Genomic DNA, 57,671 nt, shown 5'->3' with positions numbered 1-57,671 from the left:
AGCTGCGCGGCGGAAAGTTGGCGGCGGAATGGCGTGCAGTTCTCGCTTATTACCGGGAAGATCCGTTGTGGTCTTCGGTTGTCTCAAGGATTTTGGAGCCGATTAAACCCAACACAGCTGACACGCTGCGCGAGGAAATCGCAGAGCCATTGTACGGCACCACGCTTGCATCAAGCGTCTCAAGGGTGGAAACGTATTTCAGCTGTCCGTTTGCGCAATACGTCTCCTACGGCCTGAGGCTTGAGGAGCGGAGCCAATACAAACTGGCTGCCCCGGCAATGGGAGATCTGTTCCATGCCGCCATCAAATGGATTTCCGATGAAGTTGCAAGGCTGGGCGTTTCTTGGTCTTCGCTGAGCCAGAAGCAATGCAATGAGCTGGCAAAGGCTGCCATCGATCAATTATCACCTTATTTTGTCAATCACATCTTGATGAGTTCCCATCGCTACCGCTATATCCAGCATAAACTTGAAGCCATTATCCGGCAGACCGCATTCATGCTTGGCAAGCATGCGAAAGTGACGGGCTTCAAGCCAGTAGCGATGGATGTCAGTTTTGGCCTGAAAGAATCGATTCCGCCGCTGGAAGTGCCTTTGCACAAGGGGCGGCTCATGAATATCCGAGGACGCATCGATCGCATCGATTCAACGGAAATCCATGACAAGCCGTATATCCGCATCGTCGATTATAAATCATCGAAACAAGGCCTTGAACTGGGCGATGTCTACCACGGGCTGTCGTTGCAGACATTCACTTATCTGGACGTAGCCCTCGACAATTCGGAACGCATTCTTGGCACGCCGGCAGAACCGGCCGGCGTGTTATATTTCCACATGCACAACCCGATGCTGAAACTTTCGAAGCTGATGACAGCCGATGAAATAGAAGAAGAAGTGGCCAAATCATTCAAGATGAATGGGCTGCTTGTTGAAGATCCCGAAGTCATCGAGGCGATGGACAGCGGCATCGACGGCTATTCCAACGTCATTCCGGTGCGCCTGAATAAAAGCGGGGAAATTTCCACATCCCAGTCGAAAACCGTAGTGAAAGAAGATATGCAGGCGATCCGCAGATTTGTCCGCGGCAAACATCAGGCTGCCGGCAACGGCATCCTGGAAGGCGATACTCAAATCACACCCTATAAAGTAAAGGAACAGACACCATGCCAGTTTTGTTCTTATCGGTCTGTCTGCCAGTTCGATCCGGCAGATCCTGACCAGCATTACCGCAAACTGCCTGTTTTGAACACGGACAAGGCAATTGAACTTATTCGAAAGGAGGCTGCAGGCGATGATACCGAACAAACCAACTGATGCCACCTGGACAGACGAACAGTGGCAGGCCATTTGGGCAAAAGGGCAGGACATGCTCGTGTCCGCGGCGGCTGGCTCCGGAAAGACTGCAGTCCTCATCAACCGGATGATTGAAAAAGTGCTGGCGGAAGACGATCCGATTTCCGTCGATGAATTGCTCGTCGTGACATTCACCAACGCATCAGCCGCTGAAATGCGGCACCGCATGCTGCGGGCACTGGAAAAAGCAGTGGCTGAAAATCCGGAATCGAAGCATTTGCGGAAGCAATTGCGCCTTATCAATAAAGCGCAAATTTCGACCTTGCATTCATTCTGCCTGCAAGTGGTGAAGCAATATGCGTACCTGCTTGAAATCGATCCGGGGTTCCGCATCGCCAATGAAACCGAAGCGGCACTCTTGCGCGACGATGTGCTCGAAGCAGTGCTTGAAGAAGCTTATGAAGGTGACGGGGCTGAAGCTGTCTACCGCTTAGCGGATAGTTTTACATCAGACCGCAACGACCAGGCGATGGAAGTTCTGTTGAATAAACTGTATGATTATTCGCGCGTCCATCCTGAACCTGAGCAATGGCTGGACCAAGTGCCGGCACTTTATGCAGTGCCGGAAACTGCGTCGATTGATGATTTGCCATTTATCGGTGATTTGAAAATGGCGATCCGCCATGCTTTTGATGAAGCGCTGCAATTGGCATTTGAAGGCAAAGCGTTGGCACTCGAACCGGAAGGGCCAGAAGTCCTTGCGGGCACATTCGATTTGGATATTGCGGTCATCAAGGCAGCAATTGAAGCACTGGATGAATCGTGGAAAAGCCTGCATGAACTGAGTAAATCCATGGCATGGCCAAAAGCGGCATCCATTAAAAAAGATTCATGCGACCCGAAACTGGCGGAAGAAGCCAAGGCGCGCCGCAACGAAGTGAAAAAACTGGTCAACGGCATATTTGAGTCTTATTTTACCAGGGGACCCAAACGGCTGCTGGAGGAAATGCGTGAAATGGCGCCTTTAATGGAAACATTGACGGCTTTAACGAAGACTTTTGGTTCACGTTATAAAGCGTTGAAGATTGACCGGGCGCTTGTCGATTTTTCGGATTTGGAGCATTACGCGCTGCAGATTTTGAGTGACGGAGGAAATCCTTCGGATATTGCGAAAGATTACCAGCGGCAATTCAAGGAAGTGCTCGTGGATGAATACCAGGATACGAATATGCTGCAGGAAAAAATCCTGTCGCTGGTGAAATCCGGCACAGAAGCAGCCGGCAATTTGTTCATGGTGGGGGACGTCAAGCAGTCGATCTACCGCTTCCGTTTGGCGGAACCGATGCTGTTTCTCGGCAAATATTCACGCTTCACAGCTGAAGCGGAAGGCACCGGCCTGAAAATCGATTTGAACGCCAATTTCAGAAGCCGCAAAGAAATCCTCGATGGCACAAATTATATATTTTCACAGATCATGGGGGAGCGTGTCGGGGAAATCACATACGATGCGTCTGCTGAATTGAAGCATCAAGCCCCGTTCCCGGAAATGGAAGTGCCGCTCGAATTGGCGTTGATCCATGAGCCGGAAACCGAAGAAGAACCGGAAGATGATATGGCGAAGTCGCAATGGGAGGCCCGCTTCATTGCAGGTGAGATCCACAAGCTTATGGAACAAGGGACGCTCGTCTATGATCCATGGAAACAGGATAATCGTCCGCTGGAATACAGCGATATCGTCGTATTGATGAGATCCATGACGTGGTCGGGCGATTTTTCGGATGAGTTCAAGGCGGCAGGCATTCCGCTATATGCAGAACTCACCGGCGGCTATTTTGATGCACTGGAAGTCATGATCATGCTAAATACATTACGTGTCATCGATAACCCATACCAGGATATCCCGCTGGCCTCGGTGCTGCGTGCGCCATTCATCGGCATGAAAGAAAACGAGTTGGCGGAAATTCGCCTGGCTGCACCAAACGCCTCGTTCTATGAAGCGATGAAGACCTTTATCCGGAGCGGCAGCGGCATCGATCCGGCTGCAGCGGAAAAACTTCAGCGCTTTACTTACCAGCTGGAGGATTGGCGCAATCTGGCGCGCAGAGGCTCTCTTGCTGAATTGATTTGGCAGGTATACTTGGACACGAATTATTACGAAATGGCCGGGGCCATGTCGAATGGCAAGCAGCGCCAAGCGAATTTGCGTGCGCTGCATGACCGGGCATTGGAATACGAAAAAACCTCATTCCGAGGGTTGTTCCGCTTTTTGCGCTTTATTGACCGGATGCGTGAACGCGGAGATGATTTGGGAACTGCCAAATCATTGAGTGAAAAAGAGAATGTCGTGCGGTTGATGACCGTCCATAAATCGAAAGGCCTGGAATTTCCAGTGGTCTTTTTTGCCGGTACGGGACGTGCGTTCAATGAAATGGATTTTCGGAAGTCTTATTTATTTGACCAGGATTATGGGTTAGCGGTAAAAGCCATCAACCCCGATACCCGGTTGGAATATACGTCTTTGCCATTTTTAGCGGTCAAAGAAATGAAGCAGCTGCAGATGAAAGCGGAAGAAATGCGGGTTTTGTACGTCGCGATGACACGAGCCAAAGAACGGCTGTATATGACGGCTTCAGTTAAAGACATTGACCGGCTGCTTGGAAAATGGAAGGTCAACTCACCGCAGATTTTGATGCCTGATTTCCTGCGTTCACGCGCAAAAACGTATCTCGATTGGATCGGGCCGGCATTGTCGCGCCATCCGGATGCGGCCGAAATCTTCGGCACTGGCGGCCAGCAATTGCCGCACCATTCCCGTTTCCATGTCAGCATCATCGAATCCACTTCGTTGCTGCCAGCAGTACTGGATGTCGAAGAATTGCTGCATGCCGAAACAGGGGATGCCGATTACACGGATGAAGTTTTGCATCGTTTCGATTTCCGCTATCCGCATCAGCAAGCGGTCGAGAAAAGGTCGAAGCAGTCTGTCTCAGAGATGAAGCGCCTGCAAATGCTGCAGCGGCTGGATGAACCAGAATCATTTATCAGTGCAGCTGGTGGCACGCCTAAGCGCGCATTGGCCCACCGTCCGGACTTCATGCAGGAAAAACGCATGTCGGCTGCAGATGTCGGCACTGCCGTCCATGCTGTTATGCAGCATATTCCACTCCACAAAAAAATGTCTGTGCCTGAAATCCAGGAATTCATAAAAGAGCTGGTAGGCAAGGAGATATTGTCTGAGGACGAAGGAAAAGCTGTCCGCGCCAGCAGCATCAGCAAATTTTACAGCAGTGAGTTATACGGCCGCTTGTCAAGGGCCAAAAATATCAAACGCGAAGTTCCCTTTACCTATGCGAAAAAAGACCAGGATGGCGACCACCAAATCATCCAAGGGATTATAGACTGCCTTTTTGAAGAAGAGGAAGGCTGGGTTCTGCTGGATTATAAAACGGATAGTGTCATGGGCATCGCGGAAATCGGAAAGGAAATGGCATCGCGCTACGGTGTGCAATTAGCCGTTTACCAGGAAGCGGCAGAGGCTATCTTGCAAATCCGCATCCAAGAGCGCCTTTTGTATTTGTTCGCGGCTGACCGTATAGAGAAGATTTAGGGGGATTGAAGTGAAAATACAACCTGTGGCTACAAACGAACGCATCGAGGCATTGGACTTGATGAGAGGCTTTGCGCTTCTTGGAATCCTGTTGATCAATATGCCTGCGTTCCACTCACCATTTTCATATATTGATCCTTATAGCTGGTTTGACGGCGAATGGGATACAGAAGTATTCACTTTTCTGGATATATTTGTGCAAGCAAGTTTTTATCCGTTATTTTCTATGTTATTCGGGTATGGTTTAGCAATGCAGTTCGTTAAAGCACAGAAGAGCGGGCGGAGATTCGCGCCGCTGGCGGTGAAACGGCTGGCTTTCCTGCTGCTGATCGGCATTGTGCATGCGTTTTTAATTTGGTACGGGGATATACTGATCACTTATGCTGTGTCAGGAATCTTGCTGATAGGCATGCTTCGGCTGCCTCCGGCATGGCTATTGGGATTTGCAGCGTTGCTGTATGCCATCCCGCAGTTTTTCATGACTGTGTTGATGTTCATCGCGGTGTCGGTGGATCCGAATTTCTACACGGGCATGCAAGAAGTCCAAAATTCGCTGTCGGCTTATCCGAAGGGCTCATTCGCGGAGATTTTCCGCCAGCGGTTGGATGATTGGCTGAACGGAAATAACCCATCGACTTATCTGTTGCTGCTGGTGATGATTCTTCCTCATATGATGCTCGGAGCGGCTGCTGCTAAATGGCGGCTTGTCGAACGGGCATCAAAGCTGAAGGGCATATGGACAGCGCTGGCTGTTGCAGGATTGGGGTTAGGTCTTCTGTTAAAATCCACGCCGTTTATTTTTGAAAAAAACTATGCGTTCATGTATATCCAGGATTCCCTGGGGGGACCGTTAGTTTCAATCGGCTATGCTGCGGCAATCGTTCTGCTGTCGCGCTTCGAAGGCTTCCGCAAACTATTCCACCCGCTTGCCAATGCGGGGCGCATGTCGATGACCATTTACATCATGCAATCATTGATTGCGACATTCATCTTCTATTCTTATGGATTCGGGCTTTACGGCCAGGTGGACATAGCGGTCGGCACATTGATTGCATTAGGGATTTTTACGGTCCAGCTTATTTTTGCAGAAATATGGTTTTCTAAATTTTCACAAGGACCACTTGAGTTTGTATGGAAAAAAGCGACTTACGGACGAAATTTCGAAAAAAGCAACAATTCAAAACAATGAATGTGTATAATGAATGGAATCATAGAAAAGGAGTGTTTGAAGTATGAAGCTGTTATCTTTTCGATTTGAAGGGGAAGAACGTTTTGGACCGAAAGTTAAGAAAGAAGAAGCTGTATGGGATGTATTAGCAATTCAGCAAGAGCTGGAAGTGTTGCCTTCTTTTCCACAAAAGCTTGTTGAAGGGGTTTCCGAGGGAATGGAATTTGTTGAACAAATGCGGAAACTGATTGAAGCAGCTGGAAAATCTGAACATCCTGAGCAATTCAAACTCTCTTTTTCAGATATCGAATGGCTAGCGCCAATTACACGAACACCTAAAAATATTATCTGCGTCGGCAAGAATTACGCGGACCACGCGAAGGAAATGGGTGCAGAAGCACCTGTGGAAATGGTGGTCTTCACTAAAACACCAAGCACCATTGTTGGAGACGAAGCCACGGTTTCAGTTCACAGCGACCTAACAGAAGCTTATGATTATGAAGGCGAATTGGCTATTGTTGTCGGTAAGGCAGGCAAAAAAATTCCAAAGCAAATGGCTTACGATTATGTCTTCGGATATACGATCGCCAATGATTTGACGGCACGCGATCTGCAAACGAAACACCAACAGTATTTCTTAGGAAAAAGCCTTGAAGGTTCTTGTCCGATGGGACCATATCTCGTCACCAAAGATGAGATTCCGCAATCACAGAACCTTTCCGTCGTCACTAAAGTAAATGATGAAGTACGCCAGAATGGCAATACGGAAAATATGATCCGCCGTGTTGATGACATCATTTCGGAAGTGTCGAAATACATCGCGTTGGAACCAGGGGATGTGATTTTGACAGGAACACCTGCAGGAGTGGGCAAAGGGTTTAACCCGCCAAAATACCTGAAGGCTGGGGACACCGTGAAAGTATCAATCGAATCGATCGGCACACTCGTCACACATTTGTCATAACGGCAAACATGTCTTTTAGGTGCAGAGTTATGCTAAACTGAAAAAGACTATTTTAGAAGAGGTGACGATTTGGCTTTTTTAACTGATACTACACATTTGCACATTACGACTTGGGTCATCGGGATTGTCCTGTTTTTAGTGGCTGCATTCATGGCCAAAGAAAGCAAAGGACGCAAAATTACACACATGGTCCTTCGCTTGTTCTACATTCTGATTGTGATTTCTGGATTGACTTTGTTCGTCGAGCATTCTTCTTATGATGCAATGTTATACGGCATGAAGTTCCTGTTCGGAATTTTGACAATCGGCATGATGGAAATGGTGCTGGTCCGCTCGAAAAAACAAAAACCGGTCACTTTATTCTGGGCATTGTTCGCAGTATTCTTATTTGTAACAATGTTCCTAGGCTTCAAATTGCCAGTGGGCATTAATTTTCTGGCATGACCTTTAAAGAAACAGGCGCATTTCGCGCCTGTTTTTTTATGTTGAAATTCACAGTTTAGACGAAACTGCCGGACAACTGTCGGTTATTTGCATTTTCTTCAACAGGGAACTGTGAATTTTTGATAAAATAGACCGAGTGAAACGGATTAAATGAGCCTCATTGAGGGAGGATATTGGATTGAAAGCAAAATGGCTAGTAAGCGTGCTGATCGGAGCACTGGTGTTAAGTCCGATCGAACCCGCTGCAGCGGCAGAAGAACGGTCGATTGAAGACGAAATCATCTACGATGTATTGGTTGACCGATATTTCAATAAAAAAATCGACAATGATTTTGAAGTGAGCGCACAAGATCCAGCGGCATTCAGCGGCGGGGATTTTGCCGGGCTGTCAGATCAAATGATGCACATTAAAGACATGGGCTTCACGATGATGTCGATTGGCTCCGTTTTTGCCACTTCTACATATGACGGCAAAACTGTGTTGGATTATAGCCAGTTGGAGCGCCATTTCGGAACTGAAGAAGAACTTCAGGCCCTTATTGAGCAAAGCCATAAGGAAGACATGAAAGTCATGGTGGACATTCCGACGCAAAGCTTGAGCGCAGATCACGCTTGGGCGGCTGAAAACCCGGAATGGTTTACTAAGAACGAAGATGGTACATTAGCGCTTGATACATCGAATGCGGAAGTCCAAAAGCAATTGGTGGTCGCTATCGGTGATTTCATCAAGAAATATGAAGTTGACGGGTTGCGTTTGGTGGAAACGGATAAGGTCGATGCTGAGTTTATCGAAATCTTTTCCAGCGAAATGAAAAATATTCGGGACATCTACCTCATCAATGACCAGGAAAGTGAAGGGATAGATGGCATGGACGCAGTTGTCTTGCCTGATGCGGAAGAAGTGCTCAGAAACAGCTATAAGAACTTCGACCAAGATTCTTCCGGCCTTCCGGAACTTATCGAGGAAAGCTCAGGAGACCTGGTCCGCGTCGATTCGCTGCTCGGTTCCCGGTTTACTGCCGACGCCGTTGCAGAAAGAGGATTTCCGCCGACGCGCTGGCGCCTGATTATGACCCAGCTTCTGACGATGCCAGGGATACCCGTCGTTCAATACGGTTCGGAAACAGCGATGAACGGCAGTGAGCTGCCTGAGTCGCATCAGATTATGGATTTGGCAGTGGAAGAAGAGTTGATTGACCACATCACGAATTTGAATTCGCTGCGAAACTCGTCTGAGGCAATGCGCACAGGCGAAACCGAAGTGCTTCATGAAGAAGACGGCTGGATAGTCTATAAGCGCTTCAATGAAGAGGAAATGTGGATCGTTGCAATCAACAACTCATCGTCGACGAAAAGCATCAGCATCCCTGCATCAGAAATCGGCAGCGATAAAGAAATGCGCGGATTGTTTGAAAGCGATGTGGTGCGCCAGGAAAGCAATGGCGATTACCGCATCACACTTGACCGTGAAATTGCCGATACGTTCCACGTGACAGAAGAAAGAGGACTGAATACCGCTTATCTGGCTGCCCTTGCTGTCCTTTATGTATTGTTCATGTTTTTCATCTGGCTCGTCTGGAGAAAAGGAAAACAACGCAAAGCTGACGGAGCAGTGAAAAATAAATAAGAAAAACCGGTCCTTTTTTCCAGGACCGGTTTTTCTTATTTAACCGCTTTATAGCCGACCATATTGATCGGGTCTTTAGGTGAAGAATACGGCGGGGCGTAGCAAAGCTCCAGCGCCTGCAAATCTTCTACAGTCAGGCCAGCGAACATGGCGGTGACGATGACATCGATCCGTTTGTCGACGCCTTTTCCGCCGAAACATTGAGCACCCAAAATTTTGCGGGTCTCGGGATGGTAATGCACTTTCAACGTTAATCTCGAGTGGTCGGGATAATAGCCGGCGTTTGAATTGCCTTTATGGACGACGGTTTCGTAGGAAAGTCCGCTTTCCTGGATCATCGTTTCGCTTAATCCGGTCATGGCGATAGTCTTCGAGAAGACTTTGGCAATGGAAGTGCCGAGCAAGCCGTTTTTAGGTATGGCGCTGCCGATCAAATGGCGAGCGATCAGGTAGGCTTGGCGATGGGCCGGCCACGCAAGCGGGATCCGCTTAGGAGCCCCTGTTACAAGATCGGCATTTTCTGACGAATCGCCTAAAGCGTAAATACTCGGATCGGCTGTTTGCATGAAATCGTTTGTTACGATGCCGCCTGTTTCGCCGATGGGCAGCCCAGCTTTTTCAGCCAGTTCCGTATTGGGCTTGATGCCTACACTCATGATTTGGAAATCAGCTTCAATTGTATCGCCATTCGATAATGTGAGCGCGCTCCCATCAACTTTCTCTACGAATACGCCTGTTCTGACATTTACGCCATTCGCTTGCAGCTCTGTTTTGACCAAAGCGGACATGTCTTCGTCAAGGATCGACATGACGTGCGGCGATTTATGGACCAGGTTCACATCAATGCCAAGCTCTTTCAAGTTCTCAGCCATTTCGATGCCAATAAACCCGGCACCTGAAATGCAGCAGCTTTGAGGCTTGCGTTCATTGATGAATTGTTTGATTTTCTCCATATCACCATAACTCCGGAGTACAAATACTTCGGCGGATGACAGTCCCTTGATGTCAGGTACAATTGCGGACCCGCCGGTTGCCAAGATCAGCACATCATAAGTTTCATCAAATGTTTCACCAGAGGCCATGTTTTTTATCGTTACAGCCTTTTCACTGCGTTTGATTTCCAAGGCTTCGTGCTTTAGGAGGACTTGAATATCACGCTTTTCTTTAAAAGATGAAGGGTCTGCCATCAGCAAAGACTCAGGATTCTCAATTGCTTCGCCAATTGCGTAAGGCGTGCCGCAAGCAGCATAGCTCATTGTCGAATCCCGGTCGAACACCGTAATAGCGGATTCTTTATCATAAAACCGGATTTGCGCCGCAACTGTTGCGCCGCCGCCGACCGCCCCAATGATTACAATCTTCCTCATTTGTGTGTTCACCTCAGGCTTTCACTTGGCTTAAGAAAAATACAGCGAGCGTTCCCGGGCCTGTATGTGCTGCGATGACAGAACCGATCAAATAAATTTCCACATTTTTTGGCTGCAGCTGTTCTTCAATTTCATGCTTCAGCATAAGTGCATACTCGATATCGTCGCCGTGGCTGATTGCAATCGTCTGTTCCTTCCAATCAGAGCCGCGTTCCTTCATCAATTCTACAATGCGTTTCAGGACTTTTTTTCGGCCGCGCAATTTTTCGATCGGCACCAATTTACCGTCTTCGACATGAAGCAGAGGTTTGATGTTCAATAGCCCGCCGACAAAAGCGCTGCCTTTTGAAATACGTCCGCCTTTCGCCATATAATCCAGGTCTTCAACCGTGAACAGGCTTTCGAGATGGGCAACCATAAAATTCACGGTTTCGATGATAGCGGTGCGCGTCTGGCCTTCAGAGCGGAGGCGTGCCGCTTCTTTGACGATCATTCCGTAGCCCAGTGAGGCAGCTTTCGAATCGATGATTATCAAGTCCAGATCGGGATGCTCTTCGCGGACCTGGTCAGCGACCATGACGGCTGTATTGTATGTACCCGACAGTTCAGAAGAGAAGGCGATATAAAGCCCTTCTTCGCCATCTTTCGCCAACTTTTCAAACGTGTTCATCATTTCTTCAGGAGAAGCTTGCGACGTTTTCGGGTGGATGTCTGAACGGATTGCATCGTAAACGGTTTTGGAATGGATGGTGCGGATGTCTTCATATTCCGCAGTGCCTATATGGACGCGCAATGGAAAGTATTCCACGTTTTCATCTACAAAAAACTGTTTCGGCAAATCAGAAGCGCTGTCAGCAAATAATTTCATGATAATCCTCCTTTTTAATTTGGACCTCTAACCAATTATTTATTTAGTTTCAAACGGTCAATCAGCAGTTCAGCGATGCCGTCATCGTTATTCGTCAATGTGATTTCATTGGCAATATTTTTTAATGGGCCGATGGCGTTGCCCATTGCAACTCCAACTCCAGCATAATCGATCATTTCAAGATCATTGTCTTCATCTCCGAACGCAATGATGTTTTCTTTTGCGATGCCGAGTGATTTGGAGACGCGGTCAATTCCGACCGCTTTGTTCAAGCCGCTTTTGACGATTTCGATAACGTGCCACGGAGCACCCCAACGGCGATGGTCGATGACTTCCGCGTGGACTGAGTTCAGATGTTCATGGATCAATTCCACTTTTTCATAAGGTGCGTGAATCAGCAGCGAAGTCGGGTCTACCCGCAGGTAATTCCGCAAATCGCCCGTCGTGATGCTAGGGTCTCCCATACTGAAGATGTCCATCAATTTTTCGTCGTGGTGATGGACATAGACGTCGTCCAATACTTCCGCAATGATGTTATGGAAGTTGAAGTCATGCATTGACTCGACGACTTCATGGACGACATCCAGTGAAATCGGCGTATGGTGCGTTCCCCAGTTATTATTCATAGGATGATGCACAAAAGCGCCATTGAAATTGACAATCGGCGTCTGCAGGCTTAGCTCTTTATAATAAGGTTCACTCGAACGGTAAGGGCGGCCAGTGGCAATCATAACTTGATGCCCCGCCTCAATTGCTTGGAATAAGGTTTGCTTGGTCTTAGGTGAAATGACTTTTTGGTCGGTCAATAGCGTTCCGTCCAAGTCCAATACAATCAGGTGCTGTTTCATGGTATCCGTCTCCTTTCTCTCTATTATATAGTGTAGCGATAAGGGAACTGTTTCGTCAAAGAAACTTGACGGCTGACCAAGCGTTTCTGGAAAATTTTTAGGCGGCTGCGGAATGCTTGCCGGTGTTTCGGAACATTGATAGGATTAAATAGAAGGAAGTGAGATCGATGCTAGTAGAGAGAGAAAATTGGAAAGGCATACCACTGCTGCATGTGGTGCCGGATGACAAAATCGACGAACGGCTGCCAACCGTGGTATTTTTTCACGGGCATATGAGCGCTAAAGAGCACAATCTGCATTATGCCTATCAATTGGCTGAAAAAGGTTTCCGTGTGCTTTTGCCGGATGCACATCTCCACGGTGAACGGGAAGAAGGGCTCGATAGGATTCAGATGAGCCTGCGGTTTTGGGAAGTGGTGCTGACGTCGATCGAAGAACTGGAGATTTTGAACAATGAATTACATAGAAAGCAATTGGCCGCGGGCGAGATTGGCGTCGGCGGAACTTCCATGGGAGGCATCACGACACTTGGTGCACTTACCGTTTATCCTTGGATTAAAACTTCTGCTGTCATGATGGGAGCCGCTAACTATGTCCAATTGGCGAAAGCGCAGATGCAGCAATTTGAATCAAAAGGATTCAAGCTGCCCATTACACAAGAAGAGCGGCACAAAATGCTGCAAACGCTCGAGCATTTCGATGCGACAAAGAACAAATCGATTTTCAATAGCCGTCCGGTGTTTTTCTGGCATGGCGAACAAGACACTACCGTGCCATTTTCACCGATATTCAGCTTTTACAAAGCATTAACGGAAGATTATGCGGAAGTTCCTGAACGCCTCTATTTTATGCGAGACAAAGAAGCAGGGCATGCTGTCAGTCGAAGTGGGATGCTGGCGGCGACTGACTGGCTGGCGAGGCATACGGCAACGCAATAAGCAGGGGAATTTGAATTGCACGGAAACTTTGATAAGATAGAAAGAGCAGAAGAAGGAGGGGCTTTAAATGGATCAAGATATGAGAGACAGTATGATGGGCGCTTTGGAACAAGTTATCGACCCGGAATTGGGTGTCGATATTGTCAACCTTGGCTTAGTCTATGACGTGGATATGTCAGAAGACGGTTTTGCTGTTGTAACAATGACATTGACTTCAATGGGTTGCCCGATGGGTCCCCAGATAGTCGATATGGTGAAAAGAGCATTATACGAACTGCCTGAAATTGAAGAAGTCGATGTGAAAATCGTCTGGCAGCCGGTATGGGGCAAAGAGAATATGTCGCGCTACGCTAAAATGGCGCTAGGCATCCGCTAAAGCGGATGGGCTTTCCGGAAATCTATTTTCCGGAAGGCTTTTTTTATGGCTTAATCGTTTGCTTTTAAAGGGCAGATTTCATATAATTGAATTAGTCAAGAAAGGTCAAACTTTTAAAGGAGTGAGCAGCATGACCCAATTCCAAAACCAGAACCAAGAACAGCAGTCGCCGCTAGAACAATATGGACGCAATATGGTGGAGCAGGCGAAATCCGGTAAAATGGATCCGGTTATCGGCCGGGACCAGGAAATCCGCAATGTCATCCGTATTTTATCGCGGAAAACGAAAAATAACCCTGTGTTGATCGGCGAGCCGGGCGTCGGTAAAACCGCAATTGTCGAAGGCTTGGCACAGCGCATCGTCCGCAATGATGTACCGGAAGGGCTGAAGGACCGCGTCATCTATGAGTTGGATATGAGCGCATTGATTGCCGGCGCAAAGTACCGCGGGGAATTCGAAGAACGCTTGAAAAGCGTTTTGAAACAAGTGAAGGACAGTGCGGGCCAAATCATTTTGTTCATTGATGAAATCCACACGATTGTCGGCGCCGGCAAAACGGAAGGTGCAATGGACGCCGGCAATATGCTTAAGCCGATGCTTGCACGCGGTGAGTTGTATTGCATCGGGGCGACAACGCTGGATGAATACCGCATGCACATCGAAAAAGATCCGGCACTCGAACGGCGCTTCCAGCAAGTGATGGTGCGCGAACCGTCTGTTGAAGATACCGTATCCATTTTGCGCGGCTTGAAAGAACGATTTGAATTGCACCACGCCGTGCGCATCCATGACCGGGCGATTGTAGCGGCCGCAGCCATGTCGGACCGTTACATCACGGAACGTTTTTTGCCGGATAAAGCGATCGACTTGATCGATGAAGCTTGCGCGATGATCCGTACAGAAATCGATTCAATGCCGCAGGAGCTCGACGAAGTGACGCGCAAGCTCATGCAGCTTGAAATTGAAGAGCAGGCGTTGATGAAAGAAAAAGACACGGCCAGCAAAACGCGTCTGGAGACGCTCCGCAAACAGATTGCCGAGCTGAAAGAATCTTCCGCTGGCATGAAGCAGCAATGGACTTCTGAAAAAGAAGCGCTGAAGAAAATCCAGGAAAAACGCGAGAAGCTGGACCAATATAGAAGACAGCTTGAAGAAGCTGAAAACCGCTACGATTTGAATGCGGCCGCAGTGCTTCGCCACGGCAAGATTCCAGAACTTGAGAAAGAACTGTCTGCTTTGGAAGCGGGCCTTGAGGCAGAAGGATCGGAACGGCTGTTGCGGGAAGAAGTGACGGAAGAAGAAATTGCCGGAATCGTAGCCCGCTGGACGGGAATTCCGGTGACGAAATTGGTCGAAGGGGAACGGGACAAACTGCTGCGCCTCGGAGATACATTGAAAGAACGTGTCATCGGCCAAGACCGCGCAGTGGAATTGGTGACCGAAGCTGTATGGCGTGCGCGCGCCGGCATCAAAGACGTGCAAAAACCGATCGGTTCGTTCATCTTCCTAGGGCCGACAGGGGTCGGGAAGACGGAACTTGCTAAAGCATTAGCTGCCAACCTATTCGATTCGGAAGACCATTTCATCCGCATTGATATGTCGGAGTATATGGAAAAACACAGTGTGTCCCGCTTGGTTGGAGCACCTCCTGGATATATCGGCTATGAAGAAGGCGGCCAATTGACAGAAGCGGTGCGGCGCAATCCGTATTCGGTCGTGCTGCTGGATGAAATTGAAAAAGCGCATCCGGATGTCGCCAATATCCTGCTTCAGATTCTGGATGACGGCCGGATCACGGACAGCCAAGGGCGGCTCGTGAACTTCTCCAATACCGTAGTTATCATGACTTCAAATATCGGATCGGCGTTTATCGGCCAGGAAACGAAAGAGCATTCGCTGGATGACATCATCATGGCGGAGCTCCGCAAGCACTTCAAGCCGGAACTTTTAAACCGCATTGATGACATCGTCATTTTCCATGCCTTGGATAATAGCCATTTCTATGGCATTGCCAAGAAAATGCTGGCTGAACTCGGAGCACGCTTGGCTCAGCAGCAATTGACATTGGATGTCGATGAATCAGTCATTCACTATGTAGTTGAAGCGGGAACTGATCCGGTTTTCGGAGCACGTCCGCTGAAACGCTTTATTCAGCGTGAAATTGAAACCAATATCGCACGTGAGCTGATCAAAGGAGATATCCAACCGAACTCTACTTTGCAGCTGACGATGCAAGACAATCGTTTGGCCATCATTAAAAAAGAAGCGTAAACCGGAATTCCGGTTTACGCTTCTTTTTTTGTATTATTATTAATGTTTTTCAGGTGCAGGACCGTCCGGGATCAATGAAGACAGGACGAATATCAGTACTGATACAGCTACAGAAATATAGACACCCACCATAAAGTCGAATGGAACGTTCTGCACTGCGCTTACTACGTAATTCAATAACGAAATCAACAAGAAAGACCAAAAGAATGTACCTAGAAATTGCATCAATTTTCACCTCAACATAGAAATATCTGTGTTAATCATATCATACCGGTTCGCAGACAGAAAGAAAGTTTCTGATTTTCAAAGATTATTTGTCCGAAATTTGTCAGTGAGTTGAAATAAAAGGGGAAATGACGTATTATTATTACCAGGTACTAATAATTGATGTTAATTGAAATGAGGGACCAATCATGAATGCAGGGATAATCGGCATAGGCAGATGTTTGCCAGAAGATATACTGACGAATACGGATTTGGAAAAACGCATGGATACATCAGATGAATGGATTCGCACAATGACTGGCATCGAAGAGCGCAGAATTGCAAAAGATGACCAGGATACATCTCATATGGCAATAGAAGCTGCAAATCAGGCAATTAAGAACGCGGGTATTGATCCAGCTGAAATCGGAATGATTCTGGTTGCTACTGTAACCCCTGACCAGCCGTTCCCATCGGTAGCTTGCATGATCCAACAGGAAATCGGCGCGAAACACGCAGCGGCAATGGACGTTTCTGCAGCCTGCGCGGGATTCATGTATGGCGCAATCACAGCAAAGCAGTTTATCGAGTCTGACACTTATAAATATGTTCTAGTTGTCGGCGTCGAAAAACTATCGAAGATCACCGATTGGGACAACCGCAATACCGCTGTGCTGTTCGGCGACGGAGCCGGAGCGGTCGTCATGGGCAAAGTTTCAGAAGGGCGGGGCATCCTGTCATTTGAACTTGGAGCTGACGGCACCGGCGGCAAGCATCTTTTCCAAGATGAGAACGACCATCTGGTGATGAACGGCCGTGAAGTATTCAAATTCGCAGTACGCCAAATGGGCGAATCTGCAGTCAATGTCATTGAAAAAGCAGGGCTGACAAAGGAAGATGTGAATTTCCTTGTTCCGCATCAGGCGAATATCCGGATCATGGAAGCTTCACGTACCCGCCTGGATCTGCCGATTGAGAAAATGTCGAAGACCATCCACAAATATGGCAATACGTCAGCAGCGTCCATTCCAATTTCTTTGGTTGAAGATGTGGAAGAAGGCCGGATCAAAGATGGCGATGTTGTCGTTATGGTCGGTTTCGGCGGCGGTTTGACATGGGGCGCGATAGCAATGCGATGGGGCAAATAAAAGGTTAAGCGAAGGGAAGATAAAATAGAATGGAAAATCGTCGAGTAGTTATTACAGGCATCGGAGCAGTGACTCCTTTAGGAAACGATATAGAGACGACTTGGGAAGCGGTAAAAGCCGGTAAATCGGGCGTAGGGCCGTTGACTAGGCTGGACCCGGATAAATATCCGGCAAAAATTGCAGCAGAAGTAAAAGACTTTTCGATAGAAGAATATGTTGAAAAGAAAGAAGCCCGCAAAATGGACCGCTTTACGCATTATGCGTTAGCTGCTTCGATCATGGCGATGAAAGATTCTGGCCTTGAATTGAATGAGGAAAATGCGTTGCGTACGGGTGTGTGGATCGGTTCAGGAATCGGCGGCATGGAAACAATTGAAAACCAGATGGACGTATTGAACACTAGAGGCGTTCGCCGCATCAGCCCGTTCCTAATCCCGATGATCATTCCGGACATGGCGTCAGGGCAAGTTTCCATTTATTTTGGCGCGAAAGGGATCAACTCTTGTTCCGTAACCGCTTGTGCATCAGGAACGAATTCCATCGGAGACGCGTTCAAAGTCATCCAGCGCGGTGATGCAGACGCAATGATCACGGGTGGAGCGGAAGCACCGATCACTCAATTGGCAGTAGCGGGCTTTACAGCGAACACCGCTTTGACAACTAACCCGGACGCAGCCACAGCTTCACGGCCATTTGACAAAAACCGTGACGGATTCGTCATTGGTGAAGGAGCCGGCATCATCATTCTGGAAGAGTATGAGCAGGCAAAAGCGCGCGGCGCAAAAATCTATGCAGAACTAGTGGGCTATGGCTCAACCGGCGATGCACATCATATCACAGCTCCGGCACCTGGCGGAGAAGGGGCAGCGCGTGCAATGGCGCAAGCACTTGCAGATGGCGGCGTTGATACAACTGAAGTTGGATATATCAATGCCCATGGTACAAGCACACCTTATAATGATCTTTTCGAAACAATGGCTGTGAAAACGGTTTTTGGCGAGCACGCTTATAAACTGGGTATGAGTTCGACGAAATCGATGACGGGCCATTTGCTTGGAGCAGCTGGCGGCATTGAAGCGATTTTCACTGCACTTGCTTTGCAAGAAGGCATTATGCCTCCGACGACGAACTACGGTACGCCGGATGAGGAATGTGATTTGGATTACGTGCCAAATGAAGCGCGCAAAGCGGATTTGAAATACGCAATGAGCAATTCACTTGGATTTGGCGGACACAATGCATCAATCGTTTTGAAAAAATACGATGGCCAATAAAAAAAGACTGCCCTAGCGGCAGTCTTTTTTATGTTTTTTTTGCTTCGATTAATGATTTTATGCTATTTCCTAAAGGAATTACCTATTTGCACGGCCTAAGCCCATAGCGTCTTCCATTTTTTTCAGTGTACGGTTTGCAAGCATCGCCGCTTTTTCGGCGCCGCGGTCAAGGATTGCATCCAATTCTTCCGAATCGAGAAGCTCTTTGTAGCGTTCCTGGATCGGCGCGATATGTTCTATTACGGCTTTTGCTACAGAAGCTTTAAAGTCGCCGTAACCTGCGCCTTCGTATTTGGCGACGAGGGATTCAATGGATACTCCTGTTAAAGCGGCTTCGATGGTCAGCAAATTGGAAATGCCCGCTTTGTTAATTGGATCGAAGCGGACAATGCCTTCCGAATCGGTCACAGCGCTTTTAATTTTCTTCTCGATTGTTTTCAGGTCATCCAGCAAAGTGACAACAGCTTTTTTATTCAGATCCGATTTGCTCATTTTCTTGGCGGGATCCTGCAGCGACATAATGCGGGCGCCATTTTTCGGAATGCGGATATCTGGAATCGTCAAAACTTTCTTGAAGCGTTTATTGAACCGTTCAGCCAAGTCGCGAGTCAGTTCGATGTGCTGCTTCTGGTCGTCGCCAACAGGCACGATATCCGTTTGGTAAAGCAGAATGTCCGCAGCCATTAATGGGGGATAGGTCAGCAAACCAGAAGAAACAGATTCGTTTTTCGCTGATTTATCTTTGTATTGTGTCATGCGTTCAAGCTCTCCGATAGTAGAGATGCATTGCATCATCCAACCCGCCTGGGCGTGCGCCGGAACTTCCGACTGGATGAACAGCGTGACTTTTTCGGGATCGATGCCGGCTGCAAGATACAATGCGGCCAACGATTTGATGTTCTTGCGCAGTTCTTTGCTGTCCTGCGGCATCGTAATCGCATGTTGGTCGACGATGCAAAAAATGCAATCGTATTCGTCCTGAAGTTCTGTAAATTGTTTAAATGCGCCGATATAGTTTCCTAAAGTCACTGTACCGGTAGGCTGTACGCCTGAAAAAATCTTTTTCATCGACAATTCCTCCTCAAAATAAAAAAACACAGCACACATCCCTGCATAAAGGGACGAATGATGTGTTTTTCCGCGGTACCACCCTAGTTGCCGTTTCCGGCCACTCTTCTTCATAACGTGAAGAACACGGAAACGGCTACGTTGCTTCACCGTTTCAGCTCAAAAGTCCATTCAATGGTTTCCGACATCTGTTTCCACCAGCCACAGACTCTCTATTATAGAAGGAAGGCCATCTACTACTCTTTATCACAGCTTCATATATTCATCCATTATAAACCAAAGAAGAAATTCAGCGCAATATCTACATCATATAAATCAGCAAACAGATTCCCATAATAAGCAGCGTGGTTCCGCCGATGATCAGCAAAGGGGAGCTGGAGAAAGCCATCGTTTCCGATGGGAGCCTCATCTCATCGTCTTCAAGCGTCGATTTCCCCTTAAACACTTTTCGCATGCTCATCGTGAAGATATCGAATACGCCGGTTCTAATCACAAAAACCCAGAGGCCGATGAAAACCAATACCCCTCCATAGATGAAGGAGGTATTAATGTAGGACAAAAGAGAGAACGGATCACTTCTAAAAGTCATGGTCAATACGATCAGAACTTGTATTATTAATATACCGATAAAGGATTTTTTCATTTTTTTGCACCTCAGTTCTAATATATTGTAGAAGATTTAGAAAAAAAAATCAAAAAAAACTGAAAAATTTTTCCTTAGTAAACGCTTACAAACCCAATATTCACGCTACTTCACGACATTTCTTTGACATCTTGCTGTCATCTAATTGTAATTAGCTTAAAAAAAACGCTGTACAAGGAAAAAAGAATATGTATAATTAACAGTGTACCAATTTTTCAGAAAATTTAAGGGGGTCACGTAAGTGAAGAACAGCAAGTTATTTTGGCTAATGAGCCTAGTTTTAGTTCTGAGCGCATTTTTAGCTGCATGTGGCGGCGGAAGCGAAGAAGGATCTGAAACTCCAGAGAAAGAAAAAGAAGATGGAACATCTACTGAAGCACCTGCAGGCGAGCCAGATGCAGTGCAAGAACTTAACTTGATGGAAGGCGCAGAAATTCCTTCAATGGACTCAGCTATCGCTGAAGATTCTGTAGCATTCAACATCTTGAACAACGTTAACGAAGGTTTGTTCCGCTTGAACCAAGAAAACGTTGCTGAACCAGCTCTAGCTGAAGGCGAACCAACTGTCAGCGAAGACGGTTTGACTTACACGTTCAAATTGCGTGACGCTAATTGGTCTAATGGTACGCCAGTTACAGCGCAAGATTTCGTTTTCTCATGGCAGCGCGCGATCGACCCGGCTACTGGATCACCTTATGGTCCATACATGATGGCTGGAACGATCAAAAACGCTACAGCAATCTCTGAAGGCAAAATGGACAAAGCTGAACTAGGAATCGAAGCTACTGACGAGAAAACTCTTGTCGTTACTCTTGAGCGCCCAGTTCCTTACTTCATGTCTCTAATGGCTTTCGGAACTTTCTACCCGCAAAACGAAGCTTTCGTTACTGAAAAAGGCGATGCTTATGCGTCTAACTCAGACAACTTGCTTTCAAACGGTCCTTTCGTCTTGACTAACTGGGATGGCACTGGACTTAAATGGTCAATGGAAAAAAATGCTGAGTACTGGGATGCTGAAACAGTTCAACTTGAAAAAATCAATGTTGACGTAGTTAAAGAGCCAGGTACTGCAGTTAACCTTTACACTTCAGGCGAAAAAGATCGCGCTGGCCTTTCAGGCGAGTACGCATTGCAATACGCTGATAACGAAGAAGTTATTAAAGAACTTGAACCAACTCTTTTCTACTTGAAATTCAACCAAGAACGCAATGGTGAGAAAACTCCACTTGCGAACGAAAACATCCGCCGTGCAATCTCTTTGGCGTTCAACAAACAAGATCTAACTGACGTAGTATTGGCTAACGGATCACTTCCAGCTAACTACCTAGTACCAACTGAATTCACTTTCGACGAGAGCGGCGCGGATTTCCGTGAAGTAAACGGCGACATGAACGAATTCAATGCTGAAGAAGCTAAAAAATTCTGGGCTACTGGCTTAGAAGAACTTGGTGAAACTGAAGTAACTCTTGAATTGCTTGGCGGAGACTCTGAGCTTGCTAAGAAAATGGATGAGTACTTGAAATCACAACTTGAAGAAAATCTTGAAGGTTTGACTGTAAACCTTAAAGCAGTACCATTCAACGTTCGTCTAGAACTTGATGAGGCGCAAGATTACGATATCCAAAACTCTGGATGGGGCCCTGATTACCAGGATCCAATGACATTCATCGATTTGTTCGTAACTGGTTCTTCACACAACTTGATGTCTTACTCTAACCCTGAGTTTGACAAATTGATCGAACAAGCTAAAGGCGAATTGGCTCAAGACCTTGCTGGTCGTTGGGATGCAATGGCTAAAGCTGAAAAAATCTTGATCGAAGATGACGCTGCTATCGCGCCGATTTACCAACGTGGTGTTATGTCACTTCAAAAACCGTATGTTCAAGGTATCGTTTCTCACCCGTTCGGTGGAGATTATAGCTACAAATGGGCATTCGTATCAGGCAAAGAATAATTCTGTAAACTGGCCACTGTGAAAAACAAATAGTAAGAGAGTATATCGGATAAATGTGTTCGATATACTCTCTTTTCTAATGTATGAAAATTCACCGAAAATTGACCATTTTCAGCTAACTATCGAAAAGAATATGGCACCCATGCAGAGATGTTCATGGCCCATGTAAAATAGATCTAATCTTCTTGGAGGTGCAACATGGCAAGATATATCGGAAAACGATTGATTTATATGGTAATCACTTTAGCACTGATTGCTACATTCACATTTTTCTTAATGAAAATTTTACCAGGATCCCCTATTGCTTCCGCAAGTAAACTATCTCCTGAACAAAGAGCGGTTGTCGAAGCGCGTTATGGTTTGAACGAACCTCTTCCAGTTCAGTATTTCGACTATATGTTCGGCTTATTAAAAGGTGACCTTGGAATCTCGATCAACCAATTCAAAGGCGCTAATGTTACAGACTTGATTTTGAGCCGCATGGGCCCATCTGCACAAATTGGTTTCCAGGGCATGATTCTAGGCACAATTATCGGGGTGCTCCTCGGCATGGTTGCCGCATTGAGGCAAAATACATGGATTGATTATTCCAGTACACTGATAGCTATCATCGGAATATCGATACCATCATTTGTTTTTGCAACGCTGCTCCAATATTGGTTAGGCGTTAAGCTTGAATGGTTCCCTGTAGCACTCTGGAAAGATGGTTTTATGTCCAGCGTCCTGCCATCGATTGCGTTGGCGATGTTCCCATTAGCGACTGCAGCGCGTTTCATCCGTACAGAAATGATTGAAGTTTTAAGTTCCGACTATATTACTCTTGCAAAAGCAAAAGGTTCAAGCGGTTTTGAAGTCGCTTTCAAACACGCTTTCCGTAACGCATTGATTCCGTTGGTAACTGTTCTTGGACCAATGGCAGTTGGCATTTTAACTGGTTCCCTAGTTGTGGAACAGGTTTTCGCAATACCAGGAATTGGCGAGCAATTCGTAAAATCCATCATGGTCAATGACTTCTCTATTATTATGGGCACAACGATTTTCTTCTCAGTGTTCTTGATAGTCGTCATCTTAATAGTAGATATTCTATATGGCATCATCGATCCTCGGATCCGTCTTTCAGGAGGTAAAAACTAATGACACAAAATCTAGAAAAATTGCCGAAAGGCTCTTTTGAGCGTATAACAGTTGATGCAAATCAAGCTGAACGCATATCAAAACCGAGCATGAGCTTTTGGCAGGATGCATGGCTGCGCCTGCGAAAAAACAAGGGTGCAATATTCAGCATCATCCTTTTCACATTAATCGTCATCATGTCTTTCGTGGGACCGATGATCAGCCCTTACGAACCAAACGCGCAAACCATAACACATGCTAACTTGCCGCCTAAAATTCCGGTTATTGAGAATTTGGGCATCCTGGATGGCCACGGCAATTTGGGTGGCAAAGATGTTGATATCTACGACATGAAAAATGTCGAAGTCAATTATTGGTTCGGCACTGACGGCCTTGGCCGAGATATGTTCTCACGCCTTTGGAAAGGGACGCAAGTTTCCTTGTTCATCGCCTTTGTCGCAGCTGCGATTGATATGTTGATCGGTGTTATCTACGGAGGAGTATCCGGCTATTTCGGCGGCCGCATCGATGATTTCATGCAGCGTATTGTTGAAATTTTGACTGGTATTCCAAACTTGGTTGTTGTAATCCTTTTCATTCTGATTATGGATCCCGGGATTGTGGCAATTATTATCGCTCTGACAATAACCGGTTGGACCGGGATGTCACGAGTCGTCCGTGGGCAGGTCTTGAAGTATAAGAGCCAGGAATTCGTTCTAGCTTCACGTACTTTAGGGGCAAGTGATTCCCGTATCATCTGGAAACATTTGATGCCTAACGTTCTGGGTATTGTCATCATCAACACAATGTTTACGATTCCAAGTGCAATCTTCTTCGAAGCTTTCTTAAGCTTTATCGGTCTGGGCCTTCAAGCACCGGATGCGTCTCTTGGTACATTAATCAACGACGGCTATAAGCTGCTCCAATTCCAGCCGCATATCTTAGCATTCCCAGCAATTTTGTTGAGCTTGATCATGATCAGCTTTAACTTGATCGGTGACGGCTTGCGTGATGCGCTGGATCCTAAGATGAAAGATTAAGGAGGAAAGTTTAAAATGAAGAAAATTTTACAAGTAAAAGACCTTGAGCTTTCCTTCAACACTTTTAATGGGGAAGTAAAAGCGATTCGGGGAGTAAACTTCGATCTATATAAAGGGGAAACTTTGGCGATTGTAGGGGAGTCGGGTTCCGGTAAATCGGTAACGACAAAATCTATCATGCGCTTGTTGCCTGAACAATCAGCTGTTTTCAAAAACGGCGAAATCTTGTTTGACGGACGTGACTTGACGAAACTTAGCGATAAAGAAATGCAGAAAATCCGTGGAAAAGACATTTCGATGATTTTCCAGGATCCGATGACTTCTTTGAATCCGACGATGCCAATCGGCCGCCAAATCACGGAGCCGATTTTAAAGCACCAAAAAATCAGCAAATCAGAAGCGAAAAAAGTGGCAATCGATCTTTTACGCCTCGTGGGCATGCCGAAACCTGAGCTGCGGATGAAACAATATCCTCATCAATTCTCAGGCGGACAGCGCCAGCGGATTGTTATTGCGATTTCCTTGGCCTGCAACCCGCAGATTCTGATTGCGGATGAGCCGACAACAGCATTGGATGTAACCATCCAAGCACAAATTTTGGAGTTAATGAAAGATCTGCAGAAAAAAATCGATACTTCGATTATCTTCATCACGCACGATCTTGGTGTAGTCGCAAACGTAGCTGATCGAGTTGCGGTAATGTATGGCGGCAAGATTGTTGAAATCGGCACTGTCGATGAAATATTCTACAATCCACAGCATCCATATACATGGGGACTTCTAAGCTCTATGCCGTCATTGGACACTGCAGAATCGAAACTCTATGCAATTCCAGGAACGCCGCCAGACTTATTGGCGCCTCCAAAAGGCGACGCGTTTGCGCTTCGCAGTGAATACGCATTGCAAATCGACATGGAACAAAATCCTCCATTCTTCAAGGTGAGCGACACACACCAAGCGGCAACATGGCTCTTGCATCCGGACGCTCCAAGAGTAGAGCCGCCGTTATCTGTTATCGAACGGATGAAGAAATTCCCGGGAAGCAGATATTATGAAGGGGGAGCTGTATAATGGCTGAAAAGTTATTGGAAATCAAAAACCTGAAACAGCATTTCAACGTAGGCAAATCCAACGAAGTGAAAGCGGTAGACGATATCAGCTTTGACATCTATAAAGGCGAAACACTAGGTTTGGTTGGCGAATCGGGCTGTGGGAAATCCACAACCGGCCGTTCGATCATTCGTTTATACGATGCAACTTCCGGCGACGTATTTTATGAAGGTGAAAACGTCCACGGCAAAAAGTCGAAAAAAGATCTAAAGAAATTCAACCGCAAAATGCAGATGATTTTCCAAGATCCTTATGCTTCGTTGAACCCGCGCATGAAAGTTATGGACATCATTGCTGAAGGCATCGATATCCATGGCTTGGCAAAAAATGGTGCGGAACGCAAGCAGATGGTTTTTGAATTACTGGAAACAGTCGGTTTGAACAAAGAGCATGCTAACCGCTATCCGCATGAATTCTCAGGTGGACAGCGCCAGCGTCTTGGAATCGCGCGTGCTCTAGCAGTAGATCCGGATTTCATCATTGCTGATGAGCCGATTTCTGCATTGGATGTTTCGATTCAAGCACAGGTCGTAAACTTGCTGAAAGAATTGCAGGAGAAAAAGGGTTTGACTTATCTTTTCATCGCGCATGACCTTTCAATGGTTAAATACATTTCAGACCGCATCGGTGTTATGTACTTCGGAAAGCTGGTCGAATTGGCGCCAGCAGAAGATCTGTACAAAAACCCGATGCATCCATACACGCAATCGCTATTATCTGCGATTCCGCTGCCGGATCCAAACTATGAGCGCAACCGGGTCCGTAAATCATATGATCCGGCGTCGCATAATTACACAGAAAAAGACGATGTGCAAATGAGAGAAATTACGCCTGGCCATTTTGTTCAATGTTCGACTTCAGAGTTTGAAGCATTGAAAGCGTCAGTAGCCGTCAGATAATAAATTTTTGAACAGCAATGCCTTTTACAGGTATTGCTGTTTTTTTCTTTCTATTTACCTAAATAATGATAAAATTGTTAGAGAAGAACAGAAAGAAAGCAGGTGCAGCATGATTAAAAAGAAATGGGCAATTGTTAGCATGTTGGTGATGAGTTCTGCACTTGGGACCCCTGTGGCGGCTGCTGAGGACGATGCATCACCAGAGTTCACAGAACGCAGCTATCAAGGCACTAAGTTAAATATGGAACTTTTGGCAACGTCCGCATTGTATCAATTTGATTCAGGATTGAATTTTGAATACCCAGATGCTGTTCGCGGCATATTTGTCACAGGAAATTCTGCAGGCGGTGAACGTTTTGAAAGATTGGTCGATTTTGTTGATAAGACAGAATTGAATGCAATGGTCATTGATATTAAAGAAGATCTGGGCCATTTAACTTATCTGCCTGAAAAAGGGTCAGACTTGGCTGCGATGGATATCGGCAAACCGTTTATTAAAGATCCGCGAGCTGTGCTTGAGAGGCTTGAAGAAAAACAAATTTATCCGATTGCGCGTGTCGTGGTCTTTAAAGATTCCATTCTTGCCGAAAAGCGCCCGGATTTGTCATTTGTGGACAATGGAGCAGTGTGGAAGAATGGGCGCGAGGAATCTTTTGTCAATCCTTTTCTAAAGGAAGTCTGGGATTACAATGTGCAAATTGCAATTGAAGCAGCAAAACTCGGATTTAAAGAAATTCAGTTTGACTATGTACGGTTCCCAGAAGGCTTCGAAAACCGGGCGGATACATTGGACTATTCAATGGGTGAGTACGTCGATGCTTCCCAAGACCCTGTACAAAGCCGTGTAAGCGCCGTAACGGATTTTGTGGCTTATGCACGCGAGCAATTGAAACCGTATGATGTAGAGGTTTCTGTCGATATTTTTGGCTATGCGGCAACACTGGCTGAAGCGCCGGGCATTGGCCAGAACTTCGGAAAAATATCCGAAAATGTCGATGTCATTTCTTCAATGATCTACCCTAGCCACTGGACAGCATATTTTGGCATTCCGAAACCGGATCTTGAACCATATAAACTGGTATCGGAATACGCAAAAATGGAAAACAAGAAATTGGCCGGCTTAAAGACAGCCCCGGTTTCGCGTCCATGGCTGCAGGATTTCACAGCATCTTATCTAGGTGCAGGAAACTACAAGAAGTATGGCAAAGCAGAAGTACAAGCGCAGATAAAAGCGCTTAACGATAATGGCATTAATGAGTTTTTGCTATGGAATGCGGGGAATACTTATTCCCAAGGAGTCGACTACACGCCTTAAATTCTGAAACCTCCCGCGATTTATCACGGGAGGTTTTGTTTTTGAAACTTTTTGTTAGCTGAAACGTTATTAATAAGAGTAAGAAAAGTGAAATCTTGTTTTCAAAGGGACAATTGTAATTGAGAATACTTTTTTTAATAACCGGGTTTAAAGTAGACGAGGGCGGGTAAATTATTGTTATATATAAGTTAATGAAAGTAAGATATTATATAGCGATTATGTGACAAAAGATGAGCTTTCAGCATATTTTTTTAACAACAGTATATCCATTTAAAGCTAAATGTTGTATAATGAATGTAAAGCTTCTACATTATAGTGATTCTAATTTAATAATCATTAATCGAATTAACTTGAATCCGAAAGGAAGTGCTTCACCATGATGGTTACATTATTTACTTCTCCAAGCTGTACGTCTTGCCGAAAAGCAAAAGCATGGCTGGAAGAACACGATATTCCATATACAGAACGCAATATCTTCTCTGAGCCGCTGACAATCAGCGAAATCAAAGAGATTCTTAGAATGACAGAAGATGGTACAGATGAAATTATCTCAACCCGTTCTAAAATATTCCAAAAACTGAATGTGGATGTCGAAAGCCTTCCTCTTCAGCGCTTGTATGAATTGATCCAAGAATATCCTGGTTTGCTTCGCCGTCCGATTATCATGGATGAAAAACGCTTACAGGTCGGATACAATGAAGATGAAATTCGTCGATTCCTTCCTCGTAAAGTCAGAGCGTACCAATTGCTCGAAGCTCAGCGTATGGTGAACTGAACATGATTTAACTTGCTGCCCGGTCTTTATGACAATTCATAATGGATCCCGGGCAGTTTTCTTTATATTTCAACCCTTCTCAACTAGTTGCATTTGGAGATTGAATCGACTAAACTCTTATGTACCTGAAGAACCTATTTACAGGCATAAGTTTTCTCATTCGCCAGGAAAAAGGCTATAATGGGGCTAGCACAACTGCACGGCCTATAAGGACGATCCTCTTAGTCCATTTCGAAAGGAGAGGTGTAAAATGGAGATCGAAAGAATTAATGACAACACAGTAAAATTTTACATTTCCTATCTAGATGTTGAAGAACGAGGTTTTAGCCGTGATGAAATTTGGTTTAACCGAGATAAAAGCGAAGAGCTTTTTTGGGAAATGATGGACGAAGTTAATGAAGAAGCAGATTTTGTTATGGAAGGCCCATTATGGATCCAAGTGCAAGCGATGGATAAAGGGTTGGAAGTGACAGTCACGCGAGCTCAGCTTACAAAAGATGGCCAGAAGCTCGATCTGCCTGATGATATAGAAGAAAGACGTAAACTATTCGGCAGTGAAGATGCTGCTGCACCGGAATTCGATGAGTTTGAACCTGTATTCGAAGAGCCGGATGTCAAGAAAATGGATTACACATTCAATGTAGTGCAAGTAGAGGATTTAGTGCCCTTAGCACGCCGACTTGAATACGTACCGATTGAATCTGCTATTTACCATTTCGAGAACAAGTATTATCTTTATATAAGTTTTGATGATTTGCTTCATAGCGAAGAAGATGTCAAAAATTATATCAGCATTATTAGTGAATATTTGACGGCATCTCCGTTAACTATCCATCGTTTGGAAGAATACGGAAAACCGATTTTTAAAGAAGATGCATTGCCAAACGTTCTGCATTATTTCGGCTAAAGATCTCCTCTTGAGGAGATCTTTTTTTTTTTTTTTGCTTCAAGCGAAGTGATCCAGTTTGATATAAAGAAGATATTGCTTATGCTCCATTGTTTGACTACAATCAACAAAAGGAGAGTGAGCGCCATATTAATCGCGTTGAGCAGCTTCAATAAATTGGTTTCATTGGTCCGAAAGTTTAGCCCTGAAGAGTTAGCTGCTCTTAAAAAGGAGCCCTATTATTGTCCTGGCTGCGGTGCTGATCTAGTACTGAAAGCAGGTGAAGTGAAAATCCCCCATTTCGCACATCGTTCTCTTGCTGATTGCGATGCCTCCAGTGAACCCGAAACCTCTTTGCATTTGCACGGCAAATTGCAGCTCCAAGAATTCTTCTCACGTTTAAACTACTCCACTGAACTCGAAAAATATCTGCCAGCCATTAAGCAGCGGGCAGATCTGTTTGTTAATCAAAATATGGCCATAGAATTTCAGTGCAGCGCCATATCTGCCAGCGAGATAAGATCAAGGACGGAAGGTTACCGGTCCATTGCCATTGAGTCCCAGTGGATTTTAAGTGCACGTTTCCAACAGCGTGACGGTATTCAACTGATCAGACTCAAGCAATTTGAATGGGCGATGGCCAGGCGCACAAACGGAATCGACTATGTCTTGTTCTTTTGTCCAGAAACAAACGTTTTCACTTACGCTTCCAGTCTCTTTTGGATGGGCGGAAACCATTGGGTTGCCAAACTGAAGTCACTGCCTGCAAGGTCTCAGCAATACCCGTTTGCAATTCCGAAAAAACTGGTATTTGAAGAGTTTAAAGAGGTTTTTCAGCTATCGATGGCGCGGCGGGATGCTTTCGTCCGTTCACAGCAATACGCGAAACTGCGGCATCGAAATCCTTTTTGGCTTTTGTCATACGAGTTGAAACTTAATCGGCTTGAGCTCCCGGCAATCATCGGCGTTCCTTTTGGCGCTGCAAGACATTTCGATGAGCGGCCCGTAATCTGGCAAATGCGCGTCATCAAAGCCCTTCGCAATGGAGTGCCTCTTGCAACACTCGTTGACAATGGAATCCTCAAGCTCTCAACTGGAACCTTATATGAAGAGGCGCTGGGTCTGCTGGAAGACTATGCATGCATTTACAAGAAGACTAAGGCAGCAGAGCCGGAGAATGGCAAATTACTGGAGCTATTATATGCTCACTATTGCAAAAACGGTTGAAAATTGAGAAAATGGGGTGTAGTTCGACTTCTTAATAAGTAGGACAAAGGAGGAAAAGGAAATGGCTGATACATTATTGTTGCGGGAAGAAGTTCCTGCAGAATTAACATGGAAATTGGAAGACATTTTCGCTGCCGATGAAGCTTGGGAACAGGAATTCAAAGAAGTGGCTAAACTCGCAGAGAAATCGTCATCTTTCCAAGGCATTTTAGGTGAAGGGGCGGAAGCTCTCTATCAAGCATTTACCTATAAAGATGAATTGATTCAACGTCTACAAAAGTTATACACGTATGCTCATATGCGTTATGACCAAGACACCACGAATTCTACATACCAAGCGATGGATAGCCGCATCAAATCACTTTACGCAAAAGTTTCGACTGGACTGTCATTCTTAACACCGGAAATCCTCAGCCTCGATGAAGCTGTGTTGGCCGGCTATGTGGAAGAACATGATGGACTAAAACTTTACAAGCATGCACTCGATGAGTTGAATGCCCATCGGCCGCATGTGCTGCCTGCTGAACAGGAAGCTTTGCTGGCTCAATTGTCTGAAGTGGTCAGTGCTTCTTCTGAAACGTTTGGCATGCTGAACAACGCCGATTTGGAATTTCCGGAAATCGAAAATGAAAAAGGCGAAAAAGTCCGCATCACCCATGGCAATTACAGCCGCTTTTTGGAAAATCCGGACCGCCGGGTAAGAGAAGATGCATTCAAAGCGGTATACGCCACATACGGCAAATTCCGCAATACGTTTGCATCGACACTTGCCGGAAACATCAAACGCGACAACGTCAATGCACGGATCCGCAAATTCAATTCCGCACGTGAAGCAGCATTGGCGGACGACCACATACCGGAAAGCGTATATGACAGCTTGGTGGAAACGGTCAACAACAATCTCCACCTGCTTCATCGTTATGCTGCTTTGCGCAAAGAAGTACTGGGATTGGATAAAGTCCATATGTGGGATATGTACACACCGCTCGTCAAAGAAGTGAAAATGGAGTTCCCTTACGAAAAAGCGACAGAAACAATGCTTAAAGGCCTTGAAGCTCTAGGTGAGGAATACACAGGCATTGTTGAAAAAGGCATCAACAGCCGGTGGGTGGACGTCAAAGAGAACAAAGGGAAGCGCAGCGGTGCCTATTCCTCTGGAGCTTATGGCACGAACCCTTATATCCTCATGAATTGGCAGGATAACGTAGACAATTTGTTTACGCTTGCACATGAATTCGGCCACAGTGTCCATAGCTATTATACGCGTGCAGCACAGCCTTATGTCTACGGTGATTATTCAATATTTGTTGCAGAAGTGGCTTCAACGACAAATGAAGCACTGCTTAACGATTACTTGGTGAAAACGACAGAAGACGACCAAGAGCGCATTTATCTTCTTAACCACTGGCTTGACGGCTTCCGGGGAACTGTATTCCGCCAGACAATGTTTGCGGAGTTCGAGCACTTGATCCATAAAATGGACCAAGAAGGCGAAGCGCTGACAGCTGACCGCCTGACGGAAGTGTATTATGAGCTGAATAAAAAATACTTCGGCGAAGATGTCGCGGTGGATGAAGAAATCGGTTTGGAATGGTCTCGCATCCCACACTTCTACTATAATTATTATGTATTCCAATATGCGACGGGTTTCAGCGCAGCCACTGCGCTGAGCAAAGGGATCCTTGAAGAAGGGCAGCCGGCTATAGACCGCTACATCAATGAGTTTCTTAAAGCAGGAAGCTCGGATTACGCAATTGAGGTCCTGAAAAAAGCTGGTGTCGACATGACATCCCCGCAGCCTGTTGAAGAAGCGTGCAAGGTTTTTGAAGAGAAATTAAACGAACTTGAAAAGCTTTTATTGAAAAAATAACAGACTGGCCGGGAGCTGCAATTACAAAGCAGCTTCCGGCTTTTGTTATTTCAAAATAGTTTTTTGAAGAAAAAAGATTCATTTGCTTCAAATTAAACACTATATAAGTAGCCCTTTTGTATATTCATAATCAATATTTCGCAAAAAAACTGCGAAGGCATGGACCCAATTGTTGGGGAGTGCATTTTTAGAAGAAGCGCATAGCGCTGCAACGCACTTCATTGTTTCGAATCTAGCGTAGAGATGCAACTGGTTTTTCATGTCCCGAAGCTAGCGAAGCATTGCAAAGGTCTTCGTGTCTCGAAGCTAGCGAAGCGTTGCAGGGACGGGGACAAGGACAGAAGCAGAAAGTTCTTAGTAATAAGACGAGGGTTCTTTCCGGCTCATTGCGGGAGCTTTGCCCAAAACGTCCGGAGCGGCTTTCACTACCTTGCTTCTTAAGCTCAACTTAACAGCACCTGGGCCTGATCCGCGCAATATGACAAATTTGTGAATTCCTTTGTGAATTATTGCATTAACTATTATTCCGTGATAAAGTTAAGTTGTGAAATAAATCACATACAAACATACACCCCTTTGTTTGAGCGTGAACATTTCTCCCATCCCCTTTGTGTAATATGGAAAGGCGCCTTCCGGACGTGGAAGGCGCCTTTCATCGTTTCATGAAAAAAAGCGGAGCAGGAACCCATTCGGGATCCTGCTCCGCTTTTTTCTATAATAGAAGTTCAATTTAGTGCAGTGGCTGTTATTTTAAAGTCCAAAGAGTTTGATCTGGCAAAGTGATGCGGTCCAATTTTTGCTGAAGGACTTTTTTCTTCAATTCGCATTCGGCAGTTTGTTCGGAAATATTATAAATGGAAGCAACTTCTTTTGTCGCCATAGTGGAATACTTCAGGAACAGCTCGTCGAGAGATGGCGGCGGTTGGCGGTTTAAGTTTTTATTGCCTAACATTTCCTGCATAATGGCTTGATAAACTTCGTAAGTATAAAGTCCGGAAACTTTCACGCCTTCGTCTTCTATGCATTCGTTGAAAAAAACAATACTTGGCACTTCGTCGATTTCCATCTCCCGTGTGATGTGCAAATCACATTGGAAAGCTTTGGCCGTATGGACAGAATGGAAATCTTTTTGGAATTCTTCCGGGTCCAGCTGGGATTCTTCCGCAATTTCCAACAAAATTGAATAAGAAGAGACGTCCTTAGTCTGGAGCAGCAAATACTCCTGCAATTTGTGCAGGAACCGGTTGCCGGCGCGTTTGCCCTGAAGCTCAGCGGCTTTAACTGCCACAGAAGCCAATACCGGATGGGAAAGCCGGTCGGTGTCAATGATCGGCGCGGCACCCGCTTTGTTCAAATTGAATAATTTCGTGCTGATAACAAAACGCATTGAAAAATAATGGCCGTATTCAATTTGCAGCTTGCGGATAATCGCTTGGAGTTCCCAGCATTCTGGATTCAAGGGATCAAGAAAAACATATAATTCCATCGGTTTGGACGTCTTAGTGAGGACGTCTGAGGGTGTAGCTAAATCCAAATCGTTCACTCTAATTCCTCCTCGCTGTCGCGCTCGTTCACCATATGATGAGCGGTCAAAACAAGCCGCTGAAAGAAGACTTCCCGAAACTTTCCTTCCAAACCTACTTCATCCATCGCTTCGTGCATGCATTCAAGCCATGCCTGTGCTCTGTCTGGAGTGATTGGAAAAGGGTGGTGGCGCGCTTTCAGGCGGGGATGCCCGTGTTCTTCAGAATAGATGTTCGGGCCCCCTAAATATTGGGTCAAGAATTGTTTTTGTTTTCGTGCTGTTTCAGTTAAGTCGCTAGGGAATATAGGCTGCAGCTTTGGATGCTTGGCGACGCGGGCATAAAATGCGTCTACTAGTTGAGACAAGCGTTCCGCACCAATTTCTTCGTACGGAATAATCGGTTTTCCAGTCATTATTGTGTCTCCTTTGCTTTAGCTGTAAATTCATTCTAACAACGGAGTGGGATTTTCTCAAACAATATAGACTTATTGGGGAAATATGGAAACGTCCGTTCGCTTAAAGCCCCGCTTGCTGCCTGCGCTCTGCGGCGGCCATAAATCGGGCAATTTTTTTGTTGGCATGGCGCACAGGAATGCTGTGGCTTTCCAGTAACTCATAGAAATGCTTTTCGCCTGCTGCAGCCTCTTTTACTTCAAACTCAATTTCATAGTCTTCCGTTCCGGCATATTCCGAATGGTCGAGCACCAACAGCCCATCCGCTGTTTCCATTTCCATGCGGTGGGTGGTCAATGCGCCGATCAATTGTAGGGCATCCGGGGAAACCGTCAACTCCGCCAAAGCTGCGCAGACCTCAGGCGCTTGAAAAGTTTGCCCTTCGATCATGGCTGTTGCCTGGTCTTCTGCCAGGGCATCGGTAATTTCGAAATGGCCGTGGGCAGCAGGAGTTTTAAGCGTGCATTCAAAGCCGTCCTGTTTTTTTCGGATCCGCAATGCGGATTTCAAGTTTTTCAACTGGAAATCCGGGGTATCGAAGTAAAAGTTTTCCTGCGTTTTTACATCACTTTCTGAAAATCCATAATGGGCAGCCAATTTTTCGTATTCTTCTTTTTGGAGCATATTTTTGAATTCGATTTCAAGTTCTTTTGACATGTCGCAGCACCTCTCTCGTATGATTTATTATGGGATAATTCGGGTCTAACTGCAACGGATGCGGGAGCTGTGTTAAAATATCACTATATATTGCCAGCAGGAAAGGGAGAATTCCATTGCGTAAACTTGTAAAAGTCCAGAACGGAATTATTTCAGATGAAGGGATTCAATTCATCGTTGGAGCACAGGAGCCTTTTGAAGCATTGGAAGCTTCGGGCCGCATGATTGCGGATTCGGACGGCCACGCTTTTGTCTATTTATTGGATACAGGCACTGATTATATTTATATGCAATTCAAGGAAGCTTTATGGCCAGCGATGCTTGCCGCATTGCAGCGCAAAGAAGTGCCATTGCTGCAATGGGGGGAACAAATCATGCCCTTGGCTTCCTACCACGAGGAATTGTGGATGCTCTTGGAGAATATAGAAGGTAACGACAATTACGGCGGTGCATTCAGCTCAGCCGTTGAAAAAGCTTTTCAAGAGGCTTTGGCTTCTCGAGCATAGAAAGAATTGGAGTGGATACAGCATGGGTCAATGGGATCGGTTTTTAGCACCGTATAAACAGGCGGTAGATGAATTGAAGATAAAATTCAAAGGAATGCGCCAACAATTTGAAACGGATAATTCGAATTCTCCGATAGAGTTTGTAACCGGGCGGGTCAAACCGCTCGCCAGCATTTACGACAAGACGCTTGAAAAAGGCATTCCATTCGAGCCTTCGGATGATTTAGCGCACCAATTGCAGGATATCGCCGGATTGCGGATGATGTGCCAGTTTGTCGGCGATATTGAAACAGTTGTCGGGCTGCTGCGCCAGCGCAATGATTTGCGCATAGTGGAGGAAAAAGATTATATTTCCCACGAAAAGCAGAGCGGCTACCGTTCGTATCACGTCATTGTTGAGTATCCTGTCCAGACGATCAAAGGCGAAAAGCTTATCCTTGCTGAAATCCAAATCCGTACATTGGCAATGAACTTCTGGGCATCAATTGAGCATTCATTGAATTATAAATACAAAGGCGTGTTCCCGGAAGAAATCAAAATCCGGCTGCAGCGTGCTGCGGAGGCGGCATTCCAGTTAGATGAAGAGATGTCCCAAATCCGGGACGAAATCCAGGAAGCGCAGGCTTATTTCACAGAATTCAAAGACGCCGCGAGTACCCATTTTCCAACAGACCGCCAAGGAGGGAAAAAAAGCCAATGAAATTTTATATCCAATCCAGAAGCGATGATCTATCAAACGAATTGATGGCGACAGCCCGCGCTTACCTGCAGGATTTCGGCATGGAATGGAACGAAGAGTCGCCGGATGTCGTGCTATCGATCGGCGGGGACGGCACATTGCTGCATGCGTTCCATAAATACCGCGACCAGATATCTTCTGTCGCATTTGTCGGCATCCACACGGGCCATTTGGGTTTTTATGCCGATTGGAAACCGATTGAAATTGAAAAACTGGTGTTGTCGATTGCTAAAAAGGAATATGAAGTCATTGAATATCCGTTAGTTGAAGTCAGCATCCATTACCAAAACAAAAATGAGCCGGTGGTGTACCTGGCACTGAACGAGTCGACTGTGAAATCGCCGGACGTCACGCTTGTCATGGATGTGTTTCTGAACGAAAGCCATTTTGAGCGTTTCCGTGGAGACGGTTTGTGCATGTCCACACCGTCTGGCAGTACGGCATATAATAAAGCGCTGGGAGGCGCCATCATCCACCCGTCGCTCGAAGCGATGCAATTAACGGAAATGGCGTCGATCAACAATCGTGTATTCCGGACAGTGGGCTCTCCGCTTGTGCTGCCAGCCCATCACCGCTGCGCGCTGCGCCCAGTCAAAGCGCCAGACTTCATGGTCACTGTGGACCATTTGCAATTGCTTCACAAAGATGTAAAATCGATTGAATACAGAGTGGCGGATGAAAAGGTCCGATTTGCACGTTTCCGGGCGTTTCCGTTTTGGAAAAGGGTGCATGATTCATTTATCGATAGTGAGGTATAAAAGTGAAACAGCTTAATCCATTTCAATTAACTTACGCCGCAAAAGAAAACGGCATATTGAGGGAAGCCCTGAGCGACTGGGGTATTTCCAAGCGAACATTGGCATCGGTTAAATACGGCGGCGGCCTGATACTGGTCAATGGCGCCGAAGTAACGGTCCGGCACATCGTGGAAAAGGGCGATGCCGTGACCGTTATTTTTCCGCTTGAAGAGCTCGGCGGCGGTTTGAAGGCAGAGCCTGGCCCGTTGAAAATCATCCACGAAGATGAAGCGCTTTTGATCGTCGATAAACCGGCGCTGCAGAATACGATTCCTTCGCGTGAGCACCCAGGCGGCAGCTTGGCGAATTTTGTCGCCCAGCATTTCGAGGACAATGGCGTACCCGCTACGCTTCACATAGCCACACGGCTTGACCGCGACACGTCAGGACTTGTGTGCATTGCAAAAAACCGCCACATTCACCATATGCTTTCGCTGCAACAGCAAAGCAAGAGAATGAAGCGGCAGTATGAGGCTTTTGTCCACGGCACGGTTGGAGAGAAAGATTTTCTGATCACCGAACCGATTGGCCGAAAAGATGGCAGCATCATCGAACGGGAAGTGAGGCAAGATGGAAAGTTCGCTGAGACTGCAGTGGAAGTGCTGCATGATTTCGAAGAATTCAGCCACCTGCGCCTGCAATTGAATACCGGGCGGACGCATCAGATCCGTGTCCACTTGTCGCATATCGGCCATCCGCTTATCGGCGACGATTTATACGGCGGCTCGCGAAGCATCATCGAACGGCAGGCATTGCATTGCCGTTCGCTCGAATTGCTGCATCCGGTTTCCGGTGAAAAAATGTTTTTCGAATCTCTTTTGCACGACGACATGGCGGCTCTGCTTCAGGTAAAGCGGTAAAATCGTTCAGGCGCATAAGGCTGAAGGGAAGGGACCGATTCAATCGCCATCTCCGGGAACCGCAATGCAGTCAATGAACCTCCGAACACGCAGCCGGTATCGATATTCGCGGTCCGGTTGATGATATAAGGCACTTCGGTGGGGGTGTGGCCATAAACCACCCACGGCTGGCCGCCGTAATTTTTAGCCCAGTCGCGGCGGATCGGCCGGCCGTCAGCGTAGTAATTGCCGGTCGTTTCTCCGGATAAAACGAAATTGGCGATGCCTCTTGACAGCGGCTGGCCGAGCATCTCTTCTTTAAGTCCCGCGTGTGCGACAATCAAGTGCGGAGGATGGTCCTGAAAAAGCGGAAGTTTCTCATAGAATTGCATATAGCGCTTGCGGAATGTCAGCTGGTCTTGTTTCGGCAAACTGCGCCATTCAGCTAATGTTGTCTCCAGGCCATTGCTGATTTGGACGGAATGGCCTTTGAAATACCGATAAAGCTTGCTGCAATGATTGCCTGGCGAGTAAAACAGCAGCCCCTCATCTTGCATACGGAACAAAAGCTTCAATACATTAAGCGAGTCGGGGCCGCGGTCCATGGCATCGCCGACAAATGATAAGCTGCGCCCTTTCGGATGGACAAAGACGCCAGCACGCTGCTGATAGCCTAGTTTTTCAATTAATTGAAGGAGTTCACTATAGCAGCCGTGGATATCGCCGATTATATCGAATTTCATTGAATTTCACCTCTTACATCTTGATTATCTTCAACCATAGTGTAACGTATTATATGGTATACCAGGGACTACCCAGAATGAAAGGAGGGAGCATACATGATGGAAGAGAAATCCCAACATGAAACCGAATTGGATGAAGAACTTTTGAACCGCCTTCTTGAAACAGGGGACGTTGAAAGTTTCCGCGAAGAATTCCTGTCGCACCATCCATATGACCAGGCGACATTTTATGAGAAATCAGACCTCGATATACGGCATATGATGTATCAGTATCTCTCTCCTAAAGAAATGGCAGATATATTCGAAGCCATCGAGCTTGACGATGATGAGTACGAAGATTATTTTAAGGAAATGAACGTGAATTATTCTGCTGATCTGCTGTCGGAAATGTATACCGATGACGCCGTTGACGTGCTGAACAAATTGAACAAAGAACAAGTCGCCACTTATTTGACTGTGATGAACAAGGAATCGGCAAGGCAGATCAAAGACTTGCTGCATTACGAAGAATATACAGCGGGTTCTATCATGACCACCGAATTCGTTTCAATACCAAAAAATTCGACTGTCCGGTCGGCCATGAATATTCTTCGGAACGCAGCACCGAATGCCGAAACGATTTATTATTTATTTGTTGTCGATGAGGACCGCAGGCTGTCTGGCATTGTGACATTGCGCGATCTCATTATTTCTGATGAAGACACATTGATCAGCACGATCATGAACGAGCGTGTCGTCAGCGTTTCCGTTGGAGAAGACCAGGAAGAAGTTGCACGCATGATCAAGGATTACGATTTCCTGGCAATGCCGGTTGTCGACTTCCAGGATCATCTGCTGGGGATTATCACTGTCGATGATATCATTGACGTTTTGGACGAAGAAGCATCGGATGATTATTCAAAACTGGCTGCCGTATCCGATATGGATACGTTTGACAGAGGGCCGCTCACTGCGGCTAAAAAAAGGCTGCCATGGCTTATCCTGCTGACTTTCCTCGGAATGCTGACAGCGAACCTGATGGGCATGTTCGAAGAAACACTTGACCAAGTGGCGCTGCTAGCGGTGTTTATTCCGCTGATTGCCGGAATGGCAGGGAATAGTGGAACACAGGCCTTGGCCGTGGCTGTCCGCGGTATAGCCACTGGCGATATCGAAGAAAAAAGCAAACTGAAACTGCTGCTGCAGGAAGCGGGCACCGGTTTAATCACCGGAGTCGTCTGCGGCGCATTTGTCGTAGGGCTTGTCTACTTCTGGAAAGGGGAGCTGCTGATCGGGCTGCTCGTCGGGATTGCGGTAATGAGTTCAATCTTTGTAGCGACGCTGGCGGGTTCGTTCATTCCGTTATTGATCCACCGCTTGAAAATCGATCCGGCCGTTGCTTCCGGACCGTTTATCACTACTTTGAATGACATCATCTCTATCCTGATTTACCTGGGATTGGCAACTACCTTTTTGAATCAACTCTAGAAAAGTGCAAATTGCACTTTTCTTTTTTATGATGTATTATTAGTACCAGGTTATAATAATAGGCGCAGGGGGAATTTAAATGTCAATATCATTAGCAGGCAAGACATACGTGATCATGGGAGTTGCCAATAAACGAAGCATCGCTTGGGGCATCGCACGTTCACTGGACCAATCAGGCGCACGTTTGATCTTTACATATGCTGGAGAACGATTCGAACAATCGGTGCGCGATTTAGTGGCGACACTCGATGGCAATCACGAAATCATTTTGCCATGTGACGTTACTGATGATGCAAGCGTAGAGCAATGCTTTGCTGCCATCAAAGAGCAGGCAGGCAGCATTGACGGCTTGGCGCATTGCATCGCGTTTGCAAAAACTGAAGAACTGGCAGGCAATTTCTCGGATACATCACGCGACGGCTTTTTGCTGGCGCATAATATTAGCTCGTATTCGTTGACGATTGTCGCACGCTATGCGAAAGAATTGATGTCCGAAGGCGGCAGCATCGTTGCCCTTACTTATATCGGCGGCGAACGCGTAATGCCAAATTACAACATCATGGGCGTCGCGAAAGCTTCCCTAGAAATGTCCGTGCGCTATTTGGCAGCCGATCTAGGGCGCCAAGGCATCCGCGTCAACTCGATTTCTTCAGGCCCGATCCGCACTTTGTCTTCTAAAGGGGTCAGCGACTTCAACACGATTCTTCGTGAAATCGAAGAAAAAGCACCGCTTCACCGCAACACGACACCGGAAGAAGTCGGCGACACAGCAGCCTTCCTGTTCAGCAATATGTCCCGCGGAATCACAGGAGAAACCATCCACGTAGACAGCGGATATCATATCTTATAAGTAAATAAGAGAGTCGATATTTTGCGAAACAGCCCGTTTTCCAGCGGGAGCAGTGGGCCAATGGAGACCCCGTAAGCACGCGATAGCGGGCTGAGGAGGCTTCATGCCCACCCCGCGGAACGTGTCCCCCTAAAGCGAAATGAAAAGTCTATTAATGAGTTTCTTATATAGGTACAAAAAAGCAGTTCCGCTAAAAATCGCGGAACTGCTTTTTTGCATCGATTACATTAAATTTTTCACCATGGCCCGGTGCGGGATGCCCGCATCGAGGAATTCCGGTGAGCTGACTTCGTAGCCCAGCTTTTCGTAAAAAGGAATCGCGTAAGATTGCGAATTGAGTTTTAATGTGAAGAGGCCAGCGGTTTTGGCATGCTCTTCCATTTCGTTCATCATCAGTACGCCGACATGCTGTCCGCGGTACTCAGGAAGTACACAGACGCGTTCGATCTTGCCGATGCCGGATTCGGTTTCGCGGATCCGTGCAGCTGCAATCGGCTGCTCCAGATTAAAGCCGACGAAATGAGTGGCGGAATCGTCGTATTCATCCATTTCGATATGCAATGGCACACCTTGTTCTTCTACGAATACTTTTCTTCTGACATCAAAAGCCTGTTCTTTTTCAGCAGGAGTTTCAGCGATTTTAACTTTCAGCAATTAAACTTCATCTCCTGTTAAGCGGAATGTATCGTAAACGGTCCATGAGCCGTCTTCCAATTGATAAAGGATATGGAAGCGGTCGATGGTTTCTTCATGATCGATTCCGACCATTTTCAATTGGCCGAAAATATCAGCGTGTTCCGAATCGGATAGCTTCTGGGCAACTGTGATATGCGGCACAAAAGAAAACTTAGGTGCCCCGCCAAAGAAGTCTGAATGCAGATCTTCATGGATAGCTGTTAGTTCCGGTGTCGGATCCACTTTGAAATACAAGGTATTGGTCAGTGGAGCGAAGGAGCTGACGCGTGTTGCATGAATTGTGAAAGGCTTGTGGCGCTTAGCGACTTTTGCCATTTCTTCTGTCATCGCTTTGATTTGTGCTTCATCTGCTTCAAAAGCATCTTTCAGCGTAATGTGCGGCGTAATCAATTCATAATGCGGATCGTAGCGTTTGCGGTAAGAGTTCGCAACGTCTTGTAATTTTTTTGATGGGAATGCAACAACACCATATTTCATAAAAAGGCCTCCTCGTCAGTAGTAACTAGTTCATAGATCATTATATCAAAAAAAGGTTGGCAGCAGTGAATTCCGCCTACATGCCGAAATTCTGAACCAACGCACGTTTCAAATCAGGCTGCCAATGCTTCCACGTGTGGTCTCCATCAAATTCTTCATAGAAGATGGAAAATCCTTTATTCTTCATTAATTCATTCAGCTGCCGGTTCGGTTCCACAAAGTCTTCAGTTCCGCCGGATGTCAATTTCACAGCCGTCTCGCCTTTGCCGATGACGTGGTATACCGTGAAAGGCTGGGCGGATTTGAAATTCTCGACGGAGGCAAGCAGCTCCTTGCCGACTTTAGGCGATTGCAAAATGACGCGCCCGAAAATGTTCGGGTACCGGAGTGCTGCACTCAGTGATACGGTCGCCGCTAACGAATCGCCGATCAGCGTCCGGCCCATGCCGACTTGGTAGGTTGGGTAATGTTCATCCAGGTAAGGCGCAAGTTCGTGCGCGAGAAAGCGCAAATAGGCGCCGTGCTGTTTACCGGTGGGCTCGTATTTATTGTTGCGGTCTTCGACGCTCTTATAAGGGACGCCTACAACGATGATGTTCTCGATTTCTTTGTTGTCGAGCAATTCATCAACGATACGGGGAATGCGCCCAAGCTGGAAATAATCTTTGCCATCCGATGCAATCAGGACGGTATATTTATATAATGGTGAATAATTTGCAGGAAGGTAAACCAATAATTGCATCTTTTCCTGCAATTCGTTGCTGTAAAGCGAGATATCTTGCACAGTCCCTCTGTTCATCCATATGCCCCCTTATTTGAATCTGTATGAAAATTGTAACATATCCTCAGCTATTGGTATAATCACCATGTAAGCAAACGTTATCAGGAAAGGGGTTTTTCTATGAACGGCGGGAATTCAAGAGTCCATTCCGAAGAAGTGACAAAAGCGGCACATGAAGCACTCCGGAACAGAGGAGTGACAGTCGAAGACATCGCGGAGATCGTCCTTGAGATGCAGCTTCCATTTAATGCGGGGCTGACGCTAGCGCATTGCGTCGAATCTGTTGAAAGCGTCCTTCAAAAACGTGAAATGCAGCATGCCTTGCTCGTGGGGATCGAGCTGGATGTCTTATCTGAACAAGGAAAACTGTCCCAACCGCTCCAACAGATTGTCGAATCGGATGAAGGGCTGTTCGGCGTCGATGAAATGATCGGGCTGGGAGCGGTTCTAACTTATGGCAGCATCGCCGTGACGACTTTTGGCCATCTCGATAAAAACAAAGGCGGCATTATCAATCGGCTTGATACAAAGGTAGGAGAAGAAGTCCATACTTTCCTCGACGATTTGGTATGCAGCATTGCAGCGTGTGCTTCAGCGAGGATTGCCCACCGCACACGAGATCTGGAAGAAAAAGGCATGACGTTCGAAGACATTCCACCCGAAGCAACGGCTCCTGAGAGTCATGTGGAAGGCGCAGAAACTTAAGTTGGCGTCATTCGGGACTAACGATACCCTGTATTTTCAAAATCAGATGGCAATTGGATAGAAAGTCATGTTAAGATATTATTGGAAACATTTAATTTATTGAAGGGGAGGTCAATTCATGCAGAAAAAGAAATTTGGGGTTTTAGCGGCAATCACGTTGGCTGGTTCAGTCTTTTTAGCAGGCTGCGGCGGCGGAGAAACAGCAGAAGAAGGCGGTTCAGGAGGGTCAGCGGATCCGGAATTCCTCAGCATCTTGACTGGCGGAACAACAGGAACGTATTATCCACTTGGTGGGGCAATGGCGACAATCGTTGAAAACGAAACCGGCATTGACACTACGGCAGAATCTTCCCAGGCTTCAGCAGCAAATATGACGGCTTTGGCTGATGGCGGAGCGCAGATCGCATTCGTTCAGACGGATACGGCGTTCTACGCAGCTGAAGGAACGAATATGTTTGAAGGGGAAAAAATCGATACCGTTTCGGCAATCGGTGCCCTTTATCCTGAAACAATCCAGTTGGTCACAACAGCAGATTCAGGCATTGCGACCTTCGACGATTTAGCAGGCAAGAAGATTTCGGTCGGAGCACCTGGTTCAGGGACTTATATCAATGCAGAGCAATTGCTTGAAGTTCATGGCATGACGATGGACGACATCGATGCACAGAACTTGGACTTCGGCGAGTCACAGGAAAGCTTGCAAGCTGGCCAAATCGATGCAGCGTTTATCACAGCAGGAACACCGACTGGCGCTGTTGAAAGCTTAAGCGCAACTGCAGACGTTGTTATCGTGCCAGTGGCAGAAGACAAAGCAACAGAGCTCATTGAAAAGTACCCATACTACGCGAACGACACTGTGCCATCAGGAACTTACGGGTTGACTGAAGACGTGCCGACGGTTTCGGTATTGGCAATGCTGGTCGTTCAAAACGATCTTTCAGAAGATCTGGTCTACGACATAACGAAAGCGATTTATGAAAACACGGATCAAATCCAGCACGCCAAAGCGGCATTCATCAAATCCGAAACAGCTTTGGATGGAATCGGCATCAATATCCACCCAGGCGCGCAAAAATATTTTGATGAAGTAAACCAATAAAAGCTAAAAGATAATGGGCGATAAAGCGGAAGCTTTATCGTCGTTATTTTTTTTCACTGATAGAGGAGGCTTTTTATGCAGCCAAAGCCAGCGCGCCGTATTCTCTTGCCGCTGCTAGCCTTCATTCTCGGCATCTCCGCTCTGCTGTTTGCGCCCATCCAGAAAAGCTTCACATTCACAGATAACCGGACAGGCGATATCACCGCCTATTTGCGTATAAAAGAACCATCTTTCCAAATAAAATACATCCACTCGATTCATCTCTCGGAAGTGCTCGAAAGCTATAAAATCCTTCCCGGCGATTCACTGCAACTGACAGCGCTGGAATACGAGGATTTTAATATCGGCATGCCTTCAAATGCAGGAGAAGGCGAGACCTTTGTCGAAAAGGACGGAAAGTATTTTATTGAAGGAATGGACAGGCGCATGGATGAGTTCCGGCTGTTTGTCGGTGATGTGGATGCGGGGCTGTTTTTTGTAGCAGATGGCGAAGAATACGATTTGAAAAAAACACTTGCACGTGGCAAGTCATACACATTCAATGTGCAGCGCATCTCAGTCTATCAGCAATTAAAAGGAGTGAATCTCGATGACCGATAAATTGCCGCCAGAAGAAAGAGAAGAAAAGAAACTTCCGCCGGAAGATGAACATTACGTTTCGGAGGAAAAGCAAAAAGAGATTTTGCAGAAGTACGACCCCGAATCGAATACCCGCGATTTGAGCGGCACGATGAAGCATGTTGTGTTCTACGGCTTACTCGCTTTTTCATTATTTCAATTATATACAGCTATTTTTGGCCAATACACAGCGTACATTCAACGTTCGATTCACTTAGGATTCGCTCTATCGCTGATTTTCATCTTATTTCCAGCCCGCAAGCGCCATGGGGCCCGCGCGAAAGTCGCAATTTATGATTATGTGCTGTCTTTGCTGGCAGTGGGTGTCGGCTTATATTGGCCGATTATGTATGATGATTTAGTATTCCGTTTAGGCCGCGTCACAGAAATGGATTTGATTGTCGGGATATTAGCGGTTCTCTTAACGCTTGAAGCTACACGCCGCGCTGTCGGCTTGCCGATTACAATCATTGCATCCATTTTCTTGACCTATACGTTTTTCGGACCTTATTTCCCAGGTTTCCTGCGCCATCGCGGGCAGGATCTTGAATCAGTCATTCAGCTGATGTTCTACACAACAGATGGTATTCTAGGGACGCCAATCAGCGTTTCAGCTACATTCATCTTCGTGTTCCTATTGTTCGGCTCATTCCTGGTGAAAACCGGAGTCGGCATGTATTTCAATGATTTGGCTGTTTCGCTTGCTGGCCATTTGACGGGCGGACCCGCAAAAGTCGCCATCTTCTCAAGTGCATTGCAAGGGACGATTTCTGGGAGTTCTGTTGCAAACGTAGTAACATCGGGATCGTATACAATTCCAATGATGAAAAAATTAGGCTATAAAAAAGAATTTGCGGGCGCTGTAGAGGCTGCCGCTTCGACAGGCGGACAAATCATGCCGCCAATCATGGGGGCCGCGGCATTCCTGATGGTCGAGTTCATCGGCGGCATTACGTATTGGGAAATTGCCAAAGCAGCTGCTATTCCTGCTATCCTCTATTTCACCGGCGTTTGGATCATGACGCATTTTGAAGCGAAACGGGTCGGGTTGAAAGGCTTGAGCAAAGAAGAGATGCCGGACCGCAAAGAAGTCTTGAAGAAAATTTACCTATTGCTGCCGATTGTAGCAATCATCGTTTTCCTGCTTGTCGGGATTCCGACGATGCACGCCGCTTTATACGGCATTTTGCTGACTATACTTGTCAGTGCGTTCAATAAAGAAACAAGATTGAGTTTTAAAGACATGATCCACGCATTGGTTGACGGTGCAAGAACTGCACTTGCTGTAGCAGCCGCAACGGCCGCTGCCGGAATCATCGTCGGGGTGGTCGTTAAAACCGGCCTCGGATTGAGCTTGGCAAACGGCCTGGTTTCCGCTTCAGGCGGAAACATTCTGCTGACGCTGTTCTTTACGATGTTGGCGGCAATCGTCCTCGGAATGGGGTCGCCGACAACGGCGAACTACGTTATCACATCAACGATCGCTGCACCGGCAATCATCACGTTATTGATGATTGATGAGCCGGTCGGCGCTGCCGTACCGATTGTGGTCGCGCTATCTGCCCATTTGTTCGTGTTCTATTTCGGCATCATTGCCGATATCACTCCGCCGGTTGCGCTTGCTGCGTTCGCCGCTTCAGGGATATCCGGTGGAGAGCCGATCAAGACGGGCTTTATCGCTGCCAAATTGGCAGCAGCTGCATTCATCATTCCGTATATGTTTGTGTTGTCTCCAGCGCTGCTGATGATCGACACGACCCTGCCGGAATTGATTTGGGTGCTGATAACAGCATTCACCGGAATGATAGCCATCGGAGCTGGATTAATCGGCTTCTGGTACCGCAAGCTGAACTGGATCGAACGGATCATTGCGTTCGCAACAGGCTTGGCATTGATTTACCCAGAAGGCGTGACCGATACGATCGGAGCGATTTCGTTCATCATCCTGTTTGTTCTGCAATGGATGTCGCGCGAAAAGAAAACACCGAAAACAATAGAAGCATAAGAAAAGCGCTGCCCGACAAAATCGGAGCAGCGCTTTTTTGCGTGTTCACCGCAAAATCAATTTTATTCGAATATATAATCGTGCAAAAGCAATAAAACACAAAAAAACGCGCAAGCTCGAAAGCTGCGCGTTTTCTTTCTCGTACTCTTATGATTCCTACTGGGCTCGAACCAGCGACCTCTACCCTGTCAAGGTAGCGCTCTCCCAGCTGAGCTAAGGAATCTCAATTACCAGGACAAATATAATTATATCGCGTCCTGGTGAAAAGTCAATAACTATTCTGAAAGAAAAATACTCCAATCGTTTTGTGCTTTTCCTTGCATGATCGACCAACATTCAATGGCGACAGCTTTGCCGCTGAACGGTTCGAATTCCATGGAAAGGCGAGCGAACATGGGTCCCCAGTATGGCGGAGCGATGTTTTTTGTGATTGTCGCATGCGGCACCCAATGGTTCGGCAAATAATGATCCTGCTGGCCGGTAAAGTCGCGGGCCGCCAAGTTGATGGCCTGGTGGAAAACTTTCAATGCGTCAGTAGATGCAGGTGCTGTGTAGAATACGCCTTGCTGCTTGAAAAAGCCAAGAGAGCCGAATTGCAGAGGCAATTGTGCAGTTTGTTCAGCCAAAGGGGCAAGAGCATTTTTCAAGTCAGCCGGATTGTTTTGCTCAAATACCTGCAACGTCATATGCGGCGGCAGCATCGCAGTAGAGTCGAGGCTCGCCGCATTCGCTTGTTTTTGCAGGTGTTCTATTTTATTGGACGTTGTGTAGTCGAACCTTAAAACGATTGCTTGCATCAATATCTTCCTCCATTATTGGCCGGTGCTTTGGAAGCCGGCTTGCTGTGCTTCTTGTTCGGTGCAGAACCATTCTTCCGGATTGGTTTGTTCATAGGAACCTTCTCCTGGCATATGGTATATCTTCTTGCCGCTGCGGTTGATGTTGCCTTTGATCCGGCAGTCATTAGTTGCTGCCGGTGGAGTGGTGCCTCCATAAGCATTCGAGTTGAAGCCGCGGCTCGTCGAATAATTTTCATACTCCCAGATACCGGTTCCGGCATCTTTCGCTTTTTGCTCGACTTGTTCAAAAGCGTCGAGGTGGCGGGTATTCGGGGGATAAACGTAAGCGACACGCGCCATACCCGATTCCAGCAGCTGTTCCTGGACGCTTTCGCCGTCTACGTAAATGTAGGCAAGCAGTCTGCCGTAATCATCGAAACGTTCTCCGACATCAAATTCGATCGAAATATCCCCGGAATTTATGATGCGCTTGTTTTCCGCTGTTGCCTCTTTTCCAAGCGGCTGTTCGCCAAGCCGCGGATGGTTGGTCTCGGGTGTATCGACCAATAGGTAGCGAACGGTTTCTTCTTTGCCTTCGTACATGATTTTTATGGTGTCGCCGTCGATGACAGAGCTTACTTCCACGTCGATTTGGTCTTCAGTTCCCGCCGTATCCGTGGAATCAACGAGACCGCATCCCGAAAGGGCTGTTATCAGCAGCAGTAAACCAGCAAATTTTTTCATAGTTAGTCCATCTCCTATTCCTCCATTATATTTTCCAAGGATGCTGCTTGCAAACCCGAACACATTCGGCTAACTTTGAAAAAAGAGGGGGATCGCAATGCATTTGACACTACCATTCTATTACGACTTTGACCGGGTGCTCGAACGGCTGTCACTCGACCCGCTCCACGCGGTGTCGCTTTCTGAGCGGCTCGTTCGTATTCCCATGCCGGAAGGCAATATTGTGGCCGTGAAAGCTGAAGGCACAAGCGAGAATCCCGTTTTTTTACTGGAAGGCATGGAGATGGGCCAATTGGAACATCTCTCGGAAATTTTCCATTTCAATCAATCATTGGAGCCGGTCGCAGAACATTTCAGCGGCACCAGCTTGGCGCTTTTATTCGAGCAGCATAAAGGGACGCCATTGGTGCGTGAATTCTCCTTATACGGGGCGTTGATGAAAAGCATTATCCACCAGCAATTGAATTTGTCGTTCGCCCACACACTTTCCAGCCGCTTCGTCCAGACCTATGGCCATGAAAAGGAAGGGGTGTGGTTTTACCCGGAGCCCGGCAAAATCGCAGCGCTGCAGCCTGAAGAGCTGCGAAAGCTCCAATTCAGCACACGTAAAGCGGAATACGTCATCGGCCTGTCGCAGGCGGTCGCGTCCGGAACTCTGCGTTTGGACGAGCTGGCACAAAAATCAGATGAAGAGGCTGCGGCTGAGCTGGTTTCATACCGCGGCATCGGACCATGGACGGCACAGAGTTTTCTGATGTTCGGCCTTGGCCGGCCGAATCTATTCCCGCTGGCGGACATCGGCTTGCAGAATGCCTTGAAAATCCAATGGGCGCGGGCAGATAAGCCGAAAGCTGAAGAAATCCTGCAGCATTTGCCGGAATGGAGCCCTTATTTATCTTATGCGACGCTTTATCTTTGGCGCAGCGTCGAATAGACAACAAAGCAAAACGCCTTTCCATGATGCTTCTGGAAAGGCGTTTTTATGTACTGTGGCTGCGAAGTCTGATGATCAGCTTAGCCAATTATGCTTGTTGCTCCAAGTCGGAAGGGATAGCTGCATGATACAGAAAGGACTCCTGATCGGCTGTTTCCATCTTGTCTTTGTCAATACCGACTTCAAGTTCGCCTGAGAAAATAGGTTCCCACCAATTCGCTTGTTTTTCCATCGTCTATTCCTCCTCTAATCCAGTTGAATTGTTTGACTATTCTATACCCCGAAAGGTTACACTAATAAACAAGGACATTGAAAATAAGCCACTCGGCTTTCAGAAAAGGGGAGAATTATGATTTCAATCGGTATGATCGGAGCGGGCATCGTAGGTGAACGCATCATTAAGCAAATCCAACAAGAAGGAAAAGTGGACATTAAAGCGGCTTTTGATGAGCAGCAGGAGCGGCTGGATTATTTGAATGAAACTTACGGCGTTCCCATAGCTGACTCGCTGGAAGCAGTATTGCATTCGGAAATCGACTGGCTGTATATCGGCACGCCGCCAGCTTCCCATGCCTCCATCGCCAAACTTGCGGCAAGCGCGGGCATCAATGTGCTGAGCGAAAAGCCCCTTGCCCATGATGCAGAGGCAGGCCAGGAAATGGCGGAAGCTGCAGACAGAAACCGCATTCGGACCGCTATGCATTTTCCGCTGATGTATAAGCCGGCAGTGCATGAAATGGTGAAACGGATCCGCGGCGGAAGCATTGGAAAAATTACGCGCGTCGAACTGCAGACATTTTTCCCGGATTGGCCGCGCGGATGGCAGCAGACCCCTTGGATCGGCTCGCGGAGCCAAGGCGGTTTTGTGCGCGAAGTCTTCCCGCATTATCTGCAGCTGATCCACCGCATTTTTGGCGGCTTGTCAATTCAGCACCACATCGTTACGTATCCGGAACAAGCGGACCTGTGCGAAACCGGGTTGCTCGCCCATGGCGTGATTGCGGACGGCACTCCGCTTTTGTTGTCGGGAATCAGCGGCATCGGACAAAAAGAGTTGCTGCAATTCAAGGTTTACGGCGATCAAGGTGTGCTGACGCTGGAAAATTGGTCGAACTTGTATGAAGAAAGAAAGTACGAAGAACGCAAGGAGCTGACTGAATTCGATCCAGTGCCGACCTTGTTTGAATCGCTGCAGCAGCAATCCACTTTGCTGGTGCCGTTTGAAGAAGGGCTGATCGTCCAACGGCACGTCGATCATTTATTGAATAACGGATGATTGCCGCATTGCGTAAAGGGTAAAGAAGAGCATGAACGAAAATGGAGGTAAGAGGATGAATTTCACAGCAACAGACGTCGAGAATATGATTGAACAACAGCGGGAGTATTTTTATACGGGTGCAACCAAGCCTGCCGCTTTCAGAAAAGCCCAATTAGCCCGCTTGAAAAGCGTGATTGCAGCCCACGACAGCGAAATCGTCAAAGCGTTAAAGCAAGATTTAGGGAAAAGCGAATTTGAAGCTTATGCGACAGAAGTCGGCTTTGTCCTCGACAGCATCAATTACATGATTGAAAACGTGGATTCCTGGATGAAGCCGGAACCTGTCAAAACGCCGCTTCACTTGCATCCGGCGAAAAGCATGATCATCCGTGAACCATATGGCTCGGTGCTCGTCATCGGCCCGTTCAATTACCCGTTCCAATTGGTGATGGAGCCGCTGGTCGGTGCCATCGTCGGCGGCAATTGCGCCATCGTCAAACCATCTGAAACGACGCCGAACGTCGCCGCAGTCATCCGGACAATTCTGGAAGAGGCGTTCCCGCCTTATTACGTCCGAGTGGTCGAGGGAGAACGCGAGGAAGTGAGCGCGCTGATCCATGCGCCTTTCGATTACATTTTCTTCACAGGCAGCGTCAATGTGGGGAAAATCGTCATGAAAGCTGCATCCGAAAGGTTGACGCCGATCACCTTGGAGCTGGGCGGCAAAAGCCCGGCAATCGTCGACCAGACAGCAAACCTCGATCTTGCGGCAAAACGCGTCGCATGGGGGAAATTGATGAACAAAGGCCAGACATGTGTTGCGCCGGATTATGTCTGTGTGCATGAATCGGTAAAAGATGAGTTCATGGAAAAACTATTGGCGAACATCCGCAATTTTTATGGGAAAGATGCCCAGAAGAGCCCGGATTACGGGCGCATCGTCAGCCAAGGCCATTTTGACCGCCTCGTTGACATCATTGAAAAAGAAAAAGCGAATATTATAGTCGGGGGCCACAGCGACCGGGCAGATTTGTACATCGAACCCGTTGTGCTGGACAATATCCATTTCGACAGCCCTTCGATGGAAGACGAATTGTTCGGCCCAATCTTGCCGGTCATCACGTACAATGATTTTCCGGCATTGCTGCGGCAAATCCGCAAATTGCCAAAACCGCTTGCGGCTTACCTGTTCTCGGAGAATGACCGGGCAATCGACTTTTTCCTGGACGAGCTGCCATTCGGCGGCGGCTGCATCAACGACACGGTTTCCCATGTCGGCAGCGCCCACCTTCCTTTTGGTGGAATCGGGACGTCCGGCGTGAACTCGTACCACGGCAAATACAGTTTTGAAACATTCACGCATGCCAAATCGATTTTGAAAAAATCGACGAGATTATCGACGAATGTTTTATTCCCTCCTTATAAAGATAAAGTGAAATTTGTCAGACGATTATTGAAATAAGCGGCCTTCAGGTCGCTTTTTCCATTTCCGGATATTATGATAAAAAGAAAGGGGTGGCACGATGGCGGAGCGCATATTAATCGTCGAAGATGAAAAAAGCATAGCGCGTGTACTTGAGTTGGAACTTACATATGAAGGCTACGAAACAGGTGTTTCCCATACTGGGGCTGACGGGCTGATCAAATTCCGTGAAAAGCCGTGGGATTTGGTGCTGCTTGATTTGATGTTGCCTGAAATCAATGGGCTGGATGTGCTTAAACGAATACGGGCATCAGATCCCGTGATTCCGGTCATTTTGCTGACGGCCAAAAACGATGTCAAAGACAAAGTGGCGGGACTCGATCTTGGCGCAAACGATTACGTCACCAAGCCATTTGAAATCGAAGAAGTATTGGCGCGCATCCGCGCCTGCCTCCGTTTGACGACCGGTTCAGGAAATTCTTCGCTGCACCGGTTCGGGGAGCTGGAACTGAACGAAAGCACAAGGGAAGTTTCCCGTGCGGGCCGCCAAGTGGAATTGACGCCGCGCGAGTTCGACTTGCTGCTGTATTTCTTGCGGAATCCATTGCAGGTGCTTAGCCGGGAACAAGTGCTGAATGCAGTATGGGGCTACGATTATTACGGCGATACGAATGTCATCGATGTCTATATCCGTTATTTGCGCAAAAAAGTGGATGCCGGTGAATCGACTACCTATATCCAAACGGTCAGGGGAATCGGCTATGTCCTAAAGGAGCAGGCAAATGAAGCTTAAGCAAAAAATCCATTTATGGTCATCGCTGCTGATGCTGGTGATTTTAGGTGTACTCACCGCGGTTATTTATTTTTCGTTCAGCGAACTGGCTTTTGATACTGAAGTGAGCCAGCTGCAGACCGAGCTCGAAACCGTCGTCACCGCAGTCAATGACAATCCCGCTGATGATCCGGTCGATATTTTACGGGGCTATGTGCCGGCGGACGGATTGGTCCGTGCAGTTTCAGGCAGCACCAAATTGATCCGGGACATTCAGGATCCGGATGTGGCGGTGCAATTTCCTGCAGAGCTGCCGGAAATTGCCGGCATCATCGAAGTGGAGGAAAGCCGGTTCGCATATGTGACTGCCCCGATCATCTGGACGGACGGCGAAGTGGCGGAGCTGGTGATGGCGCAATCACTGGACGAAGTATCCGCTAATTTGCAATCGCTGCGCTTCGTATTGCTGGCGGCAGTTGCAGTTGCAATGATTCCGATCATCCTCTCAAGTGCGGTGCTGGGCCGGCTCGTGACCAAACCGGTGACGGATTTGACCAATACGATGACGCGCATCCAGAAAAGTGGGCAATTCGAGAAGTTGCCGCTCACCGAGACAGCAAAAGATGAAATCGGCGAGATGGGCAGTACGTTCAATGAAATGATGGAGCTCTTGGAAGAAAATTACCGCAAGCAGGAAGAATTTGTGTCGAATGCCTCGCATGAACTGAAAACGCCATTGACCGTTATCAGCAGCTACGCAAAGCTGCTGCAGCGCCAAGGCATGGAAGATCCTGCGATTGCGGAAGAAAGCCTAGCGGCAATCCGTATGGAAACCGAGCGCATGAATTCGCTGATCGAGCAATTGCTCCATATCGCGAGGCGCAGCGAAACGCAATTGGAGCTTGCGAATGTGAATTTGCCGGAAGTGCTGGGCCAGACGGTCAAAGTGATGCAGACTTCTTTCAATCGGGAATTCCGGCTGATCGGGGGCCAACAGGCGATTATCGTGGAAACAGATGTGCCGAAACTTAAGCAATTGCTGTATATCTTGCTCGATAATGCACGAAAGTACAGTTCAGACCGCATCGAAGTTATTGTCAAAAACGAAGGTGCGCCGACCATTCAAATCCGGGATTTTGGCATCGGCATTCCGAAAGAGTCGCTGCCATTCGTTTTTGAACGCTTTTACCGGGTGGACAAAGCGCGCAGCAGGGATTCGGGAGGTTTCGGCCTTGGCTTGTCGCTGGCTAAACAGCTGGCCGACGCACTCCATGCCGAGCTGGAAATCGAAAGCATCGAAAATATGGGCACCACGGTTTCCATCGTTTTCTCAGGAGATTTTAATGTTCAGCCTGTAAACTTGAAGCAGGAGGGATTGCGATGAAAAAATGGATTTTCATGGCTGCTGCCACGGCCATAATAGCGATTGCAGCGATGGTCTACCTCTTATCCGGTGGCGGAAAAGATGACAGCATCAGCGCTGCACAAGCAGGCGAGGCGGTCATTTCGCAATACGGCGGTGTCATTGAAGAAACTGCCCTTACAGGAGAGATTTACGAAGTGGGGTTCACGAGGGAAGATGGCAAATACAAAGCGGGAGTCGACAGGTCGACGGGGCGTGTGCTGTCAGTTGAGCTTATTGAAAAAGCTTCCGAGCCCGTACCAGAGAAATTGACTGAAGATGAAGCGAAGGCGATTGCCGTGAAAGAAGCTGGTGGCGTAGCAGGGGCAATTCGCTACGCAGAAGAGGCGAATGAGTACGAGGTGGACATCACGGAAGGTTCAACAAAGAAAACCGTTTTTGTTGCGGCTGATTCAGGAGATATCCGGAAAATCACGGATGTTGCTGCTGAAATGCCTGAGCCAGAACCTGCTCCTGAGCCGGAACCCGTGCTCAGCCAGCAAGAAGCCATAGCGATTGCCAAAGAAACGCTTGACGGGGAAGTCCAGGAAGTGGAATTTACGGAAACCACAGATGGCGGCTATTATTTGATCGAAATTGAAAACGAAGAACTGGTTAAAGAAGCGACAGTCCAGATCCACGCCATCCGGGGAGAAACGATGACTGTGGAATGGGATGATTGATCATTAACAGCAGCTCATGGAGTTCTCATCAATTTCTCATAAAGCCTTAACTGTTTTCACAGAAGGGGCGGCTATAGTAAAGGTATACCAAATGAGGAGGAGAATGAATATGAAAAAAATGATCTACATTCCAGCAGCAGCAGCAGGTATTCTAGCATTGGGTGGAGTCGCTTGGGCGAACACGGATGCAGCACCGACGGACAGCAAGGTGCAGGCAGAAAACAGCACAGACCTTAAGGCAGACGCTTCACCATCAACAAACCAGCCCGGGTTTCTGACATTCGATGAAGCTTCTGCAAAAGCGCTTCAGGAAGTTGACGGCAAAATTACGGATATCGAACTTGACCGCGATGACCGTGTACCGCATTTCGAAATTGACATCGACAAAGATGGCTACGACTATGACTTGAAGCTGGACGCCGTTACAGGTGAAATCCTTCAGCAAAAGCGGGAAAAAGACGATAACGATGATGACCGGGATGACAATTACTCATCGGATGAAAATTCATCTTCAGCAGCGGCCGCAACTGGCGATTACATCTCTTCAAATGAAGCTATCGCTGCAGCTGAAAAAGTGGCAAGCGGCACCATCGAAGATGTGGAAATGGATAACGATGACGGCGTGGCCTATTACGAAATCAAATTTGAAGACGGCCGAACAGAACATGAAGTTTATGTAAATGCAAAAGATGGTTCCATCTTAAAACACGAAATTGATAACGATGAAGATGAAGATGATGATGATCGAGATGACAACGATGATGATGATCGATTCGACGACTAAAACACAAAAAGGGCCCCTTGGAGGCCCTTTTTTAAATGCATGGCAGCAAAGCGGTGGCGATTGTACCTGTTCCTTCCCGGCTTTCAATTGTCAGCGTGCCGTTGTGCTCCTGGACAATTTTCTGGGAAATCAGTAATCCGAGGCCGGTGCCAGTGGCTTTTGTCGTATAAAACGGTTCAAAGATCATAGCCAAGGTTTCAGGAGAAATCCCCGCCCCGTTATCATGCAGCCGCATTGAAACGTGGCTGTCGGTATGCCCTTCGACTCTCAGTTCAATAATGCCTGTTCTGTCCAGACCGTCAATCGCCTCGATGGCATTTTTAATCAAGTTGATGAAAACTTGCTTCATTTGATGTTCTTCGCCATTGATGAAATAATCTTCCTGCTCCCAACAAGAACTGAAAGTAATGCCGCGCATATTCATCTCAGGACCGAACAGCATGATAATATCACCCATGACTTTCTTTAAACTTATTTTCCGCACGTATGAAGGCTGGGGTTTGGCGAGGACCAGGAATTCACTGATGATTAAATTGATGCGCTCGATTTCAGAATGAATGAGTTTTGTGTATTCCTTGTATGGGTAATCCTCATCGTTGTCCATCATCTGGACAAAGCCCGAAATGACGGTCATCGGATTGCGGATTTCGTGGGCGACGCCAGCGGCAATTTCGCCTGTCAGCTTTAATTTTTCCGCTTGCAGAATCAATTTTTCTGCATCTTTCTTATACGATATATCTCTTGAAATTATTGACGTGGCAATCACATTACCAACTTCATCCGTGATTGGCGAGAGGGTGATCTGCACATCGAATCGGCTTCCGTCTTTCTTCAAGTCCTGTGTTTCCAACAGGGAGAAACTTTCCCCTTGCTGGACCCGGAGTGTTCGTTCGGCGACTTCGTCATAGCGGTCTTCGGGAACCAGCGGCAGCGATCTGCCGAGGCATTCTTCCTGTGTCCAGCCATAGAGCTCTTCGAAGGCAGGATTTATGGCGATGATTTTATTGTCCACATCAAAAACCGCGATGGCGTCTTTCGCAGTTTCAAAAAACAGATGCAGGTAGCCTTCTTTTGACAACAATGCCCGCTCCATCGATTCGTTCTTTTTTTCAATTTGTGTCCATACCTTTCTGAAGAAAACAGAATGAAGGACCGTCATGGCAAGAACGAAAAAGATGAAAACGAAAAGGGTCAGGTTAACGTAAAACATAGGTGCCCGCCCGCCTAACTGGTCGAACACGAATGCCAGCAACAGGATTTCAATTGCGGACAAAATACCGAGGCCAATAATGGGCAAAGTATCGTAGTATAATGCTGATGCCACAATCGGAATGGCAAAATAGACGATATTGACTGCCGCAACGGTTTCGAAATTCAAAATGAACACCGACAGATTCATCAGCAATAGAATGGTGATTTCCAGCGCGCGCTCGTTTATTTTCATCCGATGAAGCACCACAAGCAATATGTATGATAAAATGCCGAAAGCGATTGAATAATAGGGAAGAGTTTCTCCAGTTACGTAATGGATAAAGGTATGTATCAAATGGGCCAATCCGAATAAGTGGATGAACAATCTGTTCCTGTAGCGGTTCGTTGCAATGCGTTCCATGATTCACCTCAAAAAATCGATTTGCC

The 57,671-nt window shown here is 47.0% G+C and carries 55 protein-coding genes, 1 tRNA gene and 1 other annotated feature (1 of these 57 running past the window's edge); of the genes, 38 read left to right on the top strand and 18 right to left on the bottom strand.

Features of this window, described 5'->3' with window-relative positions:
• From addB to QMA09_RS08835, 6 genes are all read left to right on the top strand, one after another.
• Positions 1–1,313, top strand: partial view of a helicase-exonuclease AddAB subunit AddB gene (gene addB / locus QMA09_RS08860; protein WP_290212827.1) — the 3' end only. It extends 2,164 nt beyond the left edge of the window; 1,313 of the gene's 3,477 nt are visible here — the last part of the coding sequence; its start codon lies beyond the left edge, outside the window; the stop codon is at positions 1,311–1,313.
• On the top strand, positions 1,291–4,899 hold the full coding sequence (gene addA / locus QMA09_RS08855) for a helicase-exonuclease AddAB subunit AddA (RefSeq protein ID WP_290212826.1): 3,609 nt from the start codon (positions 1,291–1,293) through the stop codon (positions 4,897–4,899). Before addB ends, addA begins: the two co-directional genes overlap by 23 nt.
• 10 nt (positions 4,900–4,909) lie before the next feature.
• Positions 4,910–6,088, top strand: coding sequence for a DUF418 domain-containing protein (locus QMA09_RS08850; protein ID WP_290212825.1), 1,179 nt, complete (start codon positions 4,910–4,912; stop codon positions 6,086–6,088).
• Positions 6,089–6,131: 43 nt separating this feature from the next.
• Positions 6,132–7,031, top strand: coding sequence for a fumarylacetoacetate hydrolase family protein (locus QMA09_RS08845; protein ID WP_290212824.1), 900 nt, complete (start codon positions 6,132–6,134; stop codon positions 7,029–7,031).
• Positions 7,032–7,100: 69 nt separating this feature from the next.
• Positions 7,101–7,475 (top strand): YisL family protein, encoded by a 375-nt coding sequence (locus QMA09_RS08840; RefSeq protein WP_135502332.1) that lies wholly within the window; start codon positions 7,101–7,103, stop codon positions 7,473–7,475.
• A 178-nt stretch (positions 7,476–7,653) separates the two neighbouring features.
• A complete protein-coding gene (locus QMA09_RS08835; protein ID WP_290212823.1) occupies positions 7,654–9,102 on the top strand; it encodes an alpha-amylase family glycosyl hydrolase in 1,449 nt (482 codons plus the stop codon).
• 35 nt (positions 9,103–9,137) lie between these two features.
• Here the strand turns inward: QMA09_RS08835 and QMA09_RS08830 are convergent, their stop codons facing one another.
• The 3 genes from QMA09_RS08830 to QMA09_RS08820 are packed head-to-tail and all read right to left on the bottom strand — an operon-like array spanning position 9,138 to position 12,185.
• On the bottom strand, positions 9,138–10,469 hold the full coding sequence (locus tag QMA09_RS08830) for a CoA-disulfide reductase (RefSeq protein ID WP_290212822.1): 1,332 nt from the start codon (positions 10,467–10,469) through the stop codon (positions 9,138–9,140).
• A 13-nt stretch (positions 10,470–10,482) separates the two neighbouring features.
• A complete protein-coding gene (locus QMA09_RS08825; protein WP_290212821.1) occupies positions 10,483–11,337 on the bottom strand; it encodes a DegV family protein in 855 nt (284 codons plus the stop codon).
• A 35-nt stretch (positions 11,338–11,372) separates the two neighbouring features.
• The gene (locus QMA09_RS08820) at positions 11,373–12,185 is read right to left on the bottom strand and encodes a Cof-type HAD-IIB family hydrolase (protein WP_290212819.1); all 813 of its coding nucleotides are present in this window, start codon (positions 12,183–12,185) and stop codon (positions 11,373–11,375) included.
• A 167-nt stretch (positions 12,186–12,352) separates the two neighbouring features.
• Between QMA09_RS08820 and QMA09_RS08815 the strand changes: the two genes are divergently transcribed.
• The 3 genes from QMA09_RS08815 to QMA09_RS08805 all read left to right on the top strand — a co-directional run bounded on the left by QMA09_RS08815 (position 12,353) and on the right by QMA09_RS08805 (position 15,771).
• Positions 12,353–13,123 (top strand): prolyl oligopeptidase family serine peptidase, encoded by a 771-nt coding sequence (locus tag QMA09_RS08815; RefSeq protein ID WP_290212818.1) that lies wholly within the window; start codon positions 12,353–12,355, stop codon positions 13,121–13,123.
• Between the two features lie 67 nt (positions 13,124–13,190).
• Positions 13,191–13,499, top strand: a complete 309-nt coding sequence (locus tag QMA09_RS08810) for a metal-sulfur cluster assembly factor (RefSeq protein ID WP_135502344.1) — start codon at positions 13,191–13,193, stop codon at positions 13,497–13,499.
• A 130-nt stretch (positions 13,500–13,629) separates the two neighbouring features.
• Positions 13,630–15,771 carry an ATP-dependent Clp protease ATP-binding subunit gene (locus tag QMA09_RS08805; RefSeq protein ID WP_290212817.1) on the top strand — a complete coding sequence of 714 codons (2,142 nt, stop codon included), beginning with the start codon at positions 13,630–13,632 and terminating at the stop codon, positions 15,769–15,771.
• Positions 15,772–15,810: 39 nt separating this feature from the next.
• Here QMA09_RS08805 and QMA09_RS08800 read toward each other — a convergent pair whose 3' ends face one another.
• Positions 15,811–15,996, bottom strand: a complete 186-nt coding sequence (locus QMA09_RS08800; protein ID WP_135502348.1) for a YjzD family protein — start codon at positions 15,994–15,996, stop codon at positions 15,811–15,813.
• Between the two features lie 188 nt (positions 15,997–16,184).
• Between QMA09_RS08800 and QMA09_RS08795 the strand changes: the two genes are divergently transcribed.
• Together QMA09_RS08795 and fabF are read left to right on the top strand one after the other, a co-directional pair.
• Positions 16,185–17,123, top strand: coding sequence for a beta-ketoacyl-ACP synthase III (locus QMA09_RS08795; protein WP_135502350.1), 939 nt, complete (start codon positions 16,185–16,187; stop codon positions 17,121–17,123).
• A 29-nt stretch (positions 17,124–17,152) separates the two neighbouring features.
• Positions 17,153–18,397: a beta-ketoacyl-ACP synthase II gene (gene fabF / locus QMA09_RS08790; protein WP_290212816.1), complete on the top strand. Its 1,245-nt coding sequence runs from the start codon at positions 17,153–17,155 to the stop codon at positions 18,395–18,397.
• Positions 18,398–18,475: 78 nt separating this feature from the next.
• Here the strand turns inward: fabF and trpS are convergent, their stop codons facing one another.
• Together trpS and QMA09_RS08780 are read right to left on the bottom strand one after the other, a co-directional pair.
• Entirely contained in the window at positions 18,476–19,465 is a 990-nt protein-coding gene (gene trpS, locus QMA09_RS08785) for a tryptophan--tRNA ligase (protein ID WP_290212815.1), read from the bottom strand.
• Positions 19,466–19,511: 46 nt separating this feature from the next.
• Positions 19,512–19,724: a binding site (T-box leader), on the bottom strand.
• A gap of 42 nt (positions 19,725–19,766) precedes the next feature.
• Positions 19,767–20,108: a DUF3899 domain-containing protein gene (locus QMA09_RS08780; protein ID WP_135502356.1), complete on the bottom strand. Its 342-nt coding sequence runs from the start codon at positions 20,106–20,108 to the stop codon at positions 19,767–19,769.
• 241 nt (positions 20,109–20,349) lie between these two features.
• On the opposite strand from QMA09_RS08780, the gene QMA09_RS08775 reads away from it, so the two are divergent.
• The 10 genes from QMA09_RS08775 (at position 20,350) to pepF (ending at position 32,297) form a co-directional block, all read left to right on the top strand.
• The gene (locus tag QMA09_RS08775; protein WP_290212814.1) at positions 20,350–22,062 is read left to right on the top strand and encodes a peptide ABC transporter substrate-binding protein; all 1,713 of its coding nucleotides are present in this window, start codon (positions 20,350–20,352) and stop codon (positions 22,060–22,062) included.
• A 198-nt stretch (positions 22,063–22,260) separates the two neighbouring features.
• Positions 22,261–23,196 carry an oligopeptide ABC transporter permease gene (opp3b, locus tag QMA09_RS08770; protein ID WP_135502360.1) on the top strand — a complete coding sequence of 312 codons (936 nt, stop codon included), beginning with the start codon at positions 22,261–22,263 and terminating at the stop codon, positions 23,194–23,196.
• Entirely contained in the window at positions 23,196–24,215 is a 1,020-nt protein-coding gene (gene opp3C / locus QMA09_RS08765) for an oligopeptide ABC transporter permease (protein WP_135502362.1), read from the top strand. Before opp3b ends, opp3C begins: the two co-directional genes overlap by 1 nt.
• A gap of 15 nt (positions 24,216–24,230) precedes the next feature.
• A complete protein-coding gene (locus QMA09_RS08760; RefSeq protein WP_135502364.1) occupies positions 24,231–25,286 on the top strand; it encodes an ABC transporter ATP-binding protein in 1,056 nt (351 codons plus the stop codon).
• Positions 25,286–26,224, top strand: a complete 939-nt coding sequence (locus QMA09_RS08755) for an ABC transporter ATP-binding protein (RefSeq protein WP_135502366.1) — start codon at positions 25,286–25,288, stop codon at positions 26,222–26,224. Before QMA09_RS08760 ends, QMA09_RS08755 begins: the two co-directional genes overlap by 1 nt.
• Positions 26,225–26,333: 109 nt before the next feature.
• Positions 26,334–27,539 (top strand): putative glycoside hydrolase, encoded by a 1,206-nt coding sequence (locus QMA09_RS08750; protein ID WP_290212813.1) that lies wholly within the window; start codon positions 26,334–26,336, stop codon positions 27,537–27,539.
• A gap of 379 nt (positions 27,540–27,918) precedes the next feature.
• Entirely contained in the window at positions 27,919–28,314 is a 396-nt protein-coding gene (gene spxA / locus QMA09_RS08745) for a transcriptional regulator SpxA (protein WP_175580282.1), read from the top strand.
• A gap of 250 nt (positions 28,315–28,564) precedes the next feature.
• Positions 28,565–29,221: an adaptor protein MecA gene (mecA, locus tag QMA09_RS08740; protein WP_135502372.1), complete on the top strand. Its 657-nt coding sequence runs from the start codon at positions 28,565–28,567 to the stop codon at positions 29,219–29,221.
• Between the two features lie 117 nt (positions 29,222–29,338).
• On the top strand, positions 29,339–30,427 hold the full coding sequence (locus tag QMA09_RS08735; RefSeq protein WP_290212812.1) for a competence protein CoiA: 1,089 nt from the start codon (positions 29,339–29,341) through the stop codon (positions 30,425–30,427).
• Between the two features lie 61 nt (positions 30,428–30,488).
• On the top strand, positions 30,489–32,297 hold the full coding sequence (pepF, locus tag QMA09_RS08730; protein ID WP_290212811.1) for an oligoendopeptidase F: 1,809 nt from the start codon (positions 30,489–30,491) through the stop codon (positions 32,295–32,297).
• A 745-nt stretch (positions 32,298–33,042) separates the two neighbouring features.
• On the opposite strand, the gene QMA09_RS08725 is transcribed toward pepF, so the two are convergent.
• The 3 genes from QMA09_RS08725 to QMA09_RS08715 all read right to left on the bottom strand — a co-directional run bounded on the left by QMA09_RS08725 (position 33,043) and on the right by QMA09_RS08715 (position 34,932).
• Positions 33,043–33,840, bottom strand: a complete 798-nt coding sequence (locus tag QMA09_RS08725; protein WP_135505588.1) for a ClpXP adapter SpxH family protein — start codon at positions 33,838–33,840, stop codon at positions 33,043–33,045.
• Positions 33,837–34,235 carry a globin domain-containing protein gene (locus QMA09_RS08720; RefSeq protein ID WP_290212810.1) on the bottom strand — a complete coding sequence of 133 codons (399 nt, stop codon included), beginning with the start codon at positions 34,233–34,235 and terminating at the stop codon, positions 33,837–33,839. Before QMA09_RS08720 ends, QMA09_RS08725 begins: the two co-directional genes overlap by 4 nt.
• Positions 34,236–34,338: 103 nt before the next feature.
• On the bottom strand, positions 34,339–34,932 hold the full coding sequence (locus QMA09_RS08715) for a CYTH domain-containing protein (protein ID WP_290212809.1): 594 nt from the start codon (positions 34,930–34,932) through the stop codon (positions 34,339–34,341).
• A 116-nt stretch (positions 34,933–35,048) separates the two neighbouring features.
• Between QMA09_RS08715 and QMA09_RS08710 the strand changes: the two genes are divergently transcribed.
• Genes QMA09_RS08710 through QMA09_RS08695 form a run of 4 tightly spaced genes read left to right on the top strand, consistent with a single transcriptional unit; the run spans position 35,049 to position 37,834 of the window.
• Positions 35,049–35,438: a UPF0738 family protein gene (locus QMA09_RS08710; protein WP_290212808.1), complete on the top strand. Its 390-nt coding sequence runs from the start codon at positions 35,049–35,051 to the stop codon at positions 35,436–35,438.
• Between the two features lie 22 nt (positions 35,439–35,460).
• Positions 35,461–36,138, top strand: coding sequence for a GTP diphosphokinase (gene yjbM, locus QMA09_RS08705; protein WP_135505596.1), 678 nt, complete (start codon positions 35,461–35,463; stop codon positions 36,136–36,138).
• A complete protein-coding gene (locus QMA09_RS08700) occupies positions 36,135–36,935 on the top strand; it encodes an NAD kinase (RefSeq protein WP_135505598.1) in 801 nt (266 codons plus the stop codon). Before yjbM ends, QMA09_RS08700 begins: the two co-directional genes overlap by 4 nt.
• A 2-nt stretch (positions 36,936–36,937) precedes the next feature.
• Complete coding sequence (locus QMA09_RS08695; RefSeq protein ID WP_135505600.1) at positions 36,938–37,834, top strand: RluA family pseudouridine synthase; 897 nt, start codon at positions 36,938–36,940, stop codon at positions 37,832–37,834.
• On the opposite strand, the gene prpE is transcribed toward QMA09_RS08695, so the two are convergent.
• Positions 37,819–38,556, bottom strand: a complete 738-nt coding sequence (gene prpE, locus QMA09_RS08690) for a bis(5'-nucleosyl)-tetraphosphatase PrpE (protein ID WP_135505602.1) — start codon at positions 38,554–38,556, stop codon at positions 37,819–37,821. The two genes, QMA09_RS08695 and prpE, sit on opposite strands and share 16 nt — an antisense overlap.
• Before the next feature lie 96 nt (positions 38,557–38,652).
• On the opposite strand from prpE, the gene mgtE reads away from it, so the two are divergent.
• Both mgtE and fabI read left to right on the top strand, forming a co-directional pair.
• Positions 38,653–40,023, top strand: a complete 1,371-nt coding sequence (mgtE, locus tag QMA09_RS08685; protein WP_290212807.1) for a magnesium transporter — start codon at positions 38,653–38,655, stop codon at positions 40,021–40,023.
• 79 nt (positions 40,024–40,102) lie between these two features.
• Positions 40,103–40,873 carry an enoyl-ACP reductase FabI gene (gene fabI, locus QMA09_RS08680; RefSeq protein WP_290212806.1) on the top strand — a complete coding sequence of 257 codons (771 nt, stop codon included), beginning with the start codon at positions 40,103–40,105 and terminating at the stop codon, positions 40,871–40,873.
• Between the two features lie 222 nt (positions 40,874–41,095).
• Here the strand turns inward: fabI and QMA09_RS08675 are convergent, their stop codons facing one another.
• The 3 genes from QMA09_RS08675 to QMA09_RS08665 form a co-directional block, all read right to left on the bottom strand.
• Positions 41,096–41,527, bottom strand: a complete 432-nt coding sequence (locus tag QMA09_RS08675; protein ID WP_135505606.1) for a GNAT family N-acetyltransferase — start codon at positions 41,525–41,527, stop codon at positions 41,096–41,098.
• Positions 41,528–42,046 carry a YjcG family protein gene (locus QMA09_RS08670; RefSeq protein WP_135505608.1) on the bottom strand — a complete coding sequence of 173 codons (519 nt, stop codon included), beginning with the start codon at positions 42,044–42,046 and terminating at the stop codon, positions 41,528–41,530. It abuts the gene before it with no gap.
• Between the two features lie 76 nt (positions 42,047–42,122).
• On the bottom strand, positions 42,123–42,845 hold the full coding sequence (locus QMA09_RS08665) for an alpha/beta hydrolase (protein ID WP_290212805.1): 723 nt from the start codon (positions 42,843–42,845) through the stop codon (positions 42,123–42,125).
• A gap of 102 nt (positions 42,846–42,947) precedes the next feature.
• On the opposite strand from QMA09_RS08665, the gene QMA09_RS08660 reads away from it, so the two are divergent.
• The 4 genes from QMA09_RS08660 to QMA09_RS08645 all read left to right on the top strand — a co-directional run bounded on the left by QMA09_RS08660 (position 42,948) and on the right by QMA09_RS08645 (position 47,254).
• Positions 42,948–43,532, top strand: coding sequence for a phosphatidylglycerophosphatase A family protein (locus tag QMA09_RS08660; protein ID WP_135505612.1), 585 nt, complete (start codon positions 42,948–42,950; stop codon positions 43,530–43,532).
• 118 nt (positions 43,533–43,650) lie between these two features.
• Positions 43,651–44,631, top strand: a complete 981-nt coding sequence (locus QMA09_RS08655) for a TAXI family TRAP transporter solute-binding subunit (protein WP_135505614.1) — start codon at positions 43,651–43,653, stop codon at positions 44,629–44,631.
• A 75-nt stretch (positions 44,632–44,706) separates the two neighbouring features.
• On the top strand, positions 44,707–45,231 hold the full coding sequence (locus tag QMA09_RS08650; RefSeq protein ID WP_290212804.1) for a DUF1850 domain-containing protein: 525 nt from the start codon (positions 44,707–44,709) through the stop codon (positions 45,229–45,231).
• Entirely contained in the window at positions 45,221–47,254 is a 2,034-nt protein-coding gene (locus QMA09_RS08645) for a TRAP transporter permease (protein ID WP_290212803.1), read from the top strand. Before QMA09_RS08650 ends, QMA09_RS08645 begins: the two co-directional genes overlap by 11 nt.
• Before the next feature lie 150 nt (positions 47,255–47,404).
• Here the strand turns inward: QMA09_RS08645 and QMA09_RS08640 are convergent.
• The 3 genes from QMA09_RS08640 to QMA09_RS08630 all read right to left on the bottom strand — a co-directional run bounded on the left by QMA09_RS08640 (position 47,405) and on the right by QMA09_RS08630 (position 48,777).
• Positions 47,405–47,477, bottom strand: a tRNA-Val gene (locus tag QMA09_RS08640).
• Positions 47,478–47,529: 52 nt separating this feature from the next.
• Positions 47,530–48,051, bottom strand: a complete 522-nt coding sequence (locus tag QMA09_RS08635) for a 2'-5' RNA ligase family protein (RefSeq protein WP_290212802.1) — start codon at positions 48,049–48,051, stop codon at positions 47,530–47,532.
• Between the two features lie 15 nt (positions 48,052–48,066).
• Positions 48,067–48,777, bottom strand: a complete 711-nt coding sequence (locus QMA09_RS08630) for a thermonuclease family protein (protein ID WP_290212801.1) — start codon at positions 48,775–48,777, stop codon at positions 48,067–48,069.
• A 97-nt stretch (positions 48,778–48,874) separates the two neighbouring features.
• Here QMA09_RS08630 and QMA09_RS08625 point away from each other — a divergent pair, with 97 nt between their 5' ends.
• Positions 48,875–49,711, top strand: coding sequence for a DNA-3-methyladenine glycosylase family protein (locus tag QMA09_RS08625; RefSeq protein WP_290212800.1), 837 nt, complete (start codon positions 48,875–48,877; stop codon positions 49,709–49,711).
• 88 nt (positions 49,712–49,799) lie between these two features.
• Here QMA09_RS08625 and QMA09_RS08620 read toward each other — a convergent pair whose 3' ends face one another.
• Complete coding sequence (locus tag QMA09_RS08620) at positions 49,800–49,943, bottom strand: hypothetical protein (protein WP_175580331.1); 144 nt, start codon at positions 49,941–49,943, stop codon at positions 49,800–49,802.
• Between the two features lie 117 nt (positions 49,944–50,060).
• On the opposite strand from QMA09_RS08620, the gene QMA09_RS08615 reads away from it, so the two are divergent.
• The 6 genes from QMA09_RS08615 to QMA09_RS08590 all read left to right on the top strand — a co-directional run bounded on the left by QMA09_RS08615 (position 50,061) and on the right by QMA09_RS08590 (position 56,033).
• A complete protein-coding gene (locus QMA09_RS08615) occupies positions 50,061–50,987 on the top strand; it encodes a Gfo/Idh/MocA family protein (protein WP_290212799.1) in 927 nt (308 codons plus the stop codon).
• Positions 50,988–51,042: 55 nt separating this feature from the next.
• Positions 51,043–52,431, top strand: coding sequence for an aldehyde dehydrogenase (locus QMA09_RS08610; protein WP_135505627.1), 1,389 nt, complete (start codon positions 51,043–51,045; stop codon positions 52,429–52,431).
• A gap of 61 nt (positions 52,432–52,492) precedes the next feature.
• On the top strand, positions 52,493–53,185 hold the full coding sequence (locus tag QMA09_RS08605) for a response regulator transcription factor (RefSeq protein WP_290212798.1): 693 nt from the start codon (positions 52,493–52,495) through the stop codon (positions 53,183–53,185).
• Positions 53,175–54,548 (top strand): sensor histidine kinase, encoded by a 1,374-nt coding sequence (locus tag QMA09_RS08600; RefSeq protein ID WP_290212797.1) that lies wholly within the window; start codon positions 53,175–53,177, stop codon positions 54,546–54,548. The genes QMA09_RS08605 and QMA09_RS08600 overlap by 11 nt, the downstream gene beginning before the upstream one ends.
• Positions 54,545–55,249, top strand: a complete 705-nt coding sequence (locus QMA09_RS08595; protein WP_290212796.1) for a PepSY domain-containing protein — start codon at positions 54,545–54,547, stop codon at positions 55,247–55,249. The genes QMA09_RS08600 and QMA09_RS08595 overlap by 4 nt, the downstream gene beginning before the upstream one ends.
• Positions 55,250–55,358: 109 nt before the next feature.
• Positions 55,359–56,033: a PepSY domain-containing protein gene (locus tag QMA09_RS08590; RefSeq protein ID WP_290212795.1), complete on the top strand. Its 675-nt coding sequence runs from the start codon at positions 55,359–55,361 to the stop codon at positions 56,031–56,033.
• Between the two features lie 31 nt (positions 56,034–56,064).
• Here QMA09_RS08590 and QMA09_RS08585 read toward each other — a convergent pair whose 3' ends face one another.
• Positions 56,065–57,645 carry an ATP-binding protein gene (locus QMA09_RS08585; RefSeq protein WP_290212794.1) on the bottom strand — a complete coding sequence of 527 codons (1,581 nt, stop codon included), beginning with the start codon at positions 57,643–57,645 and terminating at the stop codon, positions 56,065–56,067.
• Positions 57,646–57,671 lie beyond the last annotated feature (26 nt).

Source organism: Planococcus sp. APC 3906 (genome assembly GCF_030407685.1).
Taxonomy (GTDB): Bacteria; Bacillota; Bacilli; order Bacillales_A; family Planococcaceae; genus Planococcus; species Planococcus koreensis.
This window is presented reverse-complemented; position numbering and strand designations above follow the sequence as displayed.

Excerpts from the sequence above, each read along its gene's own strand:
- QMA09_RS08620 (WP_175580331.1), bottom strand. The coding sequence starts at position 49,943 with ATGGAAAAACAAGCGAATTGGTGGGAACCTATTTTCTCAGGCGAACTT.
- opp3C (WP_135502362.1), top strand. The coding sequence starts at position 23,196 with ATGACACAAAATCTAGAAAAATTGCCGAAAGGCTCTTTTGAGCGTATA.
- fabF (WP_290212816.1), top strand. The coding sequence starts at position 17,153 with ATGGAAAATCGTCGAGTAGTTATTACAGGCATCGGAGCAGTGACTCCT.
- QMA09_RS08815 (WP_290212818.1), top strand. The coding sequence starts at position 12,353 with ATGCTAGTAGAGAGAGAAAATTGGAAAGGCATACCACTGCTGCATGTG.
- QMA09_RS08800 (WP_135502348.1), bottom strand. The coding sequence starts at position 15,996 with ATGCAATTTCTAGGTACATTCTTTTGGTCTTTCTTGTTGATTTCGTTA.
- addA (WP_290212826.1), top strand. The coding sequence starts at position 1,291 with ATGATACCGAACAAACCAACTGATGCCACCTGGACAGACGAACAGTGG.
- QMA09_RS08585 (WP_290212794.1), bottom strand. The coding sequence starts at position 57,645 with ATGGAACGCATTGCAACGAACCGCTACAGGAACAGATTGTTCATCCAC.
- QMA09_RS08660 (WP_135505612.1), top strand. The coding sequence starts at position 42,948 with ATGAACGGCGGGAATTCAAGAGTCCATTCCGAAGAAGTGACAAAAGCG.
- pepF (WP_290212811.1), top strand. The coding sequence starts at position 30,489 with ATGGCTGATACATTATTGTTGCGGGAAGAAGTTCCTGCAGAATTAACA.
- trpS (WP_290212815.1), bottom strand. The coding sequence starts at position 19,465 with ATGAAAAAGATTTTTTCAGGCGTACAGCCTACCGGTACAGTGACTTTA.
- prpE (WP_135505602.1), bottom strand. The coding sequence starts at position 38,556 with ATGAAATTCGATATAATCGGCGATATCCACGGCTGCTATAGTGAACTC.
- QMA09_RS08845 (WP_290212824.1), top strand. The coding sequence starts at position 6,132 with ATGAAGCTGTTATCTTTTCGATTTGAAGGGGAAGAACGTTTTGGACCG.
- QMA09_RS08590 (WP_290212795.1), top strand. The coding sequence starts at position 55,359 with ATGAAAAAAATGATCTACATTCCAGCAGCAGCAGCAGGTATTCTAGCA.
- QMA09_RS08720 (WP_290212810.1), bottom strand. The coding sequence starts at position 34,235 with ATGACTGGAAAACCGATTATTCCGTACGAAGAAATTGGTGCGGAACGC.
- QMA09_RS08615 (WP_290212799.1), top strand. The coding sequence starts at position 50,061 with ATGATTTCAATCGGTATGATCGGAGCGGGCATCGTAGGTGAACGCATC.
- mgtE (WP_290212807.1), top strand. The coding sequence starts at position 38,653 with ATGATGGAAGAGAAATCCCAACATGAAACCGAATTGGATGAAGAACTT.
- QMA09_RS08825 (WP_290212821.1), bottom strand. The coding sequence starts at position 11,337 with ATGAAATTATTTGCTGACAGCGCTTCTGATTTGCCGAAACAGTTTTTT.
- QMA09_RS08750 (WP_290212813.1), top strand. The coding sequence starts at position 26,334 with ATGATTAAAAAGAAATGGGCAATTGTTAGCATGTTGGTGATGAGTTCT.
- QMA09_RS08595 (WP_290212796.1), top strand. The coding sequence starts at position 54,545 with ATGAAAAAATGGATTTTCATGGCTGCTGCCACGGCCATAATAGCGATT.
- QMA09_RS08665 (WP_290212805.1), bottom strand. The coding sequence starts at position 42,845 with ATGAACAGAGGGACTGTGCAAGATATCTCGCTTTACAGCAACGAATTG.
- QMA09_RS08655 (WP_135505614.1), top strand. The coding sequence starts at position 43,651 with ATGCAGAAAAAGAAATTTGGGGTTTTAGCGGCAATCACGTTGGCTGGT.
- QMA09_RS08650 (WP_290212804.1), top strand. The coding sequence starts at position 44,707 with ATGCAGCCAAAGCCAGCGCGCCGTATTCTCTTGCCGCTGCTAGCCTTC.
- fabI (WP_290212806.1), top strand. The coding sequence starts at position 40,103 with ATGTCAATATCATTAGCAGGCAAGACATACGTGATCATGGGAGTTGCC.
- QMA09_RS08805 (WP_290212817.1), top strand. The coding sequence starts at position 13,630 with ATGACCCAATTCCAAAACCAGAACCAAGAACAGCAGTCGCCGCTAGAA.
- QMA09_RS08625 (WP_290212800.1), top strand. The coding sequence starts at position 48,875 with ATGCATTTGACACTACCATTCTATTACGACTTTGACCGGGTGCTCGAA.
- QMA09_RS08820 (WP_290212819.1), bottom strand. The coding sequence starts at position 12,185 with ATGAAACAGCACCTGATTGTATTGGACTTGGACGGAACGCTATTGACC.
- QMA09_RS08635 (WP_290212802.1), bottom strand. The coding sequence starts at position 48,051 with ATGCAAGCAATCGTTTTAAGGTTCGACTACACAACGTCCAATAAAATA.
- QMA09_RS08605 (WP_290212798.1), top strand. The coding sequence starts at position 52,493 with ATGGCGGAGCGCATATTAATCGTCGAAGATGAAAAAAGCATAGCGCGT.
- QMA09_RS08780 (WP_135502356.1), bottom strand. The coding sequence starts at position 20,108 with ATGAAAAAATCCTTTATCGGTATATTAATAATACAAGTTCTGATCGTA.
- spxA (WP_175580282.1), top strand. The coding sequence starts at position 27,919 with ATGGTTACATTATTTACTTCTCCAAGCTGTACGTCTTGCCGAAAAGCA.
- QMA09_RS08645 (WP_290212803.1), top strand. The coding sequence starts at position 45,221 with ATGACCGATAAATTGCCGCCAGAAGAAAGAGAAGAAAAGAAACTTCCG.
- QMA09_RS08700 (WP_135505598.1), top strand. The coding sequence starts at position 36,135 with ATGAAATTTTATATCCAATCCAGAAGCGATGATCTATCAAACGAATTG.
- QMA09_RS08670 (WP_135505608.1), bottom strand. The coding sequence starts at position 42,046 with ATGAAATATGGTGTTGTTGCATTCCCATCAAAAAAATTACAAGACGTT.
- QMA09_RS08755 (WP_135502366.1), top strand. The coding sequence starts at position 25,286 with ATGGCTGAAAAGTTATTGGAAATCAAAAACCTGAAACAGCATTTCAAC.
- QMA09_RS08610 (WP_135505627.1), top strand. The coding sequence starts at position 51,043 with ATGAATTTCACAGCAACAGACGTCGAGAATATGATTGAACAACAGCGG.
- QMA09_RS08760 (WP_135502364.1), top strand. The coding sequence starts at position 24,231 with ATGAAGAAAATTTTACAAGTAAAAGACCTTGAGCTTTCCTTCAACACT.
- QMA09_RS08830 (WP_290212822.1), bottom strand. The coding sequence starts at position 10,469 with ATGAGGAAGATTGTAATCATTGGGGCGGTCGGCGGCGGCGCAACAGTT.
- QMA09_RS08600 (WP_290212797.1), top strand. The coding sequence starts at position 53,175 with ATGAAGCTTAAGCAAAAAATCCATTTATGGTCATCGCTGCTGATGCTG.
- QMA09_RS08630 (WP_290212801.1), bottom strand. The coding sequence starts at position 48,777 with ATGAAAAAATTTGCTGGTTTACTGCTGCTGATAACAGCCCTTTCGGGA.
- opp3b (WP_135502360.1), top strand. The coding sequence starts at position 22,261 with ATGGCAAGATATATCGGAAAACGATTGATTTATATGGTAATCACTTTA.
- QMA09_RS08810 (WP_135502344.1), top strand. The coding sequence starts at position 13,191 with ATGGATCAAGATATGAGAGACAGTATGATGGGCGCTTTGGAACAAGTT.
- mecA (WP_135502372.1), top strand. The coding sequence starts at position 28,565 with ATGGAGATCGAAAGAATTAATGACAACACAGTAAAATTTTACATTTCC.
- QMA09_RS08795 (WP_135502350.1), top strand. The coding sequence starts at position 16,185 with ATGAATGCAGGGATAATCGGCATAGGCAGATGTTTGCCAGAAGATATA.
- QMA09_RS08715 (WP_290212809.1), bottom strand. The coding sequence starts at position 34,932 with ATGTCAAAAGAACTTGAAATCGAATTCAAAAATATGCTCCAAAAAGAA.
- yjbM (WP_135505596.1), top strand. The coding sequence starts at position 35,461 with ATGGGTCAATGGGATCGGTTTTTAGCACCGTATAAACAGGCGGTAGAT.